This window comes from Mesorhizobium sp. WSM4830, from assembly GCF_055811495.1.
The window spans coordinates 240-44005 of sequence record NZ_JBVVQI010000036.1 but is presented as its reverse complement, the minus strand read 5'-3'; the positions used below and the strand labels follow the sequence as shown (position 1 = coordinate 44005).

General features: G+C 62.7%; 48 protein-coding genes. 31 read left to right on the top strand and 17 right to left on the bottom strand.

The features are described from left to right. Positions 1-131 precede the first annotated feature (131 nt). Complete coding sequence (locus AC0L2Y_RS29980; protein WP_473561433.1) at positions 132-509, top strand: DoxX family protein; 378 nt, start codon at positions 132-134, stop codon at positions 507-509. 27 nt (positions 510-536) lie between these two features. On the opposite strand, the gene AC0L2Y_RS29975 is transcribed toward AC0L2Y_RS29980, so the two are convergent. Beyond that, a complete protein-coding gene (locus AC0L2Y_RS29975) occupies positions 537-1259 on the bottom strand; it encodes an SDR family oxidoreductase (RefSeq protein ID WP_473561432.1) in 723 nt (240 codons plus the stop codon). Continuing rightward, positions 1256-2107 (bottom strand): SDR family NAD(P)-dependent oxidoreductase, encoded by an 852-nt coding sequence (locus AC0L2Y_RS29970; RefSeq protein WP_473561431.1) that lies wholly within the window; start codon positions 2105-2107, stop codon positions 1256-1258. The genes AC0L2Y_RS29975 and AC0L2Y_RS29970 overlap by 4 nt, the downstream gene beginning before the upstream one ends. A 103-nt stretch (positions 2108-2210) precedes the next feature. On the opposite strand from AC0L2Y_RS29970, the gene AC0L2Y_RS29965 reads away from it, so the two are divergent. Beyond that, entirely contained in the window at positions 2211-3083 is an 873-nt protein-coding gene (locus AC0L2Y_RS29965) for a helix-turn-helix transcriptional regulator (RefSeq protein ID WP_352709711.1), read from the top strand. Positions 3084-3370: 287 nt separating this feature from the next. Here AC0L2Y_RS29965 and AC0L2Y_RS29960 read toward each other — a convergent pair whose 3' ends face one another. Next, positions 3371-4012: a TetR family transcriptional regulator C-terminal domain-containing protein gene (locus tag AC0L2Y_RS29960; RefSeq protein WP_352491100.1), complete on the bottom strand. Its 642-nt coding sequence runs from the start codon at positions 4010-4012 to the stop codon at positions 3371-3373. A 243-nt stretch (positions 4013-4255) separates the two neighbouring features. Between AC0L2Y_RS29960 and aptA the strand changes: the two genes are divergently transcribed. The 5 genes from aptA to AC0L2Y_RS29935 all read left to right on the top strand — a co-directional run bounded on the left by aptA (position 4256) and on the right by AC0L2Y_RS29935 (position 9269). Then, a complete protein-coding gene (aptA, locus tag AC0L2Y_RS29955; protein ID WP_473561429.1) occupies positions 4256-5584 on the top strand; it encodes an omega-aminotransferase AptA in 1329 nt (442 codons plus the stop codon). Between the two features lie 109 nt (positions 5585-5693). Then, on the top strand, positions 5694-6134 hold the full coding sequence (locus tag AC0L2Y_RS29950; protein WP_473561427.1) for an endonuclease domain-containing protein: 441 nt from the start codon (positions 5694-5696) through the stop codon (positions 6132-6134). A gap of 3 nt (positions 6135-6137) precedes the next feature. Then, a complete protein-coding gene (locus AC0L2Y_RS29945; RefSeq protein WP_473561426.1) occupies positions 6138-7388 on the top strand; it encodes a Zn-dependent hydrolase in 1251 nt (416 codons plus the stop codon). Positions 7389-7446: 58 nt separating this feature from the next. Beyond that, positions 7447-8898 carry a dihydropyrimidinase gene (gene hydA / locus AC0L2Y_RS29940; RefSeq protein ID WP_352491103.1) on the top strand — a complete coding sequence of 484 codons (1452 nt, stop codon included), beginning with the start codon at positions 7447-7449 and terminating at the stop codon, positions 8896-8898. Positions 8899-8900: 2 nt separating this feature from the next. Continuing rightward, positions 8901-9269, top strand: coding sequence for a hypothetical protein (locus AC0L2Y_RS29935; protein ID WP_352491104.1), 369 nt, complete (start codon positions 8901-8903; stop codon positions 9267-9269). A gap of 35 nt (positions 9270-9304) precedes the next feature. Here AC0L2Y_RS29935 and AC0L2Y_RS29930 read toward each other — a convergent pair whose 3' ends face one another. Next, complete coding sequence (locus AC0L2Y_RS29930) at positions 9305-9709, bottom strand: cupin domain-containing protein (RefSeq protein ID WP_023720850.1); 405 nt, start codon at positions 9707-9709, stop codon at positions 9305-9307. A 161-nt stretch (positions 9710-9870) separates the two neighbouring features. Between AC0L2Y_RS29930 and AC0L2Y_RS29925 the strand changes: the two genes are divergently transcribed. The 6 genes from AC0L2Y_RS29925 to AC0L2Y_RS29900 all read left to right on the top strand — a co-directional run bounded on the left by AC0L2Y_RS29925 (position 9871) and on the right by AC0L2Y_RS29900 (position 14799). Beyond that, entirely contained in the window at positions 9871-10662 is a 792-nt protein-coding gene (locus AC0L2Y_RS29925) for an ABC transporter ATP-binding protein (protein ID WP_352491105.1), read from the top strand. After that, entirely contained in the window at positions 10652-11170 is a 519-nt protein-coding gene (locus tag AC0L2Y_RS29920) for an endonuclease domain-containing protein (protein ID WP_473561423.1), read from the top strand. The genes AC0L2Y_RS29925 and AC0L2Y_RS29920 overlap by 11 nt, the downstream gene beginning before the upstream one ends. Continuing rightward, positions 11170-12048: an ABC transporter permease gene (locus tag AC0L2Y_RS29915; RefSeq protein ID WP_352491106.1), complete on the top strand. Its 879-nt coding sequence runs from the start codon at positions 11170-11172 to the stop codon at positions 12046-12048. Before AC0L2Y_RS29920 ends, AC0L2Y_RS29915 begins: the two co-directional genes overlap by 1 nt. After that, positions 12045-13181, top strand: a complete 1137-nt coding sequence (locus AC0L2Y_RS29910) for an ABC transporter permease (protein WP_352491107.1) — start codon at positions 12045-12047, stop codon at positions 13179-13181. Before AC0L2Y_RS29915 ends, AC0L2Y_RS29910 begins: the two co-directional genes overlap by 4 nt. Before the next feature lie 40 nt (positions 13182-13221). Then, positions 13222-14193: an ABC transporter substrate-binding protein gene (locus tag AC0L2Y_RS29905; RefSeq protein ID WP_352491108.1), complete on the top strand. Its 972-nt coding sequence runs from the start codon at positions 13222-13224 to the stop codon at positions 14191-14193. A gap of 153 nt (positions 14194-14346) precedes the next feature. Then, entirely contained in the window at positions 14347-14799 is a 453-nt protein-coding gene (locus AC0L2Y_RS29900; protein ID WP_352491109.1) for a CHRD domain-containing protein, read from the top strand. Positions 14800-14850: 51 nt separating this feature from the next. Here AC0L2Y_RS29900 and AC0L2Y_RS29895 read toward each other — a convergent pair whose 3' ends face one another. From AC0L2Y_RS29895 to AC0L2Y_RS29885, 3 genes are read right to left on the bottom strand one after another with little or no spacing between them, the layout of a single operon-like run. Continuing rightward, the gene (locus AC0L2Y_RS29895) at positions 14851-16500 is read right to left on the bottom strand and encodes a thiamine pyrophosphate-binding protein (RefSeq protein ID WP_473561421.1); all 1650 of its coding nucleotides are present in this window, start codon (positions 16498-16500) and stop codon (positions 14851-14853) included. Beyond that, positions 16497-17672 carry a CaiB/BaiF CoA transferase family protein gene (locus AC0L2Y_RS29890; RefSeq protein WP_473561420.1) on the bottom strand — a complete coding sequence of 392 codons (1176 nt, stop codon included), beginning with the start codon at positions 17670-17672 and terminating at the stop codon, positions 16497-16499. The genes AC0L2Y_RS29895 and AC0L2Y_RS29890 overlap by 4 nt, the downstream gene beginning before the upstream one ends. A 34-nt stretch (positions 17673-17706) precedes the next feature. Then, positions 17707-18687 (bottom strand): alpha/beta fold hydrolase, encoded by a 981-nt coding sequence (locus tag AC0L2Y_RS29885; RefSeq protein ID WP_473561419.1) that lies wholly within the window; start codon positions 18685-18687, stop codon positions 17707-17709. A 260-nt stretch (positions 18688-18947) separates the two neighbouring features. Here AC0L2Y_RS29885 and AC0L2Y_RS29880 point away from each other — a divergent pair, with 260 nt between their 5' ends. The 4 genes from AC0L2Y_RS29880 to AC0L2Y_RS29865 all read left to right on the top strand — a co-directional run bounded on the left by AC0L2Y_RS29880 (position 18948) and on the right by AC0L2Y_RS29865 (position 22006). Beyond that, positions 18948-19739, top strand: coding sequence for an alpha/beta fold hydrolase (locus AC0L2Y_RS29880; protein ID WP_473561418.1), 792 nt, complete (start codon positions 18948-18950; stop codon positions 19737-19739). Next, positions 19736-20185: a MarR family winged helix-turn-helix transcriptional regulator gene (locus AC0L2Y_RS29875; protein ID WP_352644767.1), complete on the top strand. Its 450-nt coding sequence runs from the start codon at positions 19736-19738 to the stop codon at positions 20183-20185. The genes AC0L2Y_RS29880 and AC0L2Y_RS29875 overlap by 4 nt, the downstream gene beginning before the upstream one ends. Positions 20186-20307: 122 nt before the next feature. Further along, the gene (locus tag AC0L2Y_RS29870) at positions 20308-21321 is read left to right on the top strand and encodes a ribonuclease T2 family protein (protein WP_473561416.1); all 1014 of its coding nucleotides are present in this window, start codon (positions 20308-20310) and stop codon (positions 21319-21321) included. A gap of 73 nt (positions 21322-21394) precedes the next feature. After that, a complete protein-coding gene (locus AC0L2Y_RS29865; protein WP_473561415.1) occupies positions 21395-22006 on the top strand; it encodes a hypothetical protein in 612 nt (203 codons plus the stop codon). A gap of 27 nt (positions 22007-22033) precedes the next feature. Here the strand turns inward: AC0L2Y_RS29865 and AC0L2Y_RS29860 are convergent, their stop codons facing one another. Continuing rightward, positions 22034-23329 carry a GGDEF domain-containing protein gene (locus AC0L2Y_RS29860; protein WP_473561413.1) on the bottom strand — a complete coding sequence of 432 codons (1296 nt, stop codon included), beginning with the start codon at positions 23327-23329 and terminating at the stop codon, positions 22034-22036. A gap of 242 nt (positions 23330-23571) precedes the next feature. On the opposite strand from AC0L2Y_RS29860, the gene ettA reads away from it, so the two are divergent. From ettA to AC0L2Y_RS29830, 6 genes are all read left to right on the top strand, one after another. Next, positions 23572-25221 carry an energy-dependent translational throttle protein EttA gene (gene ettA / locus AC0L2Y_RS29855; protein ID WP_352453385.1) on the top strand — a complete coding sequence of 550 codons (1650 nt, stop codon included), beginning with the start codon at positions 23572-23574 and terminating at the stop codon, positions 25219-25221. A 59-nt stretch (positions 25222-25280) separates the two neighbouring features. Continuing rightward, entirely contained in the window at positions 25281-25517 is a 237-nt protein-coding gene (gene relB, locus AC0L2Y_RS29850) for a type II toxin-antitoxin system RelB family antitoxin (RefSeq protein ID WP_473561411.1), read from the top strand. Between the two features lie 2 nt (positions 25518-25519). Beyond that, complete coding sequence (locus tag AC0L2Y_RS29845; protein WP_473501666.1) at positions 25520-25783, top strand: type II toxin-antitoxin system RelE family toxin; 264 nt, start codon at positions 25520-25522, stop codon at positions 25781-25783. Continuing rightward, positions 25780-26559 carry a trans-aconitate 2-methyltransferase gene (gene tam / locus AC0L2Y_RS29840; protein WP_473561410.1) on the top strand — a complete coding sequence of 260 codons (780 nt, stop codon included), beginning with the start codon at positions 25780-25782 and terminating at the stop codon, positions 26557-26559. The genes AC0L2Y_RS29845 and tam overlap by 4 nt, the downstream gene beginning before the upstream one ends. Positions 26560-26821: 262 nt before the next feature. Then, positions 26822-27157, top strand: coding sequence for a hypothetical protein (locus AC0L2Y_RS29835; protein WP_473561408.1), 336 nt, complete (start codon positions 26822-26824; stop codon positions 27155-27157). A 121-nt stretch (positions 27158-27278) separates the two neighbouring features. After that, a complete protein-coding gene (locus AC0L2Y_RS29830; protein ID WP_352709690.1) occupies positions 27279-28400 on the top strand; it encodes a beta-ketoacyl-ACP synthase III in 1122 nt (373 codons plus the stop codon). Positions 28401-28484: 84 nt separating this feature from the next. On the opposite strand, the gene AC0L2Y_RS29825 is transcribed toward AC0L2Y_RS29830, so the two are convergent. Then, a complete protein-coding gene (locus AC0L2Y_RS29825; protein WP_473561406.1) occupies positions 28485-29051 on the bottom strand; it encodes a methyltransferase family protein in 567 nt (188 codons plus the stop codon). A 205-nt stretch (positions 29052-29256) separates the two neighbouring features. Between AC0L2Y_RS29825 and AC0L2Y_RS29820 the strand changes: the two genes are divergently transcribed. After that, positions 29257-29874 carry an MOSC domain-containing protein gene (locus AC0L2Y_RS29820; RefSeq protein ID WP_473561404.1) on the top strand — a complete coding sequence of 206 codons (618 nt, stop codon included), beginning with the start codon at positions 29257-29259 and terminating at the stop codon, positions 29872-29874. A gap of 287 nt (positions 29875-30161) precedes the next feature. Here AC0L2Y_RS29820 and AC0L2Y_RS29815 read toward each other — a convergent pair whose 3' ends face one another. Next, a complete protein-coding gene (locus AC0L2Y_RS29815; RefSeq protein WP_473561402.1) occupies positions 30162-30473 on the bottom strand; it encodes a DUF2293 domain-containing protein in 312 nt (103 codons plus the stop codon). Then, complete coding sequence (gene tsaA, locus AC0L2Y_RS29810) at positions 30470-30994, bottom strand: tRNA (N6-threonylcarbamoyladenosine(37)-N6)-methyltransferase TrmO (protein WP_473561448.1); 525 nt, start codon at positions 30992-30994, stop codon at positions 30470-30472. The genes AC0L2Y_RS29815 and tsaA overlap by 4 nt, the downstream gene beginning before the upstream one ends. Before the next feature lie 142 nt (positions 30995-31136). On the opposite strand from tsaA, the gene AC0L2Y_RS29805 reads away from it, so the two are divergent. The 4 genes from AC0L2Y_RS29805 (at position 31137) to AC0L2Y_RS29790 (ending at position 34774) form a co-directional block, all read left to right on the top strand. Next, complete coding sequence (locus AC0L2Y_RS29805) at positions 31137-32159, top strand: ArsR/SmtB family transcription factor (RefSeq protein WP_352564449.1); 1023 nt, start codon at positions 31137-31139, stop codon at positions 32157-32159. Next, on the top strand, positions 32159-33076 hold the full coding sequence (gene metF, locus AC0L2Y_RS29800; protein WP_352564450.1) for a methylenetetrahydrofolate reductase [NAD(P)H]: 918 nt from the start codon (positions 32159-32161) through the stop codon (positions 33074-33076). The genes AC0L2Y_RS29805 and metF overlap by 1 nt, the downstream gene beginning before the upstream one ends. 570 nt (positions 33077-33646) lie before the next feature. Then, positions 33647-34084, top strand: a complete 438-nt coding sequence (locus AC0L2Y_RS29795) for an MbcA/ParS/Xre antitoxin family protein (protein ID WP_352749581.1) — start codon at positions 33647-33649, stop codon at positions 34082-34084. Then, positions 34085-34774 carry an RES family NAD+ phosphorylase gene (locus tag AC0L2Y_RS29790; protein ID WP_473561401.1) on the top strand — a complete coding sequence of 230 codons (690 nt, stop codon included), beginning with the start codon at positions 34085-34087 and terminating at the stop codon, positions 34772-34774. 8 nt (positions 34775-34782) lie between these two features. Here AC0L2Y_RS29790 and AC0L2Y_RS29785 read toward each other — a convergent pair whose 3' ends face one another. Beyond that, positions 34783-35700, bottom strand: a complete 918-nt coding sequence (locus AC0L2Y_RS29785) for a DMT family transporter (protein WP_352492722.1) — start codon at positions 35698-35700, stop codon at positions 34783-34785. Between the two features lie 225 nt (positions 35701-35925). On the opposite strand from AC0L2Y_RS29785, the gene AC0L2Y_RS29780 reads away from it, so the two are divergent. Next, positions 35926-37146 (top strand): alanine racemase, encoded by a 1221-nt coding sequence (locus AC0L2Y_RS29780; protein WP_023721223.1) that lies wholly within the window; start codon positions 35926-35928, stop codon positions 37144-37146. Between the two features lie 91 nt (positions 37147-37237). On the opposite strand, the gene AC0L2Y_RS29775 is transcribed toward AC0L2Y_RS29780, so the two are convergent. After that, positions 37238-37969: an SDR family oxidoreductase gene (locus AC0L2Y_RS29775; protein WP_473561399.1), complete on the bottom strand. Its 732-nt coding sequence runs from the start codon at positions 37967-37969 to the stop codon at positions 37238-37240. A gap of 123 nt (positions 37970-38092) precedes the next feature. Between AC0L2Y_RS29775 and AC0L2Y_RS29770 the strand changes: the two genes are divergently transcribed. Then, the gene (locus AC0L2Y_RS29770; RefSeq protein WP_473561397.1) at positions 38093-38986 is read left to right on the top strand and encodes a LysR family transcriptional regulator; all 894 of its coding nucleotides are present in this window, start codon (positions 38093-38095) and stop codon (positions 38984-38986) included. 137 nt (positions 38987-39123) lie between these two features. Here AC0L2Y_RS29770 and AC0L2Y_RS29765 read toward each other — a convergent pair whose 3' ends face one another. Further along, positions 39124-40296, bottom strand: coding sequence for a lytic murein transglycosylase (locus AC0L2Y_RS29765; protein WP_473561395.1), 1173 nt, complete (start codon positions 40294-40296; stop codon positions 39124-39126). Positions 40297-40376: 80 nt separating this feature from the next. After that, positions 40377-41174, bottom strand: coding sequence for a glycoside hydrolase family 25 protein (locus AC0L2Y_RS29760; protein ID WP_473561393.1), 798 nt, complete (start codon positions 41172-41174; stop codon positions 40377-40379). Positions 41175-41605: 431 nt separating this feature from the next. Between AC0L2Y_RS29760 and AC0L2Y_RS29755 the strand changes: the two genes are divergently transcribed. Then, on the top strand, positions 41606-42985 hold the full coding sequence (locus AC0L2Y_RS29755; protein ID WP_473561392.1) for a serine hydrolase domain-containing protein: 1380 nt from the start codon (positions 41606-41608) through the stop codon (positions 42983-42985). Positions 42986-43027: 42 nt separating this feature from the next. Here AC0L2Y_RS29755 and AC0L2Y_RS29750 read toward each other — a convergent pair whose 3' ends face one another. After that, positions 43028-43336, bottom strand: a complete 309-nt coding sequence (locus AC0L2Y_RS29750) for a HigA family addiction module antitoxin (protein ID WP_473561390.1) — start codon at positions 43334-43336, stop codon at positions 43028-43030. Positions 43337-43566: 230 nt separating this feature from the next. Then, the coding region (locus tag AC0L2Y_RS29745) for a hypothetical protein (protein WP_473561388.1) at positions 43567-43766 on the bottom strand (200 nt) is incomplete at its 5' end.

Sequence of the window (43766 nt, the reverse complement as noted above, 5' to 3'; positions counted from 1 at the left end):
AACCCCCCCCCCCGGTTTGTGGGTCCCTCACAAAAAAACCCCCCCTCCCCCCGGGGTTTGGCCCTTTTCTCCTCGCCCCCGGGCGGGGCTCGGCCCCCCCCCGCCTCTTTTCTGCCCAAGGACCCGACAGCATGTTTTCAAACTTTGATAGTGAGATCCTATTCGCCGCCCGCTTGCTGCTTGGCGGCGCCTTTGTCTTTGCCGGCCTGCGCAACGTTCAGAACGCGGCATTGGTGAGCCAATTGATGACGACGCGCGGCGTGCCGCAGGCACGGCTCGTGCTGTGGCTGGGGATCGTCCTGCAGATGGTCGCCGGAGCACTGGTGATTGTGGGCATCTGGACCGCTGCCGCCGCTCTGTGCCTGATCCTGTTCCTGATCGTCGCCACGCCGATGTTCCATAACTTCTGGGATCATCAAGGCCCGGAGCGCGCGTCCCGCATCAACGGTTTTGTCGGCAACGTCGCGCTGACCGGAGGATTTCTGGCGCTGATCGCGCACTTGCTTTGACAATGACCCTCGCCTGGGGCAGCCGGCTCACGCCGCGTACCGCAAGCCGCCATCACAGGTCAGGACCTGGCCGGTGACGAAGCTGTTCGAAACCAAGAACGCAATCGCCTCGGCGACGTCCTCGGCACGGCCGATACGGCCGACCGGCGTCGTGCCGGCATACTCGGCAAACACCGCACGGCGCTGTTCATCGGGCAGGAAATCCCACCAGGGCGTGTCGATGACACCCGGTGCCACGACATTGACGCGTAACGGCTTCAGCTCCATCGCCAGGATCGGCACCACGGTCAGCAGCATGCCGTTGACGGCGGCGATGCCGGCGACACCCGGCGCCGACAATTGCGCCGACACCGCCGAGATGAAAGTCACCGAGCCGCTCTTGTTCAACGTCGGCAAGGCGGCCTGCAGGCAGGAGAGCTGTGGCCGGACCTTCTCGTCGACGCCGCCGCCGATGTCGGTCAGGTCAAGTGTTTCGAACGGGCCGAGCCCCTTGCCGCCGCTGGCGGCCAGCACCAGGTGATCGAAAGGGCCGAGGTCGTTGAAGAACCGGCGAACCTCGTCCGGCTTCGCGGCATCGAAGGCCGCTTTTTCGACGGCGCCGCCAAGGCTTTGCCACGCCTTGTCGAGCCTTTCCTGGTTGCGCCCGGTGATCGTCACCTTCATACCCGGGCCGAGCAGCTTTTTCGCGGTGGCGAGGCCGATGCCGGAGGAGCCGCCGACGACGACGGTGTGACTGGTTTTCTCGGTCATGAATTTTCTTTCTTCGATGTTGCGGAAGCGGGTGCGAGCCCGACAAGGCCGAGGCTCAATTCGCGCAACTGCTGCCTCGCCTTCGCGTCATAGGCTTGCGCATCGGCGCGGGATTCTCTCTGGCCGTCGAAATAGAGGCCGCTTCGCCCTTCGAGTGCCGGCGATGTGGCGAGGTTGATGATGGCTTCGGCGCCGGTTTCGACTGAGCTCCACGGCGTGATGCCCGCCTGCCGCACCATAGTAGTGTTCATGTAGCTTGCCGGATGCAGGCTGTTGACGATCACATTGGTGCCGTTCAGCTGCTCCGCCAGATCGATGGTGAACATGATCTGCGCCAGCTTGCTCTGGCAGTAGGCACGGACGCCGTCATAGGAGCGGGTCAGCATGACGTCGTCGAAATCGATCGCCTGCTGGCCGGCCGAGGCGACGTTGACGATGCGCGCCGGCGCGCTGGCCTTGAGCAGCGGCAGCAGCTCCATGGTGAGCAGGAAGCCGGCGAGATAGTTGACGGCAAAGCGCAGTTCGTAGCCGTCGGCGCTGATCTGTCGTTTCGCGTTGGGACCGGCAGTGCCGACGCCAGCATTGTTGATGAGGATTTCGAGCCGGCTGGTTTTTGCACGCACAGCCTCGGCGAGGCGGCGGACTTCCGCCAGGGAGGAGAGATCGGCGACCAGCAACTCGGCCTTGCCGCCGGCGGCTTCGATTTCGGCCACGGTCGCCTTGCCCCTTGTCGCGTCGCGGCCATGCACCAGGATGCGGGCGCCGCCGGCGCCGAGCCTTTGCGCGACGACGCGGCCGACGCCATCGGTCGACCCGGTGATGAGGATTGTCTTGTCTTTCAGTTCCATGTTCAGAGCCTCCATCTCATCGCTCTGAGGGGAAACATGGGGCACCGGCCACTTGCCAAACAGTTCAAACTTTATCCTGGTATCGATACTGCTATAATAGCGTATGGATTCCACCACGCATTCCGCCGAAGACAGCCGCCGCCGCGAGCTTGGCGCCTTTCTGCGCTCGCGGCGTGAGAGGCTGACGCCTTCGGCCACGGGCATCTCGACGGGGTTGCGCCGGCGCACACCCGGGCTGCGGCGTGAGGAGGTGGCGATGATCGCCGGCGTCGGCACGACCTGGTACACCTGGCTGGAGCAAGGGCGCGACGTTCGGCCGTCGGTGGAAGTGCTGACCGCACTCAGCCGGGCGCTGCGCCTGGACGCGGCCGAGCAACGGCATCTGTTCATCCTTGCCGGCCGACCGCAGCCGGAGCGTCGCGTCGACGCGCCGGAAAAGGTCGATAGTTCGTTGCTGCACATGCTGCAGAGCCTGGTCCTGCAGCCGGCCTATGTCCTTGGGCGGCGCTGGGACGTGCTGGCCTGGAATTCTGCCGCGGCAGCCGTGTTCGGCGACTATGGTCTGCTGGAGGGCGATGCCCGTAACATCGTCCACATGGTTTTCACCAGCCCGCAGCATCGGCGCCTGCTCGTCGACTGGGAGGAATTGGCGCGTGCCGTGCTGGCGTCATTCCGGGCAGAAAGCGCGAAGTATGTCGGCGATCCGGATTTCGAGCGGTTGATTGTGCTGATGACGCGTTCAAGTCCGGAGTTTCGCGCCTGGTGGCCGCTGCGCGATGTGGCCCGCAACCTATCGGGAGTGAAGCATGTCCGGCACCCGATAGCGGGCGCCATGGCGTTCGAGCATATGAGCCTGTCGATCGACGACGGCTCGGACATGAAGCTGATCGTCTACACGCCGCTCGCCGAGCAGAACTCGATCGCCAAGCTCGAACAGCTGCTGGAGACGCTTCCGGCCGAGCGGCGCAGCGCGTGAGGCCCCTCAACTTCGTCATCCTGGGGCGAAGCAAGGAGCGAAGCGACGCGGCGCAGACCCCAGGATCCATGCCGTGACGTCAAGGCGTTGCAGCGGTTCAGAATTCTGTTTCGTCGCATTTCTCGGTTTATTTCACGGCATGGATCCCAGGGTCTCCGCGACGCCGCTCCGCGGCTGCTCCGCCCTGGGATGACGAAGCTGAGGAGTTTCGGCTAATCTCCACAGTCTGCGACGGCCGACTGGAACGAACGCGAATATTGACTGCAACCGGCCCTCCACCAGTTGCCTCAGCCCTTCGGCTTCAGCCCGTCGATAAACAGCTGTTCGAGAAACCTTGCGGCATCTTCGAAGCGGCCGTCGCCACCGCGGTCGGGGCCGAGCACGGCGCGGACCTGGACGTCGAAATCGGCATAATGCTGCGTCGTCGCCCAGATCGAGAAGATCAGGTGCCAGGGGTCGGTGCGGGCAATCTTACCGGCGCGCATCCAGCCCTTGATGACATTGGCTTTCTCGTCGACCAGCGTCTTCAACTCGCCTTCCAGCATCGGCATGATGCGCGGCGCGCCCTGCAGGATCTCGTTGGCGAACAGCCGGCTCTCGCGCGGGAAATCGCGCGCCATTTCGAGCTTGCGCCTGATGTAGCTGCGCAGTTCGGTCAAGGGGTCGCCGATATCGTCGAGTTCGCGCAGCGGCGCCAGCCAGGTGTCGAGAAGCCGCTGCATCAGCGTCTTGTGGATGTCCTCCTTGCGGCGGAAATAATAGAGCAGGTTCGGCTTCGACATGCCGGCGGCTTCGGCGATCTGGTCGATGGTCGAGCCGCGAAAACCGTTGGTGGAGAAGACTTCGAGCGCCGCCTCGAGGATGAGCTCGCGCTTTTCCAGCTGGATGCGGGTGCGGCGAGGAGCGGAGCTTTCGACCGCTCCCGTCACGTCGAAAAACCTTCGCCGCGAGGAGCGTCTGGACCAATTCTCTGGACCAGTTTTTCTCCGCCCTGTGGAGCGCACTTCGAAAGCCGCATTTCCGCTAGTAATCCCTTGACCGCTGATAGAGCGGTGCTAACGTTTGTCCAACCGGTCAAAAATTTGCGTAGCACGAAAACGTCGCGAAGACAAAGTGTTGGAAAGACCAGGCGTTAGCCGCACCGAAACAGGTTACAAGGGGAAGTCTTGGTCATGTCCAACCGGCTGAAAGTCACGCCGAACGATCTCAGTGCATTCTGGATGCCGTTCACGGCAAACCGGCAGTTCAAGCAGGCGCCGCGCATGATGGTGTCGGCCAAGGACATGCATTACACGACCAGCGACGGGCGCAAGGTTCTCGACGGCACCGCCGGCCTGTGGTGCGTCAATGCCGGCCACTGCCGTCCGAAGATCACCGAGGCGATCCAGAGCCAAGCGGCAGAGCTCGACTATGCGCCGGCCTTCCAGATGGGCCACCCGATCGTGTTCGAGCTGGCGAACCGGCTGGTCGATATCGCGCCGAAGGGCATGGACCATGTGTTCTTCACCAATTCCGGATCGGAATCGGTCGAGACCGCGCTGAAGATGGCGATCGCCTATCACCGCGTAAAAGGCGAGGGCTCGCGTACCCGCTTGATCGGCCGCGAACGCGGCTATCACGGCGTCAATTTCGGCGGCATTTCGGTCGGCGGCATCGTCACCAACCGCAAGATGTTCGGCACGCTGCTCGGCGGCGTCGATCACATGCCACACACGCATCTGCCGGAAAAGAACTCCTTCACCAAGGGCGTGCCCGAGCATGGCGCGGAACTGGCGAACGAGTTGGAGCGTATCGTCGCCTTGCACGACGCCTCGACCATTGCCGCCGTCATCGTCGAGCCGGTTGCCGGTTCCACCGGCGTCATCCTGCCGCCGAAGGGCTATTTGCAGAAGCTTCGTGAGATCTGCACCAAGCATGGCATCTTGCTGATTTTCGATGAGGTCATCACCGGTTTCGGCCGTCTCGGTACGCCGTTTGCCGCCGACTATTTCGGCGTCACGCCGGACATCATGACCACGGCCAAGGGCGTCTCTAACGGCGTCATCCCGATGGGCGCGGTGTTCGTGAAGAAGGAAATTCACGACGCCTTCATGACCGGCCCCGAGCACATGATCGAGTTCTTCCACGGCTACACCTATTCGGGCAATCCGATCGCCTGCGCGGCGGCGCTGGGCACGCTCGACACCTACAAGGAAGAGGGGCTGCTGTCGCGCGGCGAGGAACTGGCGCCGTACTGGGAGGACGCGCTGCACTCGCTGAAGGGTGAGCCGAACGTCATCGATATCAGAAACATCGGCCTGATCGGTGCAATCGAGCTGGCGCCGATCGCCGGCCAGCCGACGAAGCGGGCCTTCTCGGCCTTTGTGAAGGCGTTCGAGCGCGGTGCGTTGATCCGCACCACCGGCGACATCATCGCGCTATCGCCGCCGCTGATTATCACCAAGGGTCAGATCAACGAATTGATCGACCACGTGCGCGAAGTGCTGAGGGCTGTGGATTGAACCAGGTGCAGCTTTCCCTCCCCCTCGAGGGGAGGGTGGCCGCGAAGCGGCCGGGTGGGGTCGGTGCGGCAGTGCGCCAACCTGACCTTCGGCCGTATAGGTGCCTGTGATGCCCCGGACCCGCGTGAGCTTCGAAATGCGCCAAAAGGCGCGCGCGCTTCGGGTTCATGCGACCAAAGGCGAATCGCTGCTTTGGTATGAACTGCGCGAATTGAAATCGGCCGGCATGAAATTCCGCCGCCAGTGTCCGATCGGGCCTTATATCGTCGACTTTACTTGCCTTGCGGTAAAGCTGGTCGTTGAAGTCGATGGTGATCTGCACGAACAGGAGAAGGGCAAACGGCACGACGCCGTCCGTGATGCCTATCTGCGATCGCTCGGGTTCGATATCTTTCGCGTCGATGAGCCCGATGTCATAAACAGCGCTTGGCATGTCGCACAGGTGGTCAAGGAGAAGGTCGCGCGCATGTCAGCCGACCCCACCCGACCGCTTCGCGGCCACCCTCCCCTCGAGGGGGAGGGGGACGCCGCGCAACCGATGAGGTTTTAGAATATGGCCGCCCCCGGCGAGAATCTGCGAATCAATTCAGACCGTTTGTGGGATTCGATAATGGAGATGGCGAAGATCGGCCCCGGCGTTGCCGGCGGCAACAATCGCCAGACCGTGACCGACGAGGACGGCGAAGGGCGGCACCTGTTCAAGCGCTGGTGCGATGAGGCGGGGCTCGAAATGGGCGTCGACGAGATGGGCACGATGTTTGCCCGCCGCGAAGGCACCGATCCCAGCCTGCCGCCGGTCTATGTCGGCAGCCATCTCGACACCCAGCCGACCGGCGGCAAGTATGACGGCGTGCTCGGCGTGCTCGGCGGCCTGGAGGTCGTGCGCTCGCTCAACGATCTCGGCATCAAGACAAAGCACCCGGTCGTCGTCACCAACTGGACCAATGAGGAAGGCGCGCGCTTTGCGCCGGCGATGATGGCGTCCGGCGTTTTCGCCGGCGTGCTCGATCAGGCCGACGTTTATTCGCATGTCGACAAGGACGGCAAGAAATTCGGCGAGGAGCTCGAACGGATCGGCTGGAAGGGCACCGAGAAAGTCGGTGAGCGCAAGATCCATGCCTTCTTCGAATTGCATATCGAACAGGGCCCGATCCTCGAGGACGAGGGCATCGACATCGGTGTCGTTACTCATGGCCAGGGACTGAAATGGCTGCAGGTGACGCTGACCGGCAGGGAGGCGCATACCGGCTCGACGCCGATGCCGAAGCGGCGCAATGCCGGGCTCGGCATGGCGCGGGTGATCGAGCTGGTGCACGAGATCGCCATGGACTACCAACCCGACGCCGTCGGCGCGGTCGGCCATATGGAGGTCTATCCGAACTCGCGCAACATCATCGCCGGGCGCACCGTCTTCACCATCGACATCCGCTCGCCGGAAAAGGAGGTGCTGGACGCCATGGACGGCCGCATCCGCGAAGGCATCGACACGATCTGCGACGCGCTCGACATCAAATATCAAATCGAGCAGGTCGGCCATTTCGACCCGGTCACCTTCGACGCGGGCTGCGTCAAGGCTGTGCGGGATGCGGCGGAGCGCCTGGGGTATACGCATCGCAATATCGTCTCGGGCGCCGGCCATGACGCCTGCTGGATCAACCGCGTCGCGCCGACGGCAATGGTGATGTGCCCCTGCGTCGACGGTCTCAGCCACAACGAGGCCGAGGAAATCACCAAGGAATGGGCAGCGGCCGGCGCCGACGTGCTGTTCCATGCGGTGGTGGACACGGCGGTCATTGTCGAATGATGGGATAGCCTCGCAACGCCGCTCGCAAGAAGCGCGAAGAGAATAAGGGAACAAGAAAATGTCCAAAGTCATCCGAAACGGCACCGTCGTCACCGCCGACCGCACCTGGAAGGCCGATGTGCTGATGCAGCACGGCCAGATCGTTGCCATCGGTTCGAACCTTCATGGCGACCATGAGTTCGACGCCAGCGGCTGCTATGTGATGCCGGGCGGCATCGACCCGCATACCCATCTCGAAATGCCGTTCATGGGTACCTATTCGGCCGACGATTTCGAGAGCGGTACACGCGCCGCCCTTGCCGGCGGCACGACGATGGTCGTCGATTTCTGTCTGCCGGCACCGCAGCAATCGCTGCTCGAGGCCCTGCAGATGTGGGACAACAAGACCTCGAAGGCGTCCTGCGACTATTCCTTCCACATGGCGATCACCTGGTGGGGCAAGCAGGTGTTCGACGAGATGGCCACCGTCGTCGACAGGGGCATTACCTCGTTCAAGCATTTCATGGCCTACAAGGGCGCGCTGATGGTCGATGACGACGAGCTTTACTCGTCGTTCCAGCGCTGCGCCGATCTTGGCGCGCTGCCGCTGGTCCATGCCGAGAATGGCGACGTGGTGGCCGCCCTGTCGCAGAAGCTGCTGGCTGCCGGCAACAACGGCCCCGAAGGACACGCCTATTCGCGACCGCCGGAAGTGGAAGGCGAGGCGACCAACCGCGCCATCATGATCGCCGACATGGCCGGCGTGCCGCTCTATGTCGTGCATGTCTCCTGCGAGCAGGCGCACGAGGCCATTCGCCGGGCGCGCCAGAAAGGCATGCGGGTATTCGGCGAGCCGCTGATCCAGCACCTGACGCTGGACGAGAGCGAATATTTCAACAAGGACTGGGACCATGCGGCGCGGCGCGTCATGAGCCCGCCCTTCCGCAACAAATGGCACCAGGATTCGCTGTGGGCCGGCCTGCAGGCCGGGTCGCTGCAAGTGGTGGCGACCGACCATTGTGCCTTCACCACCAAACAGAAGCGCAACGGCGTCGGCGATTTCACCAAGATCCCGAACGGCACGGGCGGGCTCGAGGATCGTTTGCCGGTGCTGTGGACGACGGGCGTCAAAACCGGCCGGCTGACGATGAACGAGTTCGTCGCGGTGACCTCGACCAACATCGCCAAGATCCTCAACATGTATCCGAAGAAGGGCGCCATCGTTGAAGGCGCGGACGCCGACATCCTCGTCTGGGACCCAAAGCGCAAGAAGAAGATCACGGCCAAGAAGCAGCAGTCGGTGATCGACTACAACGTCTTCGAAGGTTTTGAGGTGACCGGCCTGCCGCGCTTCGTCTTCTCGCGCGGCGAACTGTCGATCGAGGAAAACGAGATCAAGGCAAAGCCCGGCCATGGCGAGTTCGTCGCTCGCGAGCCGAACGCGGCGGTCAACCGGGCACTGTCGACCTGGAAGGAAATTTCCGCGCCGCGCAAGGTGGAACGGACGGGCATCCCGGCGACGGGCGTTTGAGCTTGGCGAGCCAGACAGCGATTATCTCGATGGCCGCGGTGATCCTTGCCGCCGGGCCGGCGGCGGCTGACGTCCTTGCCGGTTCCTTTGGCAATGAGGTCGGTTGCGTTGGTGTACGGCTCGGTTATCAGGACAGCGACGATTATGTCGTGCTGACTGCCGAGGGCATCGAAACCTATGGCGGCGGCTGCCAGTTCGCACAGCGATTGACGACGGCGCCTGGCACCCTGTTGTTGAGCTCCACCTGTTTCGCCGAGGGCGAGGAGGGCACGACCACGGAAGTCGTCAAGGTCATCAACAGAGGAGCGGACGGTTTCTTCGTGACCATTCCCGGCCTTGAGGAGATAGGGCCGCTGAAATCATGTTCGTGACGGTGCCGATGACGACCGCCGCCTCGATGCCGGCGTCAGGCGACCAACCCGTCCAGTTCCGGCAGCAGGACAACGCTTTCCTGTTCGTTGGGATCGGTGCGGGCAATGACCGCCGAGGCGGGGCTGTCGCTCAGATTGGCCGGCAGATGCGGCACGCCGGGGGGAATATAGAAAAGATCGCCGGCCTTGACCACGATATGCTGTTCGAGCCGGTCGCCATACCAGGTATGGACCTCGCCGGAGAGCACATAGATCGCGGTTTCATGGTTTTCGTGCATATGCGCCTTGGCGCGGGCACCCGGCGGCATGGTCAGCAGATGCATGCAGATGCCGGACGAGCCGACTGTTTCGGCGGCGATACCGGCGAAATAACTCAGGCCCTGCTTGCCTTCATAAGAGCTTTCAGGGCGGATAAGATGGCAAGTCGGTTTCGGCGACATCGGGGCAACTCCGGGCGTCTATCTGATGGGACAAGGGCGCGTAGAACTGGGGCGAGTAAAACCGGGGCGAGTAGGACTGGGCGAGTGGAAAGCAACATCGGGGTAAAATCAATGGGATTCCGGCCGGCGCCGCAGTGGCCGGAAGCGGCAGGCTACGGCCGATGACGGGAGCATCGCCAGCCGTTGTTTCGGCAAGCAAGCTTGGCCTGACCTTCCAGACCAATGATGGTCCGGTGCAGGCGCTGTCGAATGTCGACCTGACCATCGGCAAGGGCGAATTCGTATCCTTCATCGGGCCTTCCGGCTGCGGCAAGACGACCTTGCTGCGCGTCATCGCCGATCTGGAGAAGCCGACATCAGGAGCCATCTCCGTCAACGGCATGACGCCCGAGGAGGCGCGCCAGAGCCGCGCCTATGGCTATGTCTTCCAGGCGGCCGCACTTTATCCGTGGCGCACGATCGAGCGCAATGTGGCGCTGCCGCTGGAGATCATGGGCCTGTCCAGGGCGGAGCAGGCGGCGCGCATCAAGCGAACCCTCGACCTCGTCAACCTCAGCGGCTTCGAGAAGAAATACCCCTGGCAGCTCTCGGGCGGCATGCAGCAGCGCGCCTCGATCGCGCGGGCGCTCGCCTTCGACGCCGACCTTTTGTTGATGGACGAGCCGTTCGGCGCGCTCGACGAGATCGTGCGCGATCACCTCAACGAACAGCTGCTGGAGCTTTGGGAGCGGACCAACAAGACCATCTGCTTCGTCACCCATTCGATCCCCGAGGCGGTTTATCTGTCGACGCGCATCATCGTCATGTCGCCGCGCCCGGGCCGCGTCAGCGACGTCATAGAATCGACGCTGCCGAAAAAACGGCCGCTCGATATCCGCGAGACGCCGGAGTTCCTGGCCATCGCGGCACGGGTGCGCGACGGGCTGAGGGCAGGGCACAGCTATGATGATTGAGGGGGATGAACTCCCTCCTCTCCCCAGCGGGGAGAGGGTGGCCGGAGCGAAGCGGAGGTCGGGTGAGGGGGCGGCGCCGACAGATCCGACCAAAAGAAATGTCGGGGCAACCGCTCTTGCCCGAAAGCTCCGGTTTGACGAGACCGAAGCTGAGTACCGGCTTTGGGGGGAACTGAGAGGACGTCATCTCAACGGTTACAAATTTGTGAGGCAAGTGCCGCTTGGGCCTTTCGTCGCAGACTTCGTTTGTCGCGAAAGGGGTCTGATTGTTGAAGTCGACGGCAGCCAGCACGCAGATTCTCCAACCGATCCGGCGAGAACTGCCTGGCTGAATGGCCATGGCTATTCCGTTCTTCGGTTCTGGAACCATGAAGTTCTGGCCGAACGTCGAGCGGTCCTTGATACGATTTTGGCTTGCCTCGACGGAAAGATTTCTACCCCCTCACCCGGCCTCCGCTTCGCTCCGGCCACCCTCTCCCCGTTGGGGAGAGGAGGAGAGAGCCGCTGATGGACTCCTTCCGCGACAAGCTCGTTCCGGTGACCTCGATCCTCCTGGGCGTGGTCGTCGTCTGGTACGTCATGGCTGTCATCCTCAACGCGCCGTTCCAGCGCGATCTCGACCGCCGCGCCAATCAGACGCCGGGCGTTGTGGAATTCATCGGCAAGACGCTGGCACAGCCGAAGCCGACGCTGCCGGCGCCGCATCAGGTGGCGGTGAATTTTTTCGAAAACACCTTTCTGCGCAGCATCACCTCGAACCGCAGCCTTGTCTACAACGCCTGGGTGACGCTGTCGTCGACGCTGCTCGGCTTCGCCTTCGGCACGGCGCTCGGCATCGTCATTGCCGTCGGCATCGTACATGTGGCGACGCTCGACCGCAGCCTGATGCCGTGGATCATCGCCTCGCAGACCATTCCGATCCTGGCGGTGGCGCCGATGATCATTGTCGTGCTGGCGGCGGTTGGCATCACCGGGCTGATTCCGAAAGCGCTGATCTCGACGTATCTGTCGTTCTTCCCAGTGGCGGTTGGCATGGTGAAGGGACTACGCTCGCCCGAGCTCACCCATCTCGACCTGATGCACACCTATTATGCCAGCCCCTCGCAGACCTTCTGGAAATTGCGGGTGCCGGCCTCGGTGCCGTTCCTGTTCACCTCGATGAAGGTGGCTGTCGCCGCCAGCCTGGTTGGCGCCATTGTCGGCGAGCTGCCGACCGGTGCGGTCGCCGGCATCGGTGCCAAACTGCTCGCCGGCGCCTATTACAGCCAGACCATCGACATCTGGTCGGCTCTGGTTGCCGGCTCCGTGGTGGCGGCGCTGCTGGTTATGCTGGTCGGCATTGCCGGGCGCCTAGTCGACCGCGCCATGGGCGGGAGGCCGGCATGAGCGCGCTCCTGAGCCTTTCCTCAATCACCCCCCGATCCTGGCAAGGTTATGCCGCGCTTGTCCTGCTTGTCGGCGCGCTGCTTCTTTGGCCGCTCGTCAGTGCTACGGCCGGTTACGGCATGGCGGCTACGGTTTTGATTTTCATTTTGCTGCTCGTGGCAATCGAGGCCGACAACTTTCCACCGATGATCGGGGTGGTGTTGCTGTTCCTTGGCGCGCACGGCGCGGCGTGGATGCTGCTCGCCGGCATAACCGGCAATGAGGGCAGCGCTCGCGCATCCTTCTATCTGCTGCTCGTCGCTGCGTGGTTTTTGGCCTGGCGCTGCGTAACGGTCTTGTCGTCGTTTCGCCCGACGTCGCGCTGGGCGTCAACCGCCCTGCGCCTGATCATTCCGGCCATCTTTGGCGCCTGGATCCTGATCATCTGGGAAGCGGTGACGCGTGGTGCCGGCATTCCCTTCATCCTGTTGCCGCCGCCAAGCGCCATCGGTGCACGCATCGTCGGCTCGCTGCCGGTGCTGGGGGCCGATGTCAGGCAGACCATCTTCAAGGCGGTCATCTTCGGCTATGTGGTGGGCAGCAGCGCCGGCTTCCTCGTTGCCATAGCCGCCGACCGCGTGCCGTTCCTGCGGCGCGGGCTTTTGCCGATCGGCAATATGGTGTCGGCGCTGCCGATCATCGGCGTCGCGCCGATCATGGTCATGTGGTTCGGCTTCGACTGGCAGTCGAAGGCAGCGGTGGTCATCATCATGACCTTCTTCCCGATGCTGGTGAACACCGTCGCCGGGCTTGCCGCCTCCGGCCATATGGAGCGCGACCTGATGCGCACCTATGCCTCGAGCTACTGGCAGACGCTGTTCAAGCTGCGGCTGCCGGCGGCGGCACCCTTCATCTTCAATGCGTTGAAGATCAATTCGACGCTGGCGCTGATCGGCGCCATCGTCGCCGAGTTCTTCGGCACCCCGGTGGTCGGCATGGGATTCCGCATTTCGACGGAAGTCGGGCGGATGAACATCGACATGGTGTGGGCCGAAATCGCAGTTGCAGCACTTGCGGGTTCGGTCTTTTATGGCGTGGTCGCTCTTTTCGAGAGAGCAATCACGTTTTGGCATCCCTCTGTCCGTGGTGGATAGGGGCGGTGGGTTTAGGGCGCTAACTTCAGAGGGTAAAAACATGAAAAGACTTGTTGTTTCGATGCTGGCCGGCGCGATGTCGCTTGTCGCGTTCCAGGCGATGGCCGCGGACAAGGTGACGCTGCAGCTGAAATGGGTCACCCAGGCACAGTTCGCCGGCTACTATGTCGCCAAGGCCAAGGGCTTCTATGAAGCCGAGGGCCTCGACGTCGACATCAAGCCCGGCGGCCCGGACATCGCACCCGAGCAGGTTATTGCCGGCGGCGGCGCCGACGTCATCGTCGACTGGATGGGCGGTGCGCTGGCTGCGCGCGAAAAGGGCGTGCCGCTGGTCAACATCGCCCAGCCGTTCAAGAAGGCCGGCATGGAGCTGGTCTGCCCGAAGGACGGCCCGATCAAGACGGAAGCCGACTTCAAGGGCCACACGCTGGGCGTCTGGTTCTTCGGCAATGAATATCCGTTCTATGCCTGGATGAACAAGCTTGGCCTCAAGACCGACGGCGGGCCGGACGGTGTCACCGTGCTCAAGCAGAGCTTCGACGTGCAGCCGCTGATCCAGAAGCAGGCGGATTGCATTTCGGTCATGACCTATAACGAGTACTGGCAGCTCATCGACGCCGGCTACAAGCCGGAAGAGCTGACCGTCTTCAACTATTCCGCCATGGGCAACGATCTGCTCGAAGACGGGCTCTATGCATTGGAGGACAAGCTCAAGGATCCGGCCTTCGAGGACAAGATGGTGCGTTTCGTGCGCGCTTCGATGAAGGGCTGGAAATACGCCGTCGACAATTCCGACGAGGCGGCGGGCATCGTCATGGACAATGGCGGCCAGGACGAGAACCACCAGAAGCGGATGATGGGCGAAGTCGCCAAGCTGATCGACAATGCCGATGGCAAGCTCGATCCGGCGACCTACGAGCGCACCGCCAAGGCGCTGCTTGACCAGAAGATCATCAGCAAGGAGCCTACCGGCGCCTACACGACGGCGATCACCGATAAGGCCATCAAATAGAGCTATCAAGCAGGCTCTGCTGGAAGACGAAAAGGGGCGGGCGACCGCCCCTTTTTAGTGGGATGTAAAATGAACGTTACCGGCGGAAACATCCGCTCGCAAAATCGTTGTGCCAGTGCATCCGCCTCAAGGGTGTCACAACGGAGGTTTTCCATGCGCATCCAGTCCTTCACGCCGATGCTTTCGGCGCTGGCCATTTCTGCAGCCATCTTCTCTGCTTCACCGGCCCTGGCCGAAACTATAAAGATGACGGCGACGCTCGATGGTGCTCAGCAGAGCCCGCCCGTCACCACGAAGGGCAAGGGCACCGCCACGCTCAGGTTCAACACCGCCACCAAGAAACTCAGCTGGACGGTGAGATATTCCGGCCTCAGCGGGCCGGCGACGGCCGCACATATTCACGGCCCGGCGGCAAAGGGTCAAAGCGCCGATCCGGTGGTGCCGTTCGAAGGCAAGCTGAAGAGCCCGATCAAGGGTTCGGCGACATTGACCGATGCCCAGGCCACCGATCTTGAGGCCGGCAAATACTACGTCAACATCCATACCAAGAAAAATCCGGACGGGGAGATCCGCGGGCAGATCGAGAAGGCGGCGGCGACGATGTAGCGCAAGCCATTCCGCCGACGGAAGGGGCGGACGACCGCCCTTTCCGTTGGATTACGACTTGTCGCGTATTTGCGTCATCGTCCGGGTCGGCGTAATGGCCTCGGGGTCGAGCCTGATCTCGACAATCGACGGCTTGCCGCTGGCGCGCGCGCGTTCGAAGGCCGGCGCGAAGTCGGCTGTCGTCTCGACCGTTTCGCCATGACCGCCATAGGCGCGGGCCAACGCCGCAAAATCGGGATTCCGCAGATCGGTGGCGACGACACGGCCGGGATATTCGCGCTCCTGATGCATGCGGATTGTACCGTAGATGCCATTGTTGACGACGATGACGATGATCGGCAGCCCGTATTGCACGGCGGTGGCGAATTCCTGGCCGTTCATCAGGAAACAGCCGTCACCGGCGAAGGCGATCACGTCGCGGTCGGGGAAAAGCTGCTTGGCGGCGACCGCCGCCGGCGTGCCGTAACCCATTGAGCCTGACGTGGGTGCTGCCTGCGTGCCGAAACGCCGGAAGCGATGGTAACGATGTACCCAGGTGGCGTAGTTGCCGGCGCCGTTGGCGAGGATGGCGTCGTCCGGCAGCATCGTTTCCAGATAATTCATGATCGGCCCCATCTGCACGGCGCCGGGGCCGCTCTCCGGAGGCGTCGACCAGTCGAGATAGGCGGCGTGCAGCTTCGCTGCCTCCGCCGCCCACACCGGCGTTGCGGTCGGCTTGTGTTTGGCAAAGGCTTCGACGAAAGCGGCAGGCGAGGCATTGATCGCCAGCGCCGGCCGGTAGACGCGGCCGAGTTCGCCGGCGTCGGCATGGATATGGACCAGCGTTTGGTCGGGGTAGGGGCTCTTCAGCAGCGTGTAGTCGGATGACGGCATCTCGCCCATGCGGCCGCCGATCAGCAGTACAAGATCGGCCTGCTTGATGGCGGTTGCTACTTTGGGATTGATGCCGATGCCGACATCGCCGGCATAGTTCGGGTGGAGATGGTCGAACAGCATCTGGCGGCGGAAGGAGCAGCCGACCGGCAGCGACCACGCTTCGGCTATCGTCCGCATCTGTGCAACGGCCTGCGCATCCCAGCGCGTACCACCAAGGATGACGAAGGGCCGCTTTGCCTTGTTGAGCAGCTCGTCCAGCGCGTCGAGCTCGGCTTCGCCAGGCCGCGTCTCGACAGGGGTGTAATGCCGGGCTTCCGGTGCCTCGGCGAGGCTGGTCAGCATGTCCTCGGGCAGCGAGATGACGACCGGGCCCGGGCGGCCGGACGTCGCCACCGCAAAGGCGCGTGTGACGAATTCGGGGATGCGTGCGGCGTCGTCGATCTCGATCACCCATTTGGCGATGTCGCCGAAGAACCTGACATAGTCGACCTCCTGGAAGGCCTCGCGCCCCTTGGCGTGGCTGGCGACCTGGCCGATGAACAGGATGAGGGGGACCGAATCCTGCATGGCGATGTGGATGCCGGCCGAGGCATTGGTGGCGCCTGGGCCGCGGGTGACGAAGCAGATGCCGGGCTTGCCGGTCAGGCGGCCATGGCAGTCGGCCATCATCGCGGCACCGCCCTCCTGGCGGCAGACGATGGTGCGGATCGGTGAATCATGCAGCGCGTCGAGCACCGCCAGATAGGATTCGCCAGGTACGCAATAGATACGGTCCGTTCCGTTGGCTTCGAGCGCATCGACGATGAGTTGTCCGCCGGTCTTCATTTTCCTGACCTCTCCAGTTCGGCAAGGATTTCTTCGGTGTGTTCGCCGAGACGCGGTGACGGACGCTCATAGACCAGCGGCGTGCCGGACATGACCATCGGCGCCCGCACCGAGGGCAAGAGATTGCCATGGCCGTCATCGAGGTCGAGCCGCATGCCGCGCGCGATCGTCTGCGGGTCGGCAAACATCTGGCCGATGTTGTTGATCGGGCTGGCTGGGACGCCGGCGGCTTCGAGCCTGGCCAGCAGCGGGTCGCGATCGAAGGTCTTCAGCGCCTCGATTATATGCCCGCGCAGCTTTGCCCGGTTGGCGACGCGGGCGGGATTGGTGGCGAAGTCAGGGTTCGACGCGAGCTCGTCGAGGCCGACGGCAGCGCAGAACTTTGCGAACTGGCCGTCATTGCCGACCGCCAGGATGATGTGGCCATTTTTCACCGGCACCACTTCGTAGGGCGCGATGTTCATATGCGCATTGCCCATCTGCACTGGCGACTGTCCGGAGACGAGATAGTTGAGGTTCTGGTTGCCGAGCGTCGAGATCTGGGTGTCGTAGAGCGCCATGTCGATATGCTGGCCTTCGCCGGTCTTCTCGGCATGGCGAAGCGCCGCCTGGATGGCGATGACCGAATAAAGCCCGGTGAAAACATCTGAAATAGCGACGCCCGCCTTTTGCGGTTCGCGGCCGGCTTCGCCGGTGATCGACATCATGCCGGCCATGGCCTGGATGATGAAATCATAGCCGGCGCGCGGCGCATACGGTCCCGACTGGCCAAAACCGGTGATCGAGCAATAGATCAGCCGCGGGTTGATTTTCTTCAGGCTGTCATAGTCGAGGCCGTATTTCTTCAGTCCGCCGACCTTGAAGTTTTCGATCAGCACGTCCGATGTCGCGACCAGCCGGCGCACCGTCTCGGCGCGCTCGGGCGTCGAGAAATCGATGGCGATGGAGCGCTTGCCGCGGTTGCAGGAATGGTAATAAGCGGCCGACAGGTTCTCGCCGTCATGGCCGATGACGAAGGGCGGTCCCCATTTGCGGGTGTCGTCGCCGCCGTCCGGGCTCTCGACCTTGATCACGTCTGCGCCGAGGTCGGCAAGCAGCTGCCCGGCCCATGGCCCGGCGAGGATGCGTGCGAGTTCGATGACGCGAATGCCTTTGAGCGGAGGCTCAGTCATGGATCACCATGGTTGATCGAAAGCGCAGCCTCTATCAACCCCGCGCGCCGCTGTCACGGCCCTTGCAATGGGCCAAGTATCGCTGTGCCCTCAGCACGCGGTCGGCCCAGGCGGCAAAATCCTCCATGATGATGTCTCGGTTGATCTCGTTCAGGCTTTCGTGGCGGGTTTCGGCGTAAACCTTTGAAACGAGATTCGAAAAACCCATCATGTGCATCCGGCCGGCAAGATGGCTGACCGCCTTGCCGCCATCCGAGGCCGGATCCTGCTCGCCTCCGACCAGGTTGACGGACAGGTCGCGCCGCACGCCGGAAAAATTGCGGTCGCTGCCGCAATGCAGCGTCATCTTGACGATGTCCTGCCACATCGACACCGACGCATCCCAGCCGCAAAGCGGGTCGGCGATGTATTTCTCGACTTCAACGGCATCGCGCGACAGCCAATCGAACGGCGTCCGGTGATTGGGCACGGCCTTGCCCCAGGCCCGGAATGTCAGCTGGGGCAGCAGGCGCGACGGCACGTCTGAGCCAAGCCGGAACTTTTCCCAGCCAAGCATGCCCAGCGCGATTTGGCCGAGCAGGCCGGCCGAGAAATTGCCGTTCCAGATTGCGGCGGCATGGATGCGCGCCGAGTGGCGGAGGACAAAGTTCAGCGCGACCGACGCGCCCAAGGAATGGCCGAAGACGATGACCGGCAGGCTAGGCCGTTCCCTGGCGATCAGATCGTGGACGGCGGCGACATCGGCGATGACCTTGGCACCGCCATCCGCATCGGCGAACCTGCCAGGTGGCGCGTCGGGTGCCTTGGTAGCGCCGTGGCCACGGTGGTCGTGCGCGTAGACCTGGTAGCCGCGCGCGCCGAGGAAATCGGCGAAGCGGGCATAGCGCGCGGCGTGTTCGGCCAGCCCGTGATTGATCTGGATGACTGCCCGCGGCTCGCCGACGGCGTTTTTCACATAGAGGTTCAGCCCGGCGCCGGTCGGCGATGCCAGCATCCTCTGCTCGTCAAATGGCATGTCTCGCTCCCGTCGGCGACTGTTGGGCGACGCAGCGATCGACGTCAAGGGACGTAGTGTACCCATTCGACGGTAGTTGACAGTATGCTGTCAATGTGATTATATGACAGCATACTGTCAAATGATCGGCAGCAGATTGGGGGTATGACTATGAAAACCACCGGGCCATTTCGCGGCGTGCAATCTTGCTGGCGAGCCTCGCCTTTACGACGGCCACCCTGCTGCCAGGGATTGCTGCGTTCAGTCAGGAAACCAGGGAGATGACCATGATGACGTCCACCGTTCCGGGCCCACAAGGCAAGCTTGCCACTTATAGGATCAACTCCGGCAATGGCCTGCCGATCATGTTCCTGCATGGAGATTGCAGCCGCGCTTCCCACTGGGACCGGGTAATGCAGCTCTCCGTCGAAGGCCGCGAGGCGGTAGCCTTCGATTTTCGCGGCCATGGCGCCTCCGCGCCGGCGCAGGACGGTGACTATGGCTATGACGGCCGTGCAATGGATGTCGGTGCCGTGGCCGACGCGTTTGGCCTGAAGCGGTTTCTCATTGTCGCGCACAGCGGCGGCGGTGGCGTGGCGCTCGCTTATGCCGCCAGCCATGCCGACCGGGTCGCCGGTGTCTTGCTCGTCGACCCGGCGACCGATCCTCGTGCGCTGCCGCAGGCGATTCGTGACGGCTTTGTCCGCGATCTGGCCGGTCCGCAAGGCCGCGATGTCCTGAACGCCTATTACACGTCGATTGCCGGCCCTAACGCGGCTGTTCGCCAGCGTGTTCTGGCCGATGCGGCAGTGGTCGATCCGGCGGCGAGGGCAGGTGTCGGCAAGGCACTGGCCGAATGGAACCCGGAGCCGGCACTCAATGCGTATCGCGGGCCGATGTTCGTATTGGCTACCGAGGCCAGTGACACTCCAGCCGCGCTCTACCGGCTGCGCACGGACATTCCGCGCCAGATCGTGGCAGTCAGCGGCCATTGGGTGATGCTTGACAAGCCCGAGGTGGTAGCCGAAGCCGTCAACAATTTCGTCGCGACCATCGAGGCCGGCCAGAAATGACGACCAGGACCGAAGCCGCAAATGTGCTCACCGATCTGGTGCTTGCCGTGTTCAGGATGAACGGCAGTTTTCTGGATGCGGCCGACCGGCTGGCCGCTCCAACCGGGCTGACGGCAGCGCGCTGGCAGGTTTTGGGTGCGGTTTTGAAGGAGCCGAAATCCGTGGCCGACATCGCTCGCGACATGGGCCTCGCCCGTCAGAGCGTACAGCGGCTGGCCGACATACTGGCTGCGGAGGGGCTTGCCGCCTACGCCGACAACCCCGCGCATCGCCGCGCCAAGCTGTTGTCGATAACCGATGCCGGCCGGGCAGCGGTCAAGAATATCGGCACACGCCAGCATGTTTGGGCGAACCGCGTTTCGGAGGGTATGGACGCCGACGCGCTAAAAGCCTCGCTTGATCTGCTGCGCACCCTGACAGAACGGGTGGAGGCGGGCGGATCCTGATCGACCACGCGGGACCCGTCTCAATGCGCTGGCGATTGTTTTTTTGCGGCCGGCGAAACAAATCGTAATTCTGACATGTCGCAAGTTTCTAGCTTGCGGCGTGAATCATGAGGAGTGCCGGAATGCGGATTTGGGCGATATGGGGGGCGGTGTTTCTTGCGTTTGCTGGCACAAGCGTGGCGCGGGCCGATGTGAAGATGACCGGCTCTTTCGTTGCTGATTTCGCCTGTCCGGCGACGCAGGCGATCAAGAACGGCAAGAACCCCGGCAATGTCTCGACCGCGGCTGGCCAGAGCTATGATCTCCTGGCCGGCAACAAGGACGCACCAACGCACTATCTCATCCGCGTGCCGGGCGCCGATCCGGAGCGCCGCTGGGTCAAGATCAGCTGCGGCCATGTTTCGGGCGGCAGCGCGTCGACGATGCCGGCTGCACCGGCGCCTGCCGAGCCGAACAAGCCATCGGCGTCCGGAAAGCCGGAATATGTCTTCGCGCTGAGCTGGCAGCCGGCTTTCTGCGAGACCAAATCCGGCAAGACTGAATGCCGGACGCAGACCGCCGCCGGTTTCGATGCGACCCACTTCACCTTGCATGGATTGTGGCCGCAGCCGAACGGAAATTTCTATTGCCAGGTCGCGGCAAGCGACAAGGCGAACGACGATCCTGCGCACTGGCGAGACTTGCCGGTGGTCACCCTTGACCCGAAAACGCGAGCGGAACTCGACCAGGTGATGCCGGGCACCGCATCCGCCCTCGAAAGGCATGAATGGATCAAGCACGGCACCTGCTACGGCAAGAGCCAGCAGGAGTATTTCGCCGACGCCTTGAACCTGATGCGCGCGGTGAACGCGTCGCCGGTGCGCGATCTCTTCACCAAGAACATCGGCAAGCAGCTCACGTCCGATCAGATCCGCAGCACCTTCGACAGCGCCTTCGGCAAAGGCGCGGGCGACCGGGTCCGTGTGTCCTGCGTGGTCGATCCTTCGAACGGCAGGCGGCTGATCGGCGAGCTGACGCTCGGCCTTACCGGCCCGATCGCTTCGAACGCTTCGCTAGGTGCCCTGCTGCTAGCCTCGGCGCCAACAACCAAGGCCGGCTGCCCGAAGGGCACGGTCGATGCCGTCGGGTTCCAGTAAACAGGCCGAACGCGACTGTCGCTTTGCACCGGGGATGGTATGATCCCTGGGTATCATTCGCAGGGGGGTGGCGATGAGTGGCATGACGGGCGGCGCGCTGGCGCGGCTGGCGTTCTGGGCCAAGGGCATGACGGCGATCCGCGACGGCCATATGGAGTGGCCGGGCTTTTCCTACACCGAAGTCGAGTGGGTGCGCATGACCACGCTCGCCAAACCCGTCGGCGGCGGCACGTACCAATTGTTCACGCTGGTCAACGCGGCGATCTTCATCGCCATTGCGGCGCTCGGGATCTTCTGTGTCTTCCTGCCGATGGCGGAGCTGCTGTTCCCGGTACCGGCCGAAACCAGTGCGCTCAAGTTTTCGCTGCTCCTGGCGGCATGCGCCTTGCTGATCATCGGCATAGGCCTGCCGGTTTCGCTGCGTCTTTCGACCGCGCTGGTCGCGCCGAAGTCGCTGCACGCCGCGCTTGTCGCCGTGCCCGGCGACCAGGCGCTTGCCGCAAAAGTGTCATGGCAGATCAACCGGATCACGCTCGTGCTCTGCGGCCTGCTGGTGCCGGGCATCCTTCTGTTCATTGCCTACGACATCGATGCTGGTCCGATTATTACCGCGTTGAAATGGCTGGCGATCGCGCTGATGGCGGTTTCGGTTGCGATCGGCGCATGGCAGCGGCGCAAATCCTGATTGCCCCAAGCAAAGGCCAGAGTAGCGTTACGCGCCGGCGCTGCGCTCCGGCCTGGTCCACGTGTTGCGCCCGTCTGCTTCGTTGCCGCCCGGTTCGCCGACAACGCGATCGCGCCCCGTCGATTTGGCCTTGTAGAGACGCTGGTCGGCCAGCGCGAAGAGATCGGCAAGGCAACGGGTGGTCTCGCTGACCGTCGAGATGCCGGCGCTGATGGTGATGTCGAACCGGCTGGTGCTTGCGGACGTCTTGACCGCTTGCCTGACGGTTTCGCCCAGCAGTCTGGCAAGCGGCTGCGGACGCCAGCCAAGGATGGCGAATTCCTCACCGCCGATCCTGAACAATTGATCTTCGGTCCCGACAAGTTCGCCAAGCAAAATCGCCAGGGCTTTCAGCACCTTGTCGCCCTCGGCATGGCCGAAGCGGTCGTTGATCGATTTGAAGTGGTCGACATCAATGATCAGCAGGCTGAGCGGCCTGGCGGTGCGCAGACTGGCAGCAACGGCGGCCTCGCCATCGCTGTCGAAGCGCCCCCTGTGCAGCAGGCCGGTGAGGCCGTCGCGACCGACATGCTCGACCAGCGCCTCATAGCGCTCGCGATAGGTCAGCGTGTCGAAAATGTCGGAAAGCCCGCGCGGCGCCGGCACCTGCCGCGCCTCGAACCACCTGATATAGGCGACCAGCATGGTGCTGTAGACCAAGGCCGCTGCCATCTTGGCGAACCAGCCGCCGAAGAACACTGCGACCGGCGCACCGGTGACGAAATGCAGCGCCGTGAAAAAACCTGCCTGGTCGAAGGTGAGCACGCAGGCGACGGAGACCAGGATGCGGGTGAAAAGCGCCTTGCGCAGATATTTACCGAGCTTTTCATAGAGCAGGATGATCAGGATGGCGTCGACGAACAGCAGCGTCGTGCCCCACACCATCAGCCAGCCCATCTCGTCGATAAAGCCGATGTCGGGAAGCTTGCCGTCGGGCAGCGGTGCGATGTCGTGCAGGCGCAGGATCAGCACGAGCCCGATCATCAGAGTATTGCCGAGCAGCAGGCCGTAGATCGGCTGGCGGACGGTTGCCGCGTCCTCCTTGATGTAGAGCAGGAGAAGCATGACCAGCTTGCCGGAAAACAGCACGGCCGAACCCGGCGACACCATGCCGAACGGCAGCGCGACGTAGAAGACGCTGGCGAGATAGGTTTCCAGGAAATGCATGACGCCAAGGGCGCAAACAAAGACGCCGAGGCCGATGCGGCCCCTGAACCGGAAAAGCGTGACCATGATGCCGAAATAGAGAACCGCTTCGGCAAAAAGCAGGAAACTGTTCAGCACGGCCCGATCTCTCTCCCCGAAATCGCGGCTGCCAGCGATTTCCCATCCAACACTGTTTTGACGCGGAATGGTTAACCGGAGCTTTCGCCCGGGCGCCGGCACGAAATGAAGCGGCTAAGCGTTTGCGGGTGCGACCAAAACCGCTTGGGACCAAAACTGTTTGCCGTTCGGGGCCGCATCGCTTACATAGCGCCCAACTTCCATTCAATCCGACATCAGTCGACTTTTCAGGGAAAGCGCGCGTGGCACGCCAGTTCATCTATCACATGGCCGGCCTCAACAAGGCCTACGGCACCAAGAAGGTGCTCGAGAACATTCATCTGTCCTTCTACCCGGACGCCAAGATCGGCATCCTCGGCCCCAACGGCGCCGGCAAGTCGACGATCCTCAAGATCATGGCCGGCATCGACAAGGAGTGGAGCGGCGAGGCCTGGCTGGCCGAAGGCGCTACCGTCGGTTACCTGGCGCAGGAGCCGGCGCTCGATCCGAACAAGAACGTGTTCGAGAACGTCATGGAAGGCGTCGCCGCCAAGACCGCCATCATCGAGCGCTACAACGAATTGATGATGAACTATTCCGACGAGACGGCGGACGAGTCGGCCAAGCTGCAGGACGAGATGGACCGGCTCAACCTGTGGGATCTCGAACAGCAGGTCGAGATGGCGATGGAGGCGCTCGGCTGCCCGCCCAAGGAGGCCGATGTCACCAAGCTGTCGGGCGGCGAGCGCCGCCGCGTCGCGCTCTGCCAGCTACTGCTGCGCCAGCCCGACCTTCTGCTGCTTGACGAGCCGACCAACCATCTCGACGCCGAGACGACGGCGTGGCTGGAAAAGCATCTGCGCGCCTATCCGGGCGCGGTGATGATCATCACCCACGATCGCTACTTCCTCGACAACGTCACCGGCTGGATCCTCGAGCTCGATCGCGGCCGCGGTATCCCGTACGAAGGCAACTACACCAAATATCTCGAAGCCAAGGCCAAGCGCCTCAAGCAGGAGGGCCGCGAGGACGATGCGCGCCAGCGGGCGATCGGCCGCGAGCGCGAGTGGATCCAGTCCAGCCCGAAGGCAAGGCAGACCAAGTCGAAAGCCCGTATCCAGGCGTTCCAGGATCTGCTGGATGCAGCCGACAAGCGGCGTCCGAGCGACACCCAGATCGTCATTCCGCATGGCGAACGGCTCGGCAATGTGGTGATCGAGGTCGAGGGCCTGTCGAAGGGCTTTGGCGACACGCTTTTGATCGACGATCTCGAATTTAAGCTGCCGCCGGGCGGCATCGTCGGCGTCATCGGCCCGAACGGCGCTGGCAAGACGACGCTGTTCCGCATGATCACCGGCCAGGAAAAGCCGGACGCCGGCACCATCCGCGTCGGCGAGACGGTCAAGCTCGGTTATGTCGATCAGAGCCGCGACGCACTCGACCCGACCAAGACCGTCTGGGAAGAGATTTCGGGCGGCGCCGAAGTGGTCAAGCTCGGCAAGTTCGAAGCCAATACCCGCGCCTATTGCGCGTCGTTCAATTTCCGCGGCGGCGACCAGCAGCAAAAGGTCGGCAACCTGTCCGGCGGGCAGCGCAACCGCGTGCATCTGGCCAAGATGCTGAAGACCGGCGGCAACGTGCTGCTGCTCGACGAACCGACCAACGATCTCGATACCGAAACGCTGGCCGCACTTGAAGACGCGCTCGAGAGTTTCGCCGGCTGCGCCGTCATCATCTCGCACGATCGCATGTTCCTCGATCGCCTGGCGACGCACATCCTCGCCTTCGAGGGCGACAGCCATGTCGAATGGTTCGAAGGCAATTTCGAGGATTACGAGCAGGACAAGATCCGCCGCCTCGGCCCAGAAGCGGTCAACCCGCACAGGATGACGTATAAGCGGCTGACGAGGTAGGGAACGGATTGGTTGCAAGCATTCCAGGCTGCTCGTAGAATTACCGGAAGGAGACAAACATGCTTAATGTGGAACTTCCGACCGCGCTGGAAAAACGCCTCGAGATCGTGGCAAGGAAAACTGGCCGGACAAAACACGACGTAGTCGTTGAGGCCATTGTCGAGCAAATTCAGGATTTGGAGGACGGACTAATCGCCCTCGAGCGCCTTAACGATGGTGAAGGTGAATGGCTTTCTCTGGCCGAAGTTAAGGAACGACTGGGATTGGACGATGCAAGCGACCGCAGTGACGGTTGATCGTGTGGACAATTCGTGTCGAGAAGCGCGCACTGAAGGATATCTCCAGATTGCAAAGGTCCGATCAGCGTCGGATTGTCGACTTCCTGGAAAACAGGCTCGCCCCGCGCGATAATCCACGCGAACTTGGCGAAGCGCTAACAGGACCGCTTGCGGGCCTCTGGAAATATCGTGTGGGTTCATTCCGAATTCTGACAAGGATCGACGATAGCGCCGTCGCAATTTGGGTGGTTCAAGTCGGCGACCGTCGCGAGGTCTATCGATGAATACCGTCGCGAAGGTGAGACCAGACTGGTCCGCCGCCCAATATCTCAAATTCGAGGATGAGCGCACTCGCCCAGCGCGCGATCTCCTTGCGCAGGTGCCGGTTCAGGAACCGCGCCGGGTTGTCGATATTGGCTGCGGGCCGGGCAATTCGACCGAATTGCTGGTCGAGCGCTGGCCGCAGGCGCAGATCAGCGGCTTCGATACCTCGCCCGACATGATCGAGAAGGCCAAGGCGCGCCTTCCCGGCGTCAGCTTTGGCTTGGCGGATGCGGCGACGTGGCAGCCGGCCGAACCGGTCGACGTGATCTTTGCAAATGCGGTGTTTCAGTGGCTGCCGGAGCATCCGGCGGTCTTCCAGCGGCTGATGGGATTTCTGGCGCCCGGCGGCGCGCTTGCCGTGCAGATGCCGGACAATATGGCCGAGCCTTCGCACCGGCTGATGCGGGAGACCGCGGCCGAGATGCCGTTTGCCGAAAAGCTCGAGCGCGCGGCCCGCGCGCCGCTGCCGCCGGTCGCGTTCTACTACGACCTTTTGTCGCCATTCTCGGATCGGCTCGATATCTGGCACACGATCTACAACCATCCGCTGGCCGATGCCGAGGCGATCGTCGAATGGGTGAAGTCGACCGGGTTGAAGCCGTTCCTCGATCCGCTCGACGAGAACGAGCGGCTCCTTTTCCTGAAGCGCTACACGGCCAGGATCAGCGAAGCCTATCCGAAAACGGCAAGCGGCAAGGTATTGCTGCGCTTTCCCCGTATCTTCATCGTGGCGTAGAGACCGTTTGGAAATTCTACTCTGGCGGCCATCTGATGGCGTTTTCTGCGCTTCCGGTGCTCACGGACCTAAATGTCCGCTGCGCTCCGGTTCTCGAAACCACCACCATATGACTCGCCAGAACGAATTTCGAAACAGTCTCTTAGAAAGTTTTGGTCACACCCAAAAACAGTGCATGGCGGATGCTTGACCGGCTTTGGCCGTCATGCGCATCTCGCTGGGGCAGGGATAACGGCCCTTCATGGGCCATGGGGGGTGGATGATGACACTGAAAAAGATAGTTTTCGGCGGCAGTATTTGTGCGGCCGCTGTGCTTGCCTTTTCGATATCGGCGCAGGCCAAGCGAGCGCGCTGCTTCACCAGCGACGACGGCTATTTCTCCTGCAGCTACCGGGCGCTGGACGATGCCGGCAGCTTTCGCATCTCGGCGCCGGGCTATCCAACTTACGTCCTGGAGATCGACGGGCCGGGTTTTGCCTATGGCTATGTCAATCTCGGCCGCCGCAACGTGCCGCTGCCCGGGCAATTCGTGCGCAGCCGCGATGACGGTGCCTGCTGGAACAACCCGCAGACCAATACCAAGCTCTGCGCCTGGTAAAGACTGTTTCCAGGGACTTGATTTAAGCCGGCATAAACTGGCTAGGTGCAAAAGAGGTTGCGCCGAGCTTTTTGCGGCGTCGACATGAAGCCGCAACGCCTGCGCACGGGACGAACTGGAAATGCATCGCGTCATCATCAGCGGCATCGGCGTTGAGATCCCCGAAGCTTCGATCACCAATGAGGAACTCGTCGCCAGCTTCAACAGCTGGGTGGACATGGAGAACGTCCGCCGCGAGGTCTCGGGCGAGCCGCTGCTGCAGAAATCGGACAGTGCCTTCATCGTCCATGCCTCGGGCGTCCAGACCCGCCATGTCATCGAACGGGAGGGCATCCTCGACCCGACCCGTATGGCGCCGCGTTTCCCGGCGCGGCCCGACGATGCGCTGTCGCTGGAGGCCGAGTTCGGCATCGCCTCGGCCAGCAAGGCGCTCGATCATGCCGGGCTGAAACCTGGGGATATCGACCTGGTGATCTGCTCGGCCTCGCACCATCAGCGGCCCTATCCGGCGATCGCCATCGAAATGCAGCAGGCGCTAGGGACGAAAGGCGCCGGCTTCGATATGGGGCTTGGCTGCTCTTCGGCGGCGGCGGCGTTGCACATCGCGGTCAATCTGGTGCGGGCAGGGGCGCATAAACGCGTGCTGGTGACGACGCCGGAGATCATCACCGGGCATCTCAATTTTCGCGACCGGCAGACGCATTTCATCTTCGGCGACGCTTCCGTGTCGATGATCGTCGAGGGGCTCGCGCAGGGCGAGAAGCGGCCGGGGCGCTTCGAGGTGCTCGACACGCGCACCTGGACGCAGATGTCGAACAGCATCCGCACCAATCTCGGTTATTACACCCGCGCCACCCAGGACGATCCATACATGATCGATCTGGAAGGCAATCTGATCAAGCAGATCGGCAACAAGGTGTTCAAGGAAGTCACCGTCGCCGGCCACAAGTTCATCGTCGAATTCCTGGCCGAGCACGGGCTGACGCCGCAAGCGATCCGGCGCTTCTGGCTGCATCAGGCCAATGCGCGGATGAACGCCATGATCCTGAAACTGTCGTTCGGCCATGACGTCGACCATGACCGCGCGCCGATGGTGCTGGAGCGCCTCGGCAACACCGCCGCCGCCGGTGCCATCATCGCCCTGTCGGAGAACCATGCCGATATGAAGGCCGGCGACTACGGCCTGCTCTGCGCCTTCGGCGCCGGCTACTCGATCGGCGGCGCGCTGTTACGCATGCTTTAGATTTTTGTTTTATGCATGTCGTTGTCCCAAAACCGCTGTGCACCCTCGGTTCAAGCCCGAGGGCATGCTTTTGGGCGACATGCATTAGCTCGGCGCGAACGGCACCAGCATCGGAACGCGCCTGGCATAGTCGTCGTAAGAGCTACCCAGTTCGCCGCGCAGAAAACGTTCCTCCAGCCTTGCCTTCATGACGATGCCGGCGGTGAGAACGATGGCACCGGCAACGCCCCAGAGGGTGCCTTTCGCCGCCATGGTGGCGAGGATTGCCAGAAGCAGCCCGGTGTAGATCGGGTGGCGGACCAGCCGGTAGGGGCCGCTGTCGATGACGCGGTGCTCTGCCTTGGCGGTGACCGTGCCCGACCACAGGCGGCCGAGATGCAGCCGCGCCCACCAGGCAAATGCCAGGCCGGCGGCAATCAGGGCGACGCAGATCCACGCTTCGGCAAGGTTCGGCGTCCAAAGCCTCAGCGAGCCGGCATAACCGTGCGCCGGGATGAAGAGCAGGATCGTGCCGACCACCAGCACCGCCCGGTAGGGCAGTTCCGCCCTAAAGCCGGCGCGTTTTTTCACCCGGTCGGCCCAGAAGGCGGCCGCGGCCCATGAGATAACCCAGAGCAGCCAGAGCTGTGCGATTGCCGATGCGGGATGCATGATAACCTCTGCAGGCTTGACCTGATCGATATTATCAACCGATGCAGCGCGGCAGCAATGCGGCACGCTTTTGCAAGGGCTGATTCAACCAGGAAGCTGGTGGTGCCGCCCCGTATCAGCCGCCTTGATTGGAGCATCAACGCTTTCGACTGGACCCCATAAATCGACTTCGGCTAATTGCATCCCGTCGCTAGGAATGAAACCAATGCCGGATCTGTTTCCCGCAACCGAAAATCCGGTCGAGATCGTGCCGGCGCGAAAACTCGCCGCCAGGGTGACGGCGCTCTATCTCGCACCATTCGATCGTTTTGAGACGCGAGCGGTGGATGCACTGCAGCTCGGTTTCGACGGTATCGAGGGCGATTTCCATGCCGGCACGACGCGGCGCTCCGGCGGGCGGGAACCCTGGTATCCGCGCGGCACCGAGATACGCAACGAGCGGCAATTGTCGATCGTGGCAGCGGACGAACTCGCAATCGTTGCCGAACGGATGGGCATTACCGCGATCAAGCCGGAATGGATCGGCGCCAATCTCCTGATCGAAGGCCTGCCGCACCTCTCGATGCTGCCATCCGGCTCGCTGCTGTTCTTCAAAGGCGGCACGACCGTCAAGATCGACGCGCAGAATGGGCCTTGCAGGATCGCCGGGCGATCGGTCGCCGAAAATGCCGGGATGGCCGACCACGAGGCCGGCGCGCTGCTGTTCCCGAAAGCGGCGAAGCGCTTGCGCGGCCTCGTCGCCTGGGTCGAGAAGCCCGGCACGATCGCCGCCGGCGAGGAGATATCGGTGCGCGTGCCCGAGCAGTGGATTTACCGGGCCTGAAGGTGAGTCCAGGCAAGGCGGTGTTGCCAGTCGAAGCCGCGTTCCTTCGTACCCCTATATCCTGCAGGGCAGAGGGGCACTGTCCCTCGACCTCTCAAAACCCAAGCTGAAACGAAGTCGCGATTCAACGCTGAAGGCGAGCAAACTTTGTTCTTGCTTTGTGCCGGCAGCTATGCTACTAATTTACGTATGGTGCCAATTGGCTCCAACGACCCGCCTCCCGAGGCGGGTTTTTTGTTGCCGACCTGACGTCGGCGGGACAGAGGGGGCGCCGCAGAACCCATCCTCTACGCCTCATCCTCATCGTCGAGCAGACGGGTGGCACGCCAGCGGGTCAGCACGATGTTGGTTTGTTCGATGACGAAGAAGCGCGCGGAATCGCGGTCATAGCCGTCGGCCAGCAGCTTTTCGTAGTCGGTGTGGGCGTGACGAATATGCGCAATCGTCGCCAGCCACACGGCAATGCTCGGCGGCAAGCTCTTCATGTGCACGGCGCCGGCATCGGCACGGATCTTTTCCATGTCGGCATAAGGCGCCAGCGGCAGAAGCGCTGTCAGCGTCTTGGCGATGGCGCGGCGGCGGCCGGTCGGGGCGCTCACTGCTCGTCCGATCTGGACGTCTCGTTCCGCCCAGCCATGGTCGCCTCGGCGAAGGCATCGGTCGAGGCGAAATAGGGCTTGATGTCGATGACCGGCGTGCCATCGAGCACGTCGATGGCGTCAAGCTCGACGCGGCCGGTGTCGATGTCGAGTGCGACGAGCTTGGCGACATGCAGTCCGACAGGATTCGGCCGGGCAGGGGAGCGCAGCGAAAAGGCGCCTTTCGGCTCCGTGGCATGGCGGGGTTTCTGGATAATCAGTTGCCGCGGCGCATGGTGCAGCCAGGACAGGACGATCACGTGGCTGGCGCGTTCCAGCCCAAGCAGGCCGCCCCGATAGAGCGGATCGATCGTGAGAACCGCCGGCTGTCCCGTCTCCCGCGCTGCCTTCATGTTCTTGGGGCAGGTCTCCCGCGTGACCCAAGGCGAAGCGATGCGGCCGATGAAGACGACATGGCCATCCGGCGGCATCGTTGCCGGGTCGGTTTCCAGAAGCTTTTCGCCGCTGCGCGTTTCGAACATGGGTCTCGCCTCGATCATGCCTGCGGCCTTGCGCGGTCCGCCACGCATGCGTCATTTTCTTGTCCGGAAGCGACATAGCACTTGCAAGCCTATCAAAACCGACATAAACATATGTTTATATCTTTTCAAAGAGAATGCTCGCATGCATGTCGCTCTCGACACGATGGTAGATACATTGAAGGCGGCTGCCGAATCCAGCCGGCTGCGCATATTGGCGCTGCTGTCGCGCGGCGATCTGACCGTGTCCGATCTCACCGAAATCCTCGGCCAATCGCAGCCGCGCGTCTCGCGCCATTTGAAATTGCTGCTGGAGGCAGGGCTGATCGGCCGCTACCAGGAGGGCTCGTGGGCGTTCTTCCGGCTATCGGATTCCGACTCCTCGCGCGATTTCGTGCTGAGGCTGGTTTCCGGCATCCGCGGCGCCGATCCGCAGGTCGAGCGTGATCTCGAACGGCTGGCCGCGGTCAAGCGCAAGCGGCAGGACCGGGCTGCCGAATATTTCTCGGTAAACGCCGCAAGCTGGGACCATATCCGCTCGCTGCATGTGCCGGACCGCGCGGTCGAGGCAGCCCTCATCAAAGTCGTCGGCAAGCGGCCGTTCCAGTCGATGCTCGATCTCGGCACCGGCACCGGACGGCTGCTCGAGATCTTTTCGCCGCTCTATCGGCGCGGCGTCGGCATCGACATGTCGCGCGAGATGCTGACTGTGGCGCGCGCCAATCTCGACAAGGCGGGCGTTTCGAATGCGCAGGTGCGCCAGGGCGACATTTTTGCGCCGCCGGTCGAGCGCGACGCCTTCGACCTCGTTACCATCCATCAGGTGCTGCACTATCTCGACGATCCCGCCCGCGCCATCCGCGAGGCGGCGCGGCTGTTGCGCCCGGCCGGCCGGCTGGTGATCGTCGATTTCGCGCCGCACACGCTGGAGTTCTTGCGCGAGGAGCACGCGCATATGCGCCTCGGCTTTTCCGACCGGCAAATTGGCGACTGGTTTTCCGAGGCGGGCCTCGACCTCGAGGACAGCCAGGAATTCGAGCCGCGCGGCGGCAACGAGGCCAAGCTCACCGTCAAACTCTGGCTCGGCCGCGATCGGCGCATGCTGATTGCCGAGCCTTCCAACGACAGACAACCGGCCAATGCGTATCCGATAGGGGAAACCGCCTGATGAACCAGTTCCGCTTCTCCCGCCGCCCCGACATCGGCGACAAGGTCAGGGTTTCGTTCGAGTTCTTTCCACCGAAGAACGACGACATGGAAGCAAGGCTGTGGGACACGGTCACCCGGCTTGAGCCGCTCAGGCCGAAATTCGTTTCGGTCACCTACGGCGCCGGTGGTTCGACCCGCGAGCGCACGGCCCGCACCGTCAAGCGTATCCTCAACGAAACGACGCTGACGCCGGCGGCGCACATGACCTGCGTCGATGCGGCGCGCCACGAGGTCGATGCGGTGATCCGGGAGTTCGCCGATATGGGCGTCAAGCGTTTCGTAGCACTGCGCGGCGATCCGGCCGAGGGCGTCGGCGCGGCCTACCGGCCGCATCCGGAAGGCTATGCCAATGGCGCCGAACTGGTCGATGCGCTGAAGGGCGCCGGCGATTTCGACATATCGGTCTCGGCCTATCCGGAAAAACATCCGGAAAGCCCGGATTTCGCCACCGACTTCGACATGCTGAAGCGCAAGGCCGACAACGGAGCGACGCGGGCGATCACGCAGTTCTTCTTCGACAACGATCTCTATGAGCGCTACGTCGAGCGGGCACGGCGGGCCGGCATTTACATACCAATCGTGCCGGGCATATTGCCGGTGCACAATTTCACCCAGGTCGCCAACTTCTCGGCGCGGTGCGGCGCCTTGGTGCCGGCATGGCTGGCCGAGCGCTTCGATGGGCTGCAGAACGACCCGCAAACGCATGCGCTGGTGGCGTCTGCCGTGGCGGCCGAGCAGGTGCTGGACCTTGTCGAGCGCGGCGTCGGCGATTTCCACTTCTACACGATGAACCGGGCCGATCTGGTCTTTGCCATCTGCCACATGATCGGCATCAGGTCGCACGAAGTCGAGGCGGCGGGATCCGCCGCGGCGTAGGCCCGTCCCAAATGCAAAAGGCCGGGCAAAATGCCCGGCCTTTTCAATGATTTGGAGTATTCGGTGCTGGTCTTCCCCCGCTCAGCGGCCTTATGGAAGGACGCCCATAATGAGGGCGCCGATGAATGCAAACGCAGCACAAATCATCAATGCGTTGATCGGCCTCGTCAGTCCCATGTCATAGCCTCCTCTTAAAGAGCTATGGCGAGAGTCTAGGGTCATTTGTGCCACAGGCAAGCAGAAACTTTGCTGCAATGCGACGAGATTGTGGAATTTGCGACCTGCCGTTTGCCGTTAGGCATTGAAACTCTTTGTCAAAAGCCGGCTCGGGACCTGTGAATAATTTGTGGCAAAGCCGGGGCAGCAACGAGAATGGCAGCGCTACCGCCGCAGAGATCGGAAATCGATTTTCGCACCGAACCGAAGATTCGAGGCATCCTTTGCACGTCCAGCCGGATGCCGGACGCTACATGAAGCGAAGGGCGACCAGCAGCGCGTTGTGAGGATAGCCCGGGACTTGAATAGGCTGCCAATTGGCAGTATATAGCCTGCCAAGTGATGGAGGTCGGAATGAGTGTCGCTTATGCGGTTCGCGATCCTGCAAATCAGGCTTTGCCGGCAAATCTGGCGGATGCCTCGGCACGGGCGCGGATCACGCCAGCTGCTGTTGCCGGCATCGTCAGGCTCGCAGACATCTGGCATCTGACCAGCACCGAGATCTGTACCTTGATCGGCGACGTATCGGAGAGAACCTGGTTCCGCATGAAGAAAGGCGAGTGGGAGGGCGTTCTCTCCCAGGATTCGCTGACACGCATCAGCGCCCTGATCGGCATCTTCAAGGGACTGCGGCTTCTGTTTTCCGAGGCGCTTGCCGATGAATGGGTGCGGTTGCCGAACAAAGGGCCTCTTTATGGTGGCCGGCGCCCCCTGGACGTGATGATCGAGGGCGGCATTCCGAAACTGCTGCAGGTTCGCCAACACATCGACGCCTTGCGCGGTGGACTTTGAATGCAGATCCCGCCGCGCGCTGATATTTCCCAGCGCGACACGATCCGGCTGATTTCGACAGGCAGGCTCAAGGAGCCGGTCCTGATGCCGTTGGCCAGGAATCATGGGGATTTGGAGGACCTTGCGGAGCTCGAAGGAGCCACCGGCGGCCGTCTTCAGGCGCAGCAAGGGGGATTGCCCGACCTCGATCCGCGCGAACTGGTGTTCGGGAGGCCGGGCTACACCTTCATCAATGCGGCGTTCGCTTACACCCGTCCGGGCGGCAATCGTTTCAACGATGATGCCAGGGGCGCCTGGTACTGTGCATTCGATGTAAAAACCGCGCTCGGCGAGGTCTCGTTTCATCTGACGCGCGAGCTTGCCGCGATCGAACGGTTCGAAAACGCCACCGACTATGCGGAGCTCGTTGCCGACTTCATAGGCTCGTTTCACGATCTGCGCGGTGCTGAGTTCAGCAAGGACCCGGTGCTCGATCCGGATACCGCCTTAGCCTATCCGGCCGGTCAGGCGCTGGCGAAACAACTCCGCAAGCAAGACGCCGCGACCGGTCTTGTGTATCCTTCCGTGAGACATGTTGGCGGGACCTGCCTTGCCGCCTTCCTTCCCGATCTCGTTCAGAATCTCCGGCAAGGCGGTATCTGGCGTCTGGAATGGCAGGGTTCATCTGTTCCCGCGATCACGCCCATATAGCGCCATCTTTAGCGCCGCCCGAACAGGCGACCGTCGATAGTGACGAGGCCGAGCGCGATCAGCGCCATGCCACCGAGTTCGAACAGTTCGAGCCGCTCGCCCAGGAACAGGAAGCCGAGCAGGATGGCACTGGCCGGCACGATGAGCGTGACCAGCGAGGCGTTGGTGGCGCCGGCCGAAGCGACCAGGTTGAAATAGAGGATATAGGCGAAGGCCGTCGACAGCAGCGCCAGCGCCAGCACCGCCGCCCAGACCGGCGGCGAGGCCGAAAACAGATTGGCAGTGCCATGGCTAAGCAGCACGACCGGGACCATGATGATGGTCGAGCAAGTCAATTGGCCGGTGGCAATGACCGGTGACGGCACACCCTTGAAGCGGCGGGCAATCATCAGCGCCACCGCATAGGAAACCGAGGCGCCGATCAGCGCGAATTTCGCCCAGACCGGGCCGCCGAGCCCGGCAATCAGGCCGGGACCGATCATCACCGCCGTTCCCGCGATACCGAGGGCGATGCCGGCGAGCTTGTTCCATGACAGCTTTTCGTCGCTGGTCAGGGCGTTGGCGAGGATCAGCGTCCAGAACGGCGTCGTCGAATTGAGCACCGAGGCGACGCCGGCGCCAAGCTCGGTCTGGCCAGCAAAGATCAGCGAGAAGGGGATGACATTGTTGGCGAGCGCCAGCAGGAAGAACAGGCCGGCATGCGGCAAAGCGAGGCGAAAGGACGGGCCGCGGACCGCAAGATAGAGCTGCAGTGCCGCCGCCGCGATGGTGACGCGGAACAGCACCAGCACCAGCGGCGGAAGTTCCGCCACGGCAATGCGGGCAAAGAAGAACGAACCGCCCCAGATGGCGCCGAGCAGCAGAAGCTGCGCCCAGTCTTTGAGCACCATCGGCCCGCGCATCGTGGTGGTGGCAGCTATCGCCATTGGTCGTCCTCCCAGACGAGATGCCTTGCTCGTCAGGCGTCTGTTCACGCCATATCCGATCCGGCCGCAAGGGCCACCCGAAACCTGAGCGATGGCCTGGCTCGCCCATAACCGGCGGTACAGAACGGCGTAGCGCCGCGAAGCCGGGGCGGCGAGACATAGAATTGTTTTCATTAGCCGCTAGCTTCGATTAATTGTGCGCAGCCTCAGTCAAGGGATTCGTCCATGCAGCGATTCGAAAATGCCCGCGAGGCAGCGCTGGCGCTTCGCCCGGACGATCCGATCTATTGCTTCCGCCCGCAAGTGCTGAAGGCGGACGCCAAACAGTTCATGGGCATGTTTCCCGGCAAGACCGCCTATGCGGTCAAGACCAATGGCGAGCAGATCGTGCTCAACGCCCTGGTCGAGGCCGGCGTCAGCGCCTTCGATGTGGCCTCGCCCGGCGAATTCGCCGCCGTGCGCGCCGTCTCGCCCGACGCCGAGATGCTCTACATGCACCCGGTCAAGGCGCAGTCGGACATCAGGCTGGCGCTGGAAAAATACGCCATCCGCGTCATTTCGCTCGACCATGAGGACGAGATCACCAAGCTGACCAGGGTGGTGCGGGCGCTCGACATCGATCCGGGCGCCATCACCGTGTTCGTCCGCATCCAGACGAAAGGCTCGGCGGCCTACGAGCTGTCGAAGAAGTTCGGCGCCGGGCCTGCCAATGCGGTGGAACTCGCCGAACGGCTGAACCGGACCGGCTACAAGGTCGGGCTGTGCTTTCACGTCGGCAGCCAGATCGAGGATCCCGACACCTATGAGCGGGCGCTGGCCTCCGCCGACTGGGTGCGCAACCGCGTCGGTTTCGACATTGCCGGGCTCGATGTCGGCGGCGGCTTTCCGGCCGAATACGGTCATGATCCGAACAGCCGCAAACCGGAAATGCCGTCGCTCGGCCAGATCATGTCGCGCCTGTCGGGCGACCTGCAGGAGTACCAGTTCGACCAGATGCCGCTGGTGGCCGAGCCCGGCCGGGTGATCGTGGCGCGCTGCCTGTCGCTGATTGTGCGTGTGCTGCTGCGCAAGGGCAAAAGGCTCTACATCAATGACGGCATCTGGGCGTCGCTGTCGGATTCATGGACCGGCAAGATCACGCTGCCGGCGCGCTTCATCCCCGATCCGGCGATCCGCTCGCGCAATGGCGAGGACAAGACCATCGTGCCGTTCAAGGTCTGCGGCGCGACCTGCGATTCCGTCGATATATTGTCGCGGCCGTTCTGGTTGCCCGAAACCGTCGATACCGGCGATTGGATCGAGATCGGCCATATCGGCGCCTATTCGCTGTCGCTCCGAACACGGTTCAACGGCTTCTATCCCGATACTTTCGTCGAGGTGGCGACGCCATTCGACGAAGGCGATGCGCCGCAGGGGTTTGCCAGCCTGGAGACGATGGCGGATTAGGGAATAGTGAGTAGTGAGTAGTGAGTAGTGAGTAGAAGCAGTTCGTTACTCACTACTTACTACTCACTACTTACTACTTACTACTTACTACTCAGGCTACCCCGCCGCCGGCCTGGATATTCGCGCCAGTCAGCCAGCGAGCTTCGTCCGAGGCGAGGAAAGCCGCGACATCGGCGACGTCGCGCGGCGCTCCGATCCGGCCGAAGGGCGACATGCCGGCGGCCACGGCGCGGTCCCGTTCGGGGAGCAAGTCGGTGTCGGTGAAGCCTGGCGAAAGCGCATTCACGGTAACGGCGCGCGGGCCGAGTTCGCGCGAGAGGACGCGGACGAACTGCTCGACGGCTCCCTTGCTGCCGAGATAGAGCGCCGTGTGCGTGAAGAACATCCTGGTTCCACCGGTGGAGACGGCAATGATACGGCCACCGTCGCGAACGCGGCGCGCCGCCTCCTGAAGCGTGAAGAAGGTGCCCTTGGCATTGGCGCCGAAGACGTGATCGAAGTCCGCTTCGGTGGCCTCGACGAGCGGCTTTATGACCGCGACACCGACATTGGCGACGACGATGTCAATCGGCCCCATCTGCCGTTCGGTTTCCTCGAACAGCCTGCGAATATCAGGGATGCCGGAGACGTCCGCCTGGATGGCGATCGCTTTTCCGCTATTTCCCTCAATGGCGGCAACGACCTCCCTGGCTGCCTTCTCGTTGCCGACATAGTTGACGACCACGGCAGCACCCTTGGCCGCGAGCCCCTCCGCGATGGCGCGTCCGATGCCGCGCGAACTGCCGGTCACAAGTGCGGTTTTGCCTTCGAGTGGACGATGCATGGCTTCTCCTTCCGTCTGATGACGGCCGCCTCGATCGAGCGGCGTTCCAGGGAAAGCTAGGGGCATGCTATTGCTCAGAGAATAGCCTATTATCTAACTGACCTGTTAAGCCTGGGGTACATAATGCGAGGAAGCGAGTTTTCCGAACTCACGGCGTTTGCAGCAATCATCGAAGAGGGCAGCTTCGTCCGCGCCGCGGCCAAGCTCAGGATTTCGCCTCCAGCACTCAGCCAGACGATACGCGGGCTGGAAGAGCGTCTCGGTGTCCGCCTGCTCAACCGCACCACGCGCAGCATGTCGCCGACCGCCGAGGGCGAGAAGCTGTTTGCCCGCATCGCACCGGCGTTCGGCGAACTGGAAGGGGCCGTTGCCGACGCGCATGCGTCACGCGGCCGGCCGGCAGGCTCGCTGCGCATCAATGTTCCGCGCATCGCCGCCACGCGTTTCATCGCGCCGATCCTGGGCGATTTCCGCCGCGCCTATCCCGATATCGCCCTCACAATCATCGTCGACGACATGCTCACCGACATCGTCGAGGGCCGCTTCGATGCCGGGATCAGACTGGGTGAGCGGCTGCACAAGGACATGGTGGCGGTGAAACTCAGCGAGGAACTCGAAATGGCCGCAGTGGCGGCGCCGAGCTATCTCGAGCATCACCCGATACCCCGTCACCCCGCGGACCTGCATCAGCACCAGTGCATCAATTTCCAGTGGCCGAGCGGCGGCAATCTTTATCGATGGGAGTTCGCCCGGGGCCAACGTGCCTTGGAAGTGGCCGTCAGCGGCGGCCTGACGGTCAACGATACGGAACTGATGATCGGGGCAGTTCTGGATGGGGTCGGCGTGGCGTACATGATGGAATATCAGGTCCGGCCGTGGATCGAAGCGGGAAAGCTAATCCGCTTTCTCGAAGCCTGGTCGCCGAGATTTCCGGGTTTTTATCTATATCACGCGAGTTCCCGGCAGGTTCCCGCGCCGCTGCGAGCCTTTATCGATTTCCTGCTGGCGAGGGAGTGATGTGAATAGTGAATAGTGAATAGTGAATAGTGAATAGTGAATAGTGAATAGTGAATAGTGAATAGTGAATAGTGAATAGTAGTAGCTCTGGTGCTCTGTGCGGCTCCGGTGCTATTCCTTTTCACCATTCACCACCGTCACAGCCTGGCCAGCAGCTCGGGCGTCGGCCAGCCGTCGACCGGCAGGCCCAGCCGCATCTGCTCCTTGCGGATCGCTTCGCGGGTGTTGCTGCCCAGTATGCCGTCGACGGTGCCGACGTCATAGCCTTTCGCCTCGAGCTTGGTCTGCAGCGCCTTCATCTGGTCGCCGTTGAGGCCGGGTTCGGGGTTGCGCGGATCGAAGCGCGGCGCGCCCCCCAGCCGGGCGGCAAGATTTGCCGCGGTCAGGGCATAGGTGAAGGACTGATTCCACTCGAGATAGACGTCGAAATTGTCGTAGGTCAGGAAGGCTGGCCCCTTGCGGCCCATAGGCAGTGCCAGGCCGGCCTTCATGCCGTTGTCGAGAAGCGGCGTACCGTCGGGCCTGGTAACGCCCCACTGCGCCCACTGCGTCAACGGCAGCTTGTTGGTGCGTCCCGTCTGCTCCCAAGGCAAATCGTCGGGCACGCGGACTTCCTCGATCCAGGGCTGATCGCGCTTCCAGCCGCGCGACTGGATCTTGCTGGCCGTGCTCATGATCACATCAGGCGCGCTGCCGCGCAGGTCGACCAGGCCGTCGCCGTCGCCGTCGACGCCGTGACCGAGATAGTCGGAGGGCAACATCTGCGTCTGGCCGATCTCGCCGGCCCAGGCACCGGTGACGTCGGCCGGCACCACGCCGCGATCGATCAACATCAGCAGCGGCACGATCTGTGGCCGGAACAGCTGCGGGCGGCGGCAGTCATGTGAGAGGCTCACCAGCGCGTTCAGTGTGTGGAAATCGCCTTGCACGGCACCAAAATCGGTTTCCAGGGCCCAGAAGGCGGCGATGACCGGCGCCTGCACGCCGAATTGGCGATCGGCGCGGGCAAAGACCTCGGCATATTTTTGCAGGTTGGCCGCACCTTGCTTCAGCCGATGCGACGAGATCATGCGGTTCGAGAATTCGATGAAGGTCTGGGTGAAGACGCCTTGGGCGCGGTCGCGTGCCAATGCCTTCTCATCGAGGGTGGCGTTTTCCAGCGCATCAAGGCCGGCAGCGCCGACGCCAGCCGCCCTGGCCTCCGCCGCCACACCCTGCTTCCATGCCTCGAAATCGCCGCCGCATTGCTCTGCCGCGGCCGGTACGGCGCACAGGAGCAGCGCCGCGAGAAGTCCAAAGCGCAATCGCATCGCTATCCTTCCAAGAAGATTACCGGCGGTTGCAGGCATTCGTCATTGGCTGTGTCGAAAAGCAGGCGACAGGCCCGGTGTCAACGGGTGTTCTGCCGCAACCACTTCTTCCAGGCGGCTTCGGAGCCGTTGAAGACGCTGATGTCGGCGTTTCCGGCCATGCCCGGCACGACGCCCGTTCCGGTATACTGCCAGAAGGTGAAGGGATGGCTGCCGTATTTCTGGCGCGGGTGCCCGGCGACGGAGCGCAGCCAGTAGGGGTAATTGCGGAAGCCCGATAAACCATTATCTTCGAAGAAGTCGACCGAGGTGTAGATGATCGGCTTCTTGCCGTAGTGTTTTTCGACGATTTCGAGGAATGTGCTCATCTCGCTGCGTACCGTGGCGGGATCGGGCCGCAGCTTGCAGGTCGGCGATTTCGGGTTCCATTCCATGTCGAGAACCGGCGGCATGGCCGAGCTGTCTTTGGGCACATTCTGGATGAACCAGCGCGCCTGGCTAGCGGCCGGCGTGCAAAAGTAGAAGAAGTGATAGGCGGCGCGGGGAATGCCCGACGCCTTGGTGCGGCTCCAATGCTCGTTGAAAGCTTCATCGAACCGGTCTCCGCCTTCAGTTGCCTTGATGAAGGCGAAGGAGATGCCGCTGGCCCTGGCCGCCGGCCAGTCGATCGAGGTCTGGTATTTGGAGACGTCGGTGCCGTGGACGGCATAGCTCCACGGTGCGCCGCTGTCCCATTCATGCGGGTCGGAATCGGCAAAACGCGGCGCGCGTACCGCAACCGTCGGGGCGCTGGATGACGACAGCGATGGCGTCAGATCCTCGACCGTCGAGCAGGCACCAAGCAGCGTCAGCGTGATGAGAACCGCGAAACGGCGCATCGCTACTTCCCGAGCCGGTTTCAGCCGGCCGCTGATGGGTCTTTCCGCGGGTGGCCCCTCGACCGGGCGCGGCGTGTCTGAAACCGACTTACGCGATGCGCCTTGATCTTCGTTTCATGCATTCCCAAACCGTTGCGCAGTTTTGGGACGCATGCATTCAAGCCCCGCCGGACGGTCACCCCACAGGATCGCCCGGTCTGTCCTAAGCGCATCGTTTCGACGCGCTTAGCTCTTTTGTCTGTGCATGTCGTTGTCCCAGAACCGCTGCGCACCCTCGGGTCAGGCCCAAGGGCATGCTTTTGGGCGACATACACCTGTGATCGCCGATCATGGTTGATATTCGGTTGACGGCGCTCGACAAGAGCCGCGATTTTGCCGAAACAATGGCGGCAAATCGATGACATAGATCGAGCGCGCCGGGGGAACTCAAAATGCAGATCCTTTTGAAGTTCGTCAAATGGCTGCTCGGTCTGGCTGTGCTGGCCGCCGCGATACTCGCCGCCTGGCTGTATTTCGCCCCGCCGGAACTGATCCGCGTCGGCTCCGGTTACGCAGCCAAGATCGTCTGTTCGAACGTCTTCATCGCTGGGCGAGATGCCGACGATGTGCTTGCCGTCGATGTGCAGGCGCCGGGTCATCCGCTGCTGAAGCTGATGAGAGTGTCGGTCGACAAGGAGAAGGGAACGGTTTCGGCGGGCCTGTTCGGTGTGCTCGGCAAGAGTGTCGCGGTTGCGCGCGACGGGCTCGGCTGCGCCTCGGTTCCCGACGGCGATATTGCCGCCGCCGAGGCTGTCGCCGGAGCTGCACCGACGCCGGCGCCACTGCCCGATGCGATCTGGCCGGAGGGCGACAAGGCCGATGCCTCGCAGGATCCAGACCTCGCGAAAGTCCTCGACGATCCAGCAATGACCGGTGCCGGCATGCGGGCGGTCGTGGTGGTCAAGAACGGCCGCATCGTCGCTGAGCGCTATGGCGAAGGCTTTTCCGAAAAGACGCCGCTATTGGGCTGGTCGATGACCAAGACGGTGAATGCGGCGATTGTCGGCACGCTGGTGAAGGACGGCAAGCTGGCGATGACCAACCAGGGCCTGTTCGGTCCCTGGAAGGGAGATGGCCGCGCCGTGATCAGCCTCGCCGACATGATGGCGATGTCGAGCGGGCTGGAATTCAACGAGGATTATGGCGACGTCGCCGACGTAACCCGCATGCTCTATCTCGAACCGGACATGGCGGGCTTTGCCGGATCCAAGCCGCTGACCGGCGAGGTCGGCAAGGTGTTTTCCTATTCGAGCGGCACGGCGGTGATGCTGTCCCGATTGTGGCAGGACGCGATCGGCGACAAGGACAAGGCGCTGGCCTGGCCGACGACCGCGCTGTTCGATCCGCTCGGCATGCACAGCGCGGTGCTAGAGGCCGACGAGCACGGCACCTTCGTCGGCTCATCCTATCTCTATGCCACGGCACGCGACTGGGCGCGCTTCGGCCAGTTCCTGCTGCAGGGCGGCGTCTGGAACGGCAAGGAGATCCTGCCCGCCGGCTTCGTCGACTGGATGCGGGAACCGGCAACTGCGTCGAAGGTCTACGGCAAGGGGCAATTATGGATCGAAGGACCGGGCGACGAAGAAAGACCCGGCGCCGGCATTGCCGCGGGCCTGCCCAAGGACACCTACTGGATGGAGGGGCATGACGGACAAACGGTTGCCATCATCCCCTCGGAGCAGCTGGTTGTGGTCCGGCTCGGCCTGACGCCGGCCAGGCTCGGCTACCGGCCGCAGGCGATGGTGGCGGCGCTGGTCAAGGCACTACACTAAGAGGGGCGCTCCGTTAGAGGAATGCGGCGGTCGCAGTCTTGTCTATGCGGCTGTCGCCAAAGGCTTGGCGCGATCAACACGCGCCCGCTCGTCGGGCGAATTCATAACCGTCCAAAGATCGCTGCGGCGCTGGACGTTCAGCCAGAAATCCGGGCTGTTGCCAAACACCCGCGCCAGAATGAGCGCGGTCGCTGCCGTTACGTTGCGGCGGCCGTTGCACAATTCGTTGACATGCTTGCGCTGGACGCCCATGGCTTCGGCCAAAGCCGCCTGTGTCAGGCCGAGTGGCTGCATGAATTCTTCAGTAAGAATTTCGCCAACCGTTGCTGGCTTGCGTGCGGTCATCAACATGTCTCACCTCACTTATGAAGTTAACGGAAACAAGCGGCTTGTAAATTGGGCGGACATTGAGGAAGTGGGTGTCGTCCACGAAGGGCTCGCAGCCATTCCGTCTCTAAGCCGATGATCATCACATGCGTTCAGCGCGTAGATAATGCACCATTCCTTTGGACATATGGCAACGTGGATTTAGCTGGTTCCAGCTGTAGCCCATCCGGCCGGCGGAAACCTCCCGGATTTCGTCATCCCTGGGCGAAGCAGGAGCGAAGCTCCGTCGCGGAGACCTTGGGATCCATGCCGTAACCTTGGTCGAAGAATGCAGCAGAGCGGAATTCTGCACCGCAGCAGCGCTTTGACGTTACGGCATGCACCATTCCTTTGGACATATGGCAACGTGGATTTAGCTGGTTCCAGCTGTAGCCCATCCGGCCGGCGGAAACCT

Bases quoted from the DNA above. Each gene is read 5' to 3' on its own strand.
- AC0L2Y_RS29980 (WP_473561433.1), top strand. From the start codon at position 132: ATGTTTTCAAACTTTGATAGTGAGATCCTATTCGCCGCCCGCTTGCTG.
- AC0L2Y_RS29975 (WP_473561432.1), bottom strand. From the start codon at position 1,259: ATGACCGAGAAAACCAGTCACACCGTCGTCGTCGGCGGCTCCTCCGGC.
- AC0L2Y_RS29970 (WP_473561431.1), bottom strand. From the start codon at position 2,107: ATGGAACTGAAAGACAAGACAATCCTCATCACCGGGTCGACCGATGGC.
- AC0L2Y_RS29965 (WP_352709711.1), top strand. From the start codon at position 2,211: ATGGATTCCACCACGCATTCCGCCGAAGACAGCCGCCGCCGCGAGCTT.
- aptA (WP_473561429.1), top strand. From the start codon at position 4,256: ATGTCCAACCGGCTGAAAGTCACGCCGAACGATCTCAGTGCATTCTGG.
- AC0L2Y_RS29950 (WP_473561427.1), top strand. From the start codon at position 5,694: ATGCCCCGGACCCGCGTGAGCTTCGAAATGCGCCAAAAGGCGCGCGCG.
- AC0L2Y_RS29945 (WP_473561426.1), top strand. From the start codon at position 6,138: ATGGCCGCCCCCGGCGAGAATCTGCGAATCAATTCAGACCGTTTGTGG.
- hydA (WP_352491103.1), top strand. From the start codon at position 7,447: ATGTCCAAAGTCATCCGAAACGGCACCGTCGTCACCGCCGACCGCACC.
- AC0L2Y_RS29930 (WP_023720850.1), bottom strand. From the start codon at position 9,709: ATGTCGCCGAAACCGACTTGCCATCTTATCCGCCCTGAAAGCTCTTAT.
- AC0L2Y_RS29925 (WP_352491105.1), top strand. From the start codon at position 9,871: ATGACGGGAGCATCGCCAGCCGTTGTTTCGGCAAGCAAGCTTGGCCTG.
- AC0L2Y_RS29920 (WP_473561423.1), top strand. From the start codon at position 10,652: ATGATGATTGAGGGGGATGAACTCCCTCCTCTCCCCAGCGGGGAGAGG.
- AC0L2Y_RS29915 (WP_352491106.1), top strand. From the start codon at position 11,170: ATGGACTCCTTCCGCGACAAGCTCGTTCCGGTGACCTCGATCCTCCTG.
- AC0L2Y_RS29910 (WP_352491107.1), top strand. From the start codon at position 12,045: ATGAGCGCGCTCCTGAGCCTTTCCTCAATCACCCCCCGATCCTGGCAA.
- AC0L2Y_RS29905 (WP_352491108.1), top strand. From the start codon at position 13,222: ATGAAAAGACTTGTTGTTTCGATGCTGGCCGGCGCGATGTCGCTTGTC.
- AC0L2Y_RS29900 (WP_352491109.1), top strand. From the start codon at position 14,347: ATGCGCATCCAGTCCTTCACGCCGATGCTTTCGGCGCTGGCCATTTCT.
- AC0L2Y_RS29895 (WP_473561421.1), bottom strand. From the start codon at position 16,500: ATGAAGACCGGCGGACAACTCATCGTCGATGCGCTCGAAGCCAACGGA.
- AC0L2Y_RS29890 (WP_473561420.1), bottom strand. From the start codon at position 17,672: ATGACTGAGCCTCCGCTCAAAGGCATTCGCGTCATCGAACTCGCACGC.
- AC0L2Y_RS29885 (WP_473561419.1), bottom strand. From the start codon at position 18,687: ATGCCATTTGACGAGCAGAGGATGCTGGCATCGCCGACCGGCGCCGGG.
- AC0L2Y_RS29880 (WP_473561418.1), top strand. From the start codon at position 18,948: ATGACCATGATGACGTCCACCGTTCCGGGCCCACAAGGCAAGCTTGCC.
- AC0L2Y_RS29875 (WP_352644767.1), top strand. From the start codon at position 19,736: ATGACGACCAGGACCGAAGCCGCAAATGTGCTCACCGATCTGGTGCTT.
- AC0L2Y_RS29870 (WP_473561416.1), top strand. From the start codon at position 20,308: ATGCGGATTTGGGCGATATGGGGGGCGGTGTTTCTTGCGTTTGCTGGC.
- AC0L2Y_RS29865 (WP_473561415.1), top strand. From the start codon at position 21,395: ATGAGTGGCATGACGGGCGGCGCGCTGGCGCGGCTGGCGTTCTGGGCC.
- relB (WP_473561411.1), top strand. From the start codon at position 25,281: ATGCTTAATGTGGAACTTCCGACCGCGCTGGAAAAACGCCTCGAGATC.
- tam (WP_473561410.1), top strand. From the start codon at position 25,780: ATGAATACCGTCGCGAAGGTGAGACCAGACTGGTCCGCCGCCCAATAT.
- AC0L2Y_RS29835 (WP_473561408.1), top strand. From the start codon at position 26,822: ATGACACTGAAAAAGATAGTTTTCGGCGGCAGTATTTGTGCGGCCGCT.
- AC0L2Y_RS29830 (WP_352709690.1), top strand. From the start codon at position 27,279: ATGCATCGCGTCATCATCAGCGGCATCGGCGTTGAGATCCCCGAAGCT.
- AC0L2Y_RS29825 (WP_473561406.1), bottom strand. From the start codon at position 29,051: ATGCATCCCGCATCGGCAATCGCACAGCTCTGGCTGCTCTGGGTTATC.
- AC0L2Y_RS29820 (WP_473561404.1), top strand. From the start codon at position 29,257: ATGCCGGATCTGTTTCCCGCAACCGAAAATCCGGTCGAGATCGTGCCG.
- tsaA (WP_473561448.1), bottom strand. From the start codon at position 30,994: ATGTTCGAAACGCGCAGCGGCGAAAAGCTTCTGGAAACCGACCCGGCA.
- AC0L2Y_RS29805 (WP_352564449.1), top strand. From the start codon at position 31,137: ATGCATGTCGCTCTCGACACGATGGTAGATACATTGAAGGCGGCTGCC.
- metF (WP_352564450.1), top strand. From the start codon at position 32,159: ATGAACCAGTTCCGCTTCTCCCGCCGCCCCGACATCGGCGACAAGGTC.
- AC0L2Y_RS29795 (WP_352749581.1), top strand. From the start codon at position 33,647: ATGAGTGTCGCTTATGCGGTTCGCGATCCTGCAAATCAGGCTTTGCCG.
- AC0L2Y_RS29790 (WP_473561401.1), top strand. From the start codon at position 34,085: ATGCAGATCCCGCCGCGCGCTGATATTTCCCAGCGCGACACGATCCGG.
- AC0L2Y_RS29785 (WP_352492722.1), bottom strand. From the start codon at position 35,700: ATGGCGATAGCTGCCACCACCACGATGCGCGGGCCGATGGTGCTCAAA.
- AC0L2Y_RS29780 (WP_023721223.1), top strand. From the start codon at position 35,926: ATGCAGCGATTCGAAAATGCCCGCGAGGCAGCGCTGGCGCTTCGCCCG.
- AC0L2Y_RS29775 (WP_473561399.1), bottom strand. From the start codon at position 37,969: ATGCATCGTCCACTCGAAGGCAAAACCGCACTTGTGACCGGCAGTTCG.
- AC0L2Y_RS29770 (WP_473561397.1), top strand. From the start codon at position 38,093: ATGCGAGGAAGCGAGTTTTCCGAACTCACGGCGTTTGCAGCAATCATC.
- AC0L2Y_RS29765 (WP_473561395.1), bottom strand. From the start codon at position 40,296: ATGCGATTGCGCTTTGGACTTCTCGCGGCGCTGCTCCTGTGCGCCGTA.
- AC0L2Y_RS29760 (WP_473561393.1), bottom strand. From the start codon at position 41,174: ATGCGCCGTTTCGCGGTTCTCATCACGCTGACGCTGCTTGGTGCCTGC.
- AC0L2Y_RS29755 (WP_473561392.1), top strand. From the start codon at position 41,606: ATGCAGATCCTTTTGAAGTTCGTCAAATGGCTGCTCGGTCTGGCTGTG.
- AC0L2Y_RS29750 (WP_473561390.1), bottom strand. From the start codon at position 43,336: ATGTTGATGACCGCACGCAAGCCAGCAACGGTTGGCGAAATTCTTACT.